The sequence below is a fragment of the Hymenobacter cellulosivorans genome (assembly GCF_022919135.1).
GTDB lineage: Bacteria > Bacteroidota > Bacteroidia > Cytophagales > Hymenobacteraceae > Hymenobacter > Hymenobacter cellulosivorans.
The window spans coordinates 3180970-3238640 of record NZ_CP095049.1 but is presented as its reverse complement, the minus strand read 5'-3'; the positions used below and the strand labels follow the sequence as shown (position 1 = coordinate 3238640).

Below are 57671 nucleotides of genomic sequence, written 5' to 3'. Positions count from 1 at the left end.
GCCGTAATGGCGCCCAGGGGCACGGCCGCTGCTTGCTCAAAACTCAGTTTTTCAGGCATAAAAGCCGCGGCCTGCCCGGGCAGCACCGCGTATTCGGCATTGGCCCCACCCACGCCGTCGGGCATGCCGTACACCCGGTCGCCGGGCTGGAAGCGGGTTACATTCTCGCCTACGGCCGCCACGGTGCCGGCCACGTCTCGCCCCGGAATCTTGGGAAAGCTTCCACCGGTAACGAGCTTGAGGCTGCCGGCGCGCACCTTCCAGTCGACGGGATTAACACTGCTGGCGTGCACGCGCACCAGAATCTGGTCGGCACCGGGCGTGGGGGTGGGCTGTTCGCCGTAGCGGAGCACCTCGGCGGGGCCGTATTGCTCGAAGTAAATGGCTTTCATGGGAGTAGAAAATCACAGAGTTGGTAAAAGCCTACGTAAGAATAGCGACGCCTACTGGGCTTCAGCTAGATTTAGCTGCGCGAGTCGGCAGCGCACCGCCCGGAACGTAGCAGCCCAATGCTCTAGCTCGACATAACCAGAACCAGGGCGAGCCGCGTACAAACCGCGCTAGTGTTCGGCTCCATGACTTCTGCTACCTCCGTACTTCCCACCCTGCTACCTGCTCCTTCGACCGGAATCCGGGCATTGGCCCGCCTGGGCTTTCTGTCTATTGGGGTGGTTTACCTGGTGCTGGGCGTGCTCACAACCATGGCCGCTATTGGCGTGCGCGGGGCCGCTCCCACCGATCAGCAGCAGGTATTCCAAACCATCCAGCACCTGCCACTGGGCCAGGTGCTGTTGTGGCTGGTGGCGCTGGGTCTGGCCGGCTACGTGGTGTGGCGCTTCACCCAGGCCCTGCTCGACACCGAACACAAAGGCACGACCACCTCGGGCCTGGCGGTACGGGGCTTTTACATTTTCAGCGGGCTGCTGTACGCCCTGCTAGCGTACTACGCCGGAAAAATGGCCTGGTACGGTCACCGCGTGCGGGAAGCTGACACGACCAAACCCATGCTGCGCGAGGCCCTGCAACACGGCTACGGGCAGTGGCTGCTGGGGCTGATTGGCCTCACGGTGCTTATTGCCGGGTTGGTACAGATCTACCGGGCGTGGTCGGGCAAGTTCGATACCGACGTGAATGGCCGGGAGCTGACCGATGCGCAATGCCGGCTCGTGTACCGCACCGGCCAGATTGGCTACAGCGCCCGGGGCGTGGTCATTGCCATCATGGGCTACTACTGCCTGATGGCCGCCCAACACGCCAACGCCAACGAAATCCGGGATACGGCCGGTACCTTTAATGCCTTACAGGCCATGGGGCCGGGCGTGCTGGGTGTAGTGGCGCTGGGGTTGCTGGCTTACGGCGCCTATATGCTGGTGCAGGCCCGCTTCCCGATTCTGCGGGGCCTGGGGAACCGGTAGGCTTCAAGTCGGGAGAAGCCGGGGCCGCACTATTTGCCGCGGTTTGGTGTCTGCCTTATGCCGGCCGGAGCAGGTTGCCCGGAGCCGGCGGCTATTTGCCAGTTCCCGTTGCCAGCCTTTGTAATGTCCGTTATCCGGCCTTCCCGTCCCTTCGTTTTCTGCTGCGCCCTGCTTTGCCTGATTGCCCTGAGCTTACTCGGCAGCGCCACTGTAGTTGCCCAAACTCAACCTGGGACCCCTACGCTACCATTGCAGGCCCCTGGCCTCGCATTGACTAGCACTGAGTACTACATTGCCCAGGTCGTGGATGAGCGTCCTGCCCGTACGGCCGTGGCGGCGCTGCTGGTTCCGGGTGCTCAGCCCAACCAGCCCGCGGTGCTGCGGCAAGTGGAACTGCAGGGCGGGACGTTGGCCGCGCTCCGGCAGTTCGTGGCCCAGAGCCTGCCCCGCAACGGCGGCCGGCGGCCCCTGACGCTGCGGGTGCAGGAGTGCCGGCTCACCGAAACCCTTACGCCCGGCCAGCCCAAGTACGCCGACGGCAACCTGACTCTACGCCTGGTGCTGGACTGGCAGCGCGAAGGCGAAACCGTAGTTCTGACCGAATACTGGGGGGCCGCCCGCTACCGCCGGGCGTTGTGGCAGACGGGAGCAGCGGAGCCCGCCCTGCGCCAGGGCCTGGCCGAGGGCCTGCGCTACCTGCACAGCTGGGTCGTGACCCAGGCCCCGACCAGCCTGAAGCTGGCTACCGGCCTGCGCCTGCGCTTCACCGACTACCGGGACCAGACCGAGCCCGACACGGTGTTCTACGACCCAGCCCGGCCCCTAACCTGGGCTGACTTCACGGCTGCACCCCGGCCCGGGCCCCACGCGGCGGCCGTGTTTCCAAGCTTTGCCTACGCAGGCCAGCCTAGAGTGGTGAACGGGATTCTGCAGCTCGATATGCGGCTAAAGGTGTTCGTGGTGCGCAGCTCATCGTGGGTGTCGGCGGCAGCGCGCGGAGCCTACGACCTCAACCACGAGCAGCGCCACTTCGATTTGGTCAAGCTGGTGGCTGAGCGGTTTAAGCGCCGCCTCACCCCCACGCGCATGACGCTGAAAGACTACGACAGTATTCTGCAGTATGAGTACCTGATGGCCTTCCAGGAAATGAACCGGGTACAGGAGCAGTACGACGGCGAAACCCAGCACGGCATCAACGAGGCGGAGCAGGAACGCTGGAATCAGCGGATTGAGGCCGAGCTCAGCCAGTATGGGGTAGCCCGCCGCACCGAGACTCTGGCCCCGCTGGCTCCCCGGTTGCCGAAATAGCGGGCCGCGCCGAAACCACCACGCAAAAAAAGGCCGCAACCAAGGGCTACGGCCTTTTCAACCACACATAGACTATATATCGGGTAGTCAGGTACCGGCTGGCATTTCACCAGCCGCGGCGCTGCTGCCCGTCGTGTTCCGGCCGTAGCCGGTTGCTTTTGTAGCGGCGCTTTACGAAACCTTGCCTTGCTGAGCTTCTTCGGCTACTTTCTCGGCGTGCTTGCTGTCTTCTGTGCCGTAAATGTGCTGGAACTCGTTAATGGCATCTGTTGGCACGTCCAGGTTGTGCAGTACCCCGTCCTGAATGTCGTACACCAGACCGTGCAGGCGCGGCGGGTTGGGGCGCTGCAGGGCGTTCTGAATGATGTTAGTCTTGGTCAGGTTGCGCACTTGCTCAATAACGTTGAGCTCTACCAGCCGCCGGAGCTGCTTTTCCTGGTCCGTAATGCTCATGAATTCTTTTTCATGCAAGCGCACCACGTCTTTGATGTTGGTCAGCCAGTTGTCAATCAGCCCGTACTGCTTGGTAGAAGCCGCTGCTGCCACGCCGCCGCAGCCGTAGTGGCCCACCACCATGATGTCTTTTACCTCCAGCACTTCTACGGCATATTGCAGCACGGCCAGCAGGTTCATATCGGTGTTTACAACCAGGTTGGCGATGTTGCGGTGCACAAACATTTCGCCGGGACCAGTGCCCGTGATGGCGCTAGCTGGCACCCGTGAGTCGGAGCAGCCGATAAACAGGTAGCGTGGCTGCTGACCTTTGGCCAGTTTGTTGAAAAAGTCGGGGTCAGTGGCTTTCTTTTCTTCGACCCACTTACGGTTGTTTTGGAGGATTTGCTCCATCGAAGAATCGGAAGCGTCAGACTGGTCTGGTTTCATGGGCAAGGGAATTTGCAGAAGATTGGAAAAAGACTGTTACGGCCAGGCCAGGCTACTAGTGGCCCAGAACCTCCACCTGGGGAATACCGCGCAACTCCAGCTTAATGTTGCGTTCGGCAGCCGACAAGCGGAAATTCTCAATGGCCTCCAACACGTCGTAGTCGATAACCTCGGAATCAGTGCCGTCGAGGATAACGTGGGAGCCGGGAGCCAGCCGCTCAAAGGTAGTCACAATGCTGGCCTTGTTCAGGAACGAGACATGCTCACTGAGCTTGAGATGCACCAAACCAGGGTCCCGGGTGGGCTCGTTGTGGTAGTAGTACGCTGATTCCAGGTTGGCCTTCAGAATGTAGAAGATGCCCACGGCCAGGCCTATACACACGCCCTTGAGCAGGTCGGTGAACAGAATGGCTACCACCGTCACGATGAAGGGCAGGAATTGCTGCCAGCCCAACCGCCACTGGGAACGATACAGAGCCGGCTTGGTAAGCTTGAAACCCACGGTGAGCAGCACGGCCGCCAGGGCCGAAAGCGGAATCAGGTTCAGCACCGAAGCCAGGAACAACAAGCTACCCAGCAGCAACAGCCCGTGGATAAAAGAAGACATTTTGCTTTGCGCTCCGGCGTTGATGTTGGCCGAGCTGCGCACGATTACGGCCGTCAGGGGCAGACCACCGATCAGGCCGCTAATCAGGTTGCCGACGCCCTGGGCCTTGAGCTCCCGGTTCTGGGACGTGTGGCGCTTGTGGGGGTCGAGCTTGTCGACGGCCTCCACGCTAAGCAGGGTCTCGAGCGAGGCAACAATGGCAATGGTAAAGGCCACCACGTAGGTCGAGCCCCGGGTCAGGGCCGTCCAGTCGGGCAGGCGCAGCTCCTTGGTCAGGTCGGCAAACGAGGAGATATTGGGCAGCTTCACCAAGTGCTCGGGGCGCACCTGCAGATCGGGGGCCACGTTGCTCAGCAGCAGATTCAGCAGGATGGACAGCACCACCACGATCAGGGCGCCGGGCACCAGCTTGAGGGCCGCAATGCTCTTGACGGGCTTACTATCCCACACCAGCAGCACGATAAGCGACACCACCCCAATCAGGGCCGAGCCCCAGCTGATGGCGTTGCTGGCGGCGGCAATAGCGCTGAACGTGTTCTGCCCGTTGAACTGCAGAAAGTCCATATCCTCGAAGTAGTCGGTATCGGCCCCGAGGAAGTGGGGAATCTGCTTCAGAATCAGAATCAAGCCAATGGCGGCCAGCATCCCGCGGATAACCGAGGAAGGAAAGTACATGCCAATGATGCCGGCTTTGAGGAAACCCAGCACCAGCTGCAGCAGGCCCGCCACAACGGTAGCGGCCAGCATGGCTTCGAACGAGCCCAGGGTGTGAATGGCCGACAGCACGATGGCCGTGAGGCCGGCGGCGGGGCCGCTTACGCTCAACGGCGAGTCGCTGAGCCAGGATACGACTACCCCACCGACGATGCCGGTAATTACGCCGGCCAGCAGCGGAGCACCGGAAGCCAGCGAAATGCCCAGGCACAGCGGCAAAGCCACCAGAAATACGACCAGGCCGGACGGAGCATCCTTGCCTAGGGTACTAAAGTAATTGCCCGACGGTGGGGGAGCAGATGAATTGACCGTAGATGACTTAGAAGCCGGAGCAGTTTGGATCATAGCGAGGGGTATACCATAGAGGAGTGACGGCCCGATCAGACAGAGCGTCGCTATGATATCCTACAATACTAGGTCCGGGTAGTTAAGACGGAGTTAAAAGAGAATTAAAAGGGCATTAAAACGCCATTTACAGTCTGTTATAAACTAGTTGTGGGCAGGCGCAGCGTAACCTGGGTCCCCGCGCCCAGCTCACTGTCGACCCGGATACTGCCGCCGTGCAGGGCCATGATTTTGGCCGTCAGCGGCAGCCCAATGCCGTGGCCCGGCACGGTACGAATGGCCTCGGCCCGGAAAAAGGGTACGAATACCTGCTGCCGGTCGGCCTCGGTCATGCCCACGCCCCGGTCGCGCACCTGCAGCTGGACCTCCCGCCCCAGGCAGGTCAGAATGGCCATGATAGGCTCCTGACTGTCTTTGGAAAACTTGCAGGCATTTTCCAGCACATTCAGCACTGCCGAGAGCAGCAGCGGCTCATTGCCCAGCACCTCAAAGCTGCCGCCCGGCAAGGTAGGCTCCCCAAACTCCAGGTCGACGCGGCAGGTGGGCTGGCGACGCAGTACTTCCTCGTGGGCCTGCAGCAGCAGCTCATCGAGCCGCACCGGGGCCATGGGCACTTGCGAGGGGTCGTCGGAGGCGCGGGCAATCTGGAGCAGGCCGTTGGTAAGAGCCGTGAGCATGCGGGCCGCATCGAGGGTGCTTTGTAGCACGCGGCGGTACTCAGCCGGGTTGCGCTCCTGCAGCAGGGCCACTTCCAGCTCCCCGGTCAGCACCGTGAGCGGGGTACGTAGCTCGTGGGAGGCATCGCGCACAAAGGTGCGCTGCCCGGCAAAGGCCGTTTCGAGCCGGTCGAGCAGACTATTGAAGCGCTGTGCCAGGTGCGACACCTCGTCCTGCCCGTCGGCCTGGGAAAGGCGGCGGTGCAAATCGAAAGCTGTAATCGTGTCGACTTCCTGCACGATGCGCTGCATGGGCCGCAGGGCCTGGCGGGCAAAAAACCAGCCGCCCACGCCCACAATGCCGAAGCTGATGAGCAGCCCGCTGGCCAGAATCGTGCGCAGGGTGCGCTGCTCCACCTGGCTGTCGGTATCGACGGACGAGGCCACGACCACGAAGTCGCCGCGGTGCGGGTCGCGGTAAAGCAGGCCCACGGTTTGGGCATTGCCGGGCCGCTGCTCTACTACACTGCCCGTTTGCCGCACGCTGGTCAGCAAGCTCTTAGGCACGGGCTGCACGGTTTGCTGCCCTTCCCGAAATACCACCCGGTTTTGCGCATCGTAGACCTGCACTTCTTCGGCGGGCAGGGTGCGGTAAAACTGGCGCAGGTAACGGCGGTAAGTAGCCCGACTGGCTTCGTCGCCGCGGTTGGCCCCGTCCAGGTACACGTGGGCCACGACCCGAGCCCGGGCAAAGAGGTTGTCAGTGAAGTAATTGCGCCGCGACTGGTAGGTAAAAAAGTAGATTACCAGGGAAAACAGCAGCAGCGTAACGGCCAAAATGGCGGCAAACTGCAAAGCTAGGCGCGTGCGGATGGTCACGGAGCGAAGGAATGAGAGTGAGACAGAAGGATGGGAAGCCGCCAAGGTTGAGCTAAGGAAAAATAGGCAATGAGAACTGCGCGGCAAAGCTACCCTAAGTCGCTTTGCCAGCAGGCAACGGCCCTCCGCCTGGCTAGACTTAAACCACGGACGCCGGAATTGTTCATCCGCACCCTACCTCTTGTATGGCTTCCGAGCTATATAGAAGCAAAAACAAGTCCCGCCGTTTACTTTTGAAGTAGCTCCGCCCCTGCCCTGCCGCTGCCATGAACGACCCGGAAATCCGCGCCCTGCTCTACCCGTTGCTCACCGAGGGCATTTACGTGGATGAACTGCCCACCGGCACTACCCGCGCCGACGTGGTGCACATCACGCCCCAGTTTATGCACGGCTACGAGGTAAAAGGCGACGGCGACACATTGCAGCGGGTCGAGAACCAGCTGCGCTGCTACGCCGAGGTCTACGACTTTGTCACGTTTGTCGTCACCGAAAAGCACGTGAGCAAGCTGCTGCCTCTGCTGCCCGAGTGGGTGGGCGTGCTGGTAGCTTCCGAGACGGCACTGCGCCTGCACCGGCCGGCCCTCTACAACGCTACCGTGGAGCCGGCCCCGCTGGCGGCCTTGCTGCTGCTGGAAGAGGTAAAGCAGTTTTTGCTGGCCCGCGGGCTGACGGGCGTCAGTCAGATGCGCAAGGCCCAGGTGCACCAGTTGCTGCGCACCACCCGGGTCGTGCCCCTCTCCCACCTGGCCCAGCACGTGCGGGAGCGGCTGATTCTGCGTATGCCCGAGCGCCTGCTCCACCGAGCCGAGCGCAAGCTCGAACGACAACGCCTGGCTCCGTTGCGCCGCAAGCTCAAGCAAAAGCGAGCCGCTACTACAACGGGCAAGCGCCGCAAGAAAAAGTCGAAGCCGCGCAGCTCCTTGTTTAAGAAATAAGCTAAAAGATAAGCGTCAGCTGCTGGCCGGCCGCGGCTTCCACCGTGTTCAGGTTCGATACGGATACGCCCAGCAGCCGCACACCCTTAGTCAGGGGCAAGAGCGGGGTGAGCAGCTCCCGGCACACCTGTTCCAGCAGCTCTTTGCTGCTCACGGGTAGCAGCGTGGTGCGGCTGCGCGTGATTTGCTGGAAGTCGTCGTACTTCACTTTCACCGTCACGGTGCGGCCCCACACGTCGGTGCGCTGGCAGTACTCCCACACCGATTCGAGCTCGGGCTGCAGACCGGCTACCAGTTCCTCGTAGGTGGTCAGGTCGCGCTCAAAGGTGTTTTCCGAGCCGATGGACTTGCGCAGCCGGTCGGCCTCCACCGGGCGGTGGTCCTGGGCCCGGGCAATGGCGTAGTAGTAGCGCCCGGCCTTGCCGAAGTGCTGCTGTAGAAAGAGCTCCGACTGCTGCCGTAAATCCAGACCGGTGAAGATGCCGAGCTGGTTCATCTTGGCGGCCGTGACGTGCCCGATGCCGTGAAACTGCCCTACCTCCAGAGTTTCGACGAAGGCCAGGCCCTGTTCGGGCTTAATCACGAACTGTCCGTTGGGCTTGCGGTAATCGGAGGCCAGCTTGGCCAGAAACTTATTGTAGGAAATGCCTGCCGAAGCCGTCAGCCCGGTTTCGGCCTGAATCCGGGCCCGGATTTCCTCGGCAATGCGGGTGGCCGAGGGCATGCTTTTCAGGTTGTGGGTCACGTCGAGGTAGGCCTCATCCAAGGATAGGGGCTCAATCAGGGGCGTGTAGTCGGCGAAAATCTCCCGAATCTGGCGCGACACGGCCTTATACACCTCAAAGCGAGGCTTAACGAAAATCAGGCTGGGGCACTTGCGCTGGGCCGTCACGGAGGCCATGGCCGAGCGCACCCCAAACTGCCGGGCTTCGTAACTGGCTGCGGCCACTACCCCGCGCTGCCGGGAGCCGCCCACGGCCACGGGCTGCCCGCGCAGCTCGGGATTGTCGCGCTGCTCCACCGAGGCATAGAAGGCATCCATGTCGAGGTGAATGATTTTCCGGGTTTCTGCCGCCTGCACGCTACTCTTGCTACTTTTCTACCCGCAAGTTACGCGCTGCCCGTCAGGAAAAGAACGCCTTGACTAGCCTGCTTCGAATAAACCATCATGTCTCCCTGCGGTCGGCATGACGTTGTTGATACGGGGTTCTGCTTCTTCTGAAGTAAGCACCCGGGTTGCTTCGGTAGCACCTCTTCAAGCAGCTATTTTTACTCCTCGCGCAGCACGTAGCCCATGCCCACCAGGGTATGAATCAGCTTGGGGGTGAAGTCCTTGTCTACTTTTTTGCGCAGGAAGTTGATGTACACGTCGATGACGTTGGAACCGGTATCGAAGCTGGTTTCCCAGACCTGCTCCAGAATGTCCACCCGCGACACGACCCGGCCCTGGTTGCGCAGCAGGTATTCGAGCAGGGCAAACTCGCGGGCGGTGAGCTGAATGGGCTGGCCGGCGCGCTGCACCAGCTTGCGCGAGGGGTCCAGGGTGAGGTCGGCTAGGCGGAGCAGGGCCTCGCTGGTAGGGCCTTCGTGGCGGCGGCGCACCAGGGCCCGGATGCGGGCCAGCAGCTCCTGAAAGGCAAAGGGCTTGACCAGATAATCATCGGCCCCGGCGTCGAGGCCCCGGATTTTGTCGTCGGTTTCGCCCAGGGCCGTCAGCATCAGGATGGGCACCGACGAATTCTGGGTGCGCACCTGGCGGCAGACTTCTAGGCCACTGAGGCCGGGCAGCAGGTTGTCCAGAATCAGCAGATCATAGGGATTGCTCAGGGCCAGGCGCAGCCCCGTGACGCCGTCGGTGGCAATATCCACGGCGTGGGTTTGCTCGGTAAGCCCTTTATGGAGGAACGAAGCCACTTTGGGCTCGTCTTCGACCAGCAGAATTTTCATGCGCGTTTGTTTCAGCTACTACAGATGAGCAAGGTAAGTTGTTCGACCCGGACCCCGGCGAGGCTAAGGTCGACAGTGAGTTATTGCATCCTAATGCAATACAATTAATTATGAGAATTATTTTAATCCTCCTTGACTTTATCAAATCTATCCAATATGTTTAAGGAAATATTCTATAAGTAGTTTCCTCGGAAATACTTGGTATGGTTTCCTTTTAGCTATTCTTTTCTCGGAACGGCTGCCCTGCGGAAACTGCTGCTTTTGCCTTCTTAGCCCTTGTTGCGTATGCGCCCTTCTACCCTGAATACCCTGGTTCGTGTCGTGTTGTGTGCTGCCGTGTGGTGGCTGAGCGGGTGCGTGGCGCAGCAGAAGCTGCCCTACCTGCAAAGCAAGGAATACTCCACCCAAAACCCGGTGAGCGCGCCCAACGAGCGACGCGCTTACCGCATTCAGCCCAGCGACGTGCTCAGCATTCGGGTGCAGAGCGTGCAGCCAGCCCTGAACGAGATTTTTAATATCACCGACAGCCGGGCCGTGTTTTCCGGCGACCCCAGCAACCTGTTTCTGGCCGGCTACTCCGTGGATGAAACCGGCAGCATCAACCTGCCCACGGTGGGCAAGCTCAAAGTCGAAGGCCTCACCATCGACGGGGCCCAGGCTCTGGTGCAAAAAGAGGTGGGCAAGTATGTGCGCGACGCCAACGTGCTGGTCAAGCTGCTCAGCTTCAAGGTGACGGTGCTGGGCGAGGTGCGCGCGCCGGGCCGCTACTTCATCTATAACACCCAGGCCACGCTGCTGGAAGGCCTGGGCCTGGCCGGCGACCTGACCGAATTTGGTAACCGTCAGAACGTGAAGCTGATCCGGCAAACCGACAACGGCTCGGAAGTAGTGCTGCTGGATCTGACCGACCCGAACTTGCTGAAGTCGAAGTACTACTACCTGCTGCCCAACGACGCGCTGTACGTGGAGCCGCTGGCGGCCCGCACTACCCGTGGCAACGCCAACAACCTGGGGCTGGTCTTTGCCGGTGTTTCTTCCCTGGTCTTGATTCTGAGCTACTTAAAGGTGTTTTAACCTACCCCACTATCCCCTTCCCGACCTTCTGACTTCTTACCCCACACACGTATGGATACACGCCCTACCACAACCGAGGAAATAGACCTCCACGCCCTGTTTTTCAAGCTGCGCAACCGGTGGCCGCTGTTTGTAGCCTCTCTGCTGCTGGCTGGCTTTATCGGTTACGTGTATCTGCAGCTGAAGGCGCCGGTGTACGATTTCCGGGCTACCATGCTGCTGGGCAACCAGAGCTCGGGCTCGAAACGGGCCCAGGAACTGCTCCAGATTCTGGAAGTACAGAACAAGGGCGTGAAGATGGAGGACGAAATCGGGCTGCTTAAGTCCGTGGATGTGGTGCAGCGCGCCGTGGCCCGCCTGCCCTACGCCGTGTCGTACTACGCCGCTCCGGACACCTGGCTCAACGGCCTGCGCGACTATCAGGTGCGGGAGCGGCCGGCCGGTTCGGTGCCGTTCCGGGTAACACCCGATTTGCAGGCGCCCCAGCTTTCCGGGGTGCGGATTTATGTGGAGCCGGCCGGGCAAGGCCGGTTTCGGGTACACGCCCGGGCCCCGAAAGGCATGCTCTACAGTTTGCCCACCAGTGAACTGGTGCGCGAGGTGCTGGACGTAAGCCTAGACCAGACCGTGGCTGCCGGCGACACGCTACGCCACCCGCTGCTCACGGTCGTCATCAGCCCCGAGCCGGGCTTTCCCGCGGGAGAAGTTCAGGAACGCTACTTCTTTACGCTCAACACCCTAGCCGGCACTACCGCCGACTATCAGGGCCGGCTTGCAGTGAAGCCCATCGACCACGAGTCGCGCATTGTGGAACTCACAACCAAGGGCTCGGTGCCGGCCAAGCAGGTGCAGTTTCTGGACACGCTGATGGCCATATTCGTGGAAGACGACCTGCGCGAAAAGAACCTGACCGGCGCCAAAACCGTGGCCTTTCTCGATGGTGAAATTGGCAAGCTTTCGGACTCGTTGCGCCGCTCGGCGGCCGCGCTCAGTTCGTTTCGCTCCTCACGGGGCGTGGTGGATGTGGGAGCCCAATCCGGGGAAGGAATCCGGCAGCTGAGCGAGCTGGAAGCCATGCAGGCCAAGGTGGCTACCAACCGGAAGTATTACGCCAACATGCTCAGCTACTTGCGCGCCAACCAGGACGCCAGCCAGATGGCCACGCCCAGCAGCGTAGGCATCGACGACCCGGTGGTCAACAACCTGATTCTGCAGCTCACCGACTTGAACAGCCAGCGGGCCGCCCTGGGCGTGAATGCCAGCACCAACAACCCGCTGGTAACGGTGCTCGACGAGCGGATTCGGACCGCCAAACAGTCTCTGATTCAGACCCTGGTGAACATGAACCGCGCCACCGACATTGCCCTGCGCGACCTGAACGACCAGTTAGGCCGGGTGCGCGGGGCCATCAGCGCCATGCCCGAAAATGAGCGGCAGCTGGCCCGCCTCAAGGGCGAGAGTGACTTCAACGACAAGAAATACAACTTTCTGGTGGAGAAACGCTCGGAGGCCGCCATTGCCCTGGCTACCAACGCCACCGACAAGAAGGTTATCGACAACACCGAGCTGGTGGGCGGCGGGCCTTCGGCGCCCAAGCCGGCCTTGGTCGGCCTGATCAGCCTGGTGGCCGGCCTGCTCATTCCCATGGGCATCGTGCTGCTGCTGGACAAGTCGAACCGCCGGATCCAGAGCAAAGAGGACTTGTCGCGCATCACCAACATTCCGCTGCTGGGCGTGGTGACCCACGGCTCCAGCACCGACAAGCAAAACATGCTGACCGAGGTGAAAGGCCCCATTGCCGAGTCGTTTCGCTCGATTCGGGTGAATCTGCAGTACCTCTCGGCCGGCCTGGATAAAAAGCTCATTGGCGTCACGTCGTCGGTGCCGGGCGAGGGCAAAACCTTCTGCACGGTCAACCTGGCGGCCGAAATGGCCCACAGTGGGCGCAAAGTGCTGCTGCTGGAGTGCGACCTGCGCCGCCCCACCGTGGCCAGCTACTTTGGCCTGGGCCCCAACCCCGAGCACGGCCTGTCGAGCTACCTGATGGGTTTGAGCACCCTCGATGACTGCCGTATGCCCACCGAAGTGCCCAACCTGGACGTGATTTGCTGCGGCCCGCTGCCGCCCAACCCCACCGAGCTGCTGGAAAGTGCCCGCATGGATCAGCTGCTATTGGAGCTGCGCAAACAATACGATTACGTGCTGCTCGATACCCCGCCGGTGGGCTACGTGGCTGAGTTCTTCGTGCTGGTGCGCCACCTCGACGCCAACATCTACGTGGTGCGCCAGAACTACACCGACCGGGGCCTGGTCAGCCAGATCAACGAGCTCTACGACGAGAAGAAAGTGAAGCAGCTGTACATGATTATCAACGACATGCACTTCACCAAGACCTACGAATACCGCTACAAGAAAAACGCCTACGCCTACAGCCAGTCGTAGCCCCGACGGCGCTTCTCCCCTTCTTTCCTGGTATCCAATGTCTACCTCGACTGTCGATCAGCCGCGTCCCAGCCTCACCATGACCACGGTGCAGGGCGTGAAATGGAGCACGGCGGCCACTATTCTCACGGCCATCATGCAGGTGGGCTACACCGCCATTATGGCCCGCCTGCTCACACCCGCCGCGTTTGGGGTGGTGGCCCTGGCCAACGTGGTGCTGCGCTTCGGCGGCTATTTTGCTCAGATGGGCATGGAGCAGGCCATTATTCAGAAGCAGGAGCTGACCCGGGAAGACGTCCGGGCGGCCTTCACGGCCTCGGTGCTGCTGGGCATAGTCTTCGGCGGCCTGCTGATCTTGCTGGCCCCGCTGTCGGTCTATATTTTCCACGAGCCCGAAGTGGTGCCCGTGGCCCAGGCCCTGGCCCTGAGCCTGCTGCTGACGGGCTTGTCGGCCACGGCCCTGAGCTTGCTGCGGCGCACGATGCAGTTTCGGACCCTGGCCTTGGTCGAAGTCAGCTCCTACATCGTGTCGTACGGCGGCGTGGGCGTGAGCATGGCCCTGAGCGGCTACGGGGTGTGGAGTCTGGTGGCGGCCAGCGTGGCCCAGGGGCTGCTGGTGGGCCTGCTGGCCTACCTCGTGACGCGCCACTCGGTGGTGCCGCTGCTGAGCTGGGCGCATTACCAGCCGCTGTGGAGCTACGGCAGCCGTATTTCCCTGATCAGCTTCCTGGAATTTATTGGCAGCTCCCTGGATACGCTCATCATCGGGCGGGTGCTGGGCACGGCCCTGCTGGGCGTCTACAACCGCGCCTGGATGCTGGTGTCCTTGCCGATGTACATGCTCACGACCAGCGTGTCGAAGGTCATTTTCCCGGCCTTCAGCCAGGTACAGGCCGATGCGGACCGTCTGCGCAAGGTGTATTTATCGAGCGTGACGCTGGTGGCCGCATTTATCCTGCCCACGGCCGCCGGCATGATGGTAGCTGCCCCCGAATTGGTATACAGCCTGCTGGGCCCAAAGTGGGGCGACTCTATTCCCCTGCTGCGGGTGATGAGCTTTACCTCAAGCCTGATGTTGCTGACCATGTTTGGCGGCATCGTGAGCGACGCCCGAGCCCGGCTGCGCGAGAAAACCATCATCATTCTGCAATACCTGCTGATTCTGCCCGGGCTGTTCTGGCTGCTCCATGGCTGGGGCCTGATGGGCTACGCCCTGGCGCTGAATCTGGGCGCTTTGCTGTATGCCGGCCTGTTTATGCGCCTGCTGCATAACGATTTAGCCATCAGATACGGGCAACTACTGAGTATCTACGTCCCGGGCCTGTTCAACGCGGCCGTCATTGCTTCTGTGCTGGCCGGCGTACAGTTGGTCCTGAATTCCTGGCAGCTGCCGCCGGTCGTGTCGCTGCTTGTTCTGATGCTGGTGGGCGGACTGGTGCTGGGCACGCTGATTCTGCTGGTGCCACTGCCCGGCCTGCGCCGCGAGCTGAGCGCCTTCCTCGACCGCCTAGAGCCCCAAAGCCATTCCGGCGTGCTGGGCCGGTTGCTGGCCCGCTACGTGCGCTTTTTGAACCCAACCCGGTACGCCCCGACAACCGCCTATTCAACTGCTAACCCGGTGCTGCCATGAAGATCCTGTTTGTGTCTTACTGGGGCGAAACCGCACCGTGCGGCGTGCGGGTGCATTATCTGAACTTGGCCACCGAGCTGCGCCGGCTGGGCCACACGGTAGACCTGATTACGCCCAATACCCTGCAGGGGTCCCGCCGACGCGTGCTCAGCGGCCTGCAGCGGCTGGTAGCCCTGGTGGCCGGCCCCGAGGTAGCCCTGGACCTGTGGTATTTTGCCATGCTCTACACCGCCATACCCCGGCAGGCCGATTACGACCTGGCCAACGCCCACGATGTAGGCAGCGGAGCCGCCGTGCGCCGGGCGCTGCACGACCGGATACCGGTGGTCGTGACTGGGCATGCCAGTGAGCATCCGGCCGAGGAAATCATTCGCCGCAACCAGCTCTCCGGGTTGTCGGCCGGATTTATCCGCCGCTTGTACGCCTGGCTTCTGCCCCAAACCCAGTACTTTATCGGCGTTTCCGATTATCTGCTGGGCTGCTTCCGCCCCTTCCTGCCCGACGATTGTGTAACCCGGCGCATTCATGGCGGCAGCCCATTGCCGGCAAGTACCGACTCTGCCGGGTCCGCGCTAGTCATTCCCGAAGTTGCGGGCCGGCCGGTTATTCTCAACGTGGGATTTCTGGATGCTAACAAAAACCAGCGCTACCTCGTGGAAATAGCCCGGGAACTGCGCCACCTCCGCTCCGATTTTGTGGTGGCACTGGTGGGTAAAGGCCCCGAGGAAGCCACCCTGCGCCAGCTCATTGCCGACTACGACCTGACCGACCACGTGCTGCTGCTGGGCTACCGAACGGATGTGGCTCCTTTGCTACGGCAGGCTACCGTGTACGTGCACACGGCCCGGCTCGAATCGTTGGGCCTGGCGCTGGTAGAAGCCGTGCTGGCCGGGGTGCCAGTGCTGGCGCCCGCTACCGGCGGCATTCCCGAAGTGCTGGGAGCCACGCCCGAAGCCCTGTTTGCTCCTACTACCGAGCCGGCCCTGCTGGCCCGGCGCCTCCACCTGCTGCTCGCCGATGAGGCGGCCCGCCTTGTGCTGCACGCTCGTCAATACGCCCACGCTACCGCCTGCTTTACCCTGCCGCACATGGCCGCGCAGACGGTCGGCTTTTACCAGGAAACCCTGGCTCATTTCCGCGCCCTCTCTCCTTCCCACCAGGCTGAGCCCGCTTCTGTCCTGTCGTCCACACACACTGCATCCTCCCTTGCATGAACATTCTCTACGACCACCAGGCCTTCACCGTGCAGAATGTCGGCGGCGTCTCGCGCTATTTCCGGGCCCTGCTCGACCACGCGGCCCCCGACATTCACTCCCACGTGCCCGTTGTGCTTTCCAACAATGTGTACCTGAAAGACCGGCAGCATTCCCGGCATTCGAGCTTTTTTCCGAACCTGAGCTTTCGGGGCCGATTCTCGCTGATGCTGAACCTGAACCGCTCCGCGTCCCGCCGGGCCCTGCGCCAGGGCAAGTTCGATGTGTTTCATCCCACGCTGACTGATGACCCTTACTTTCTGCCCGAACTGCAGGACAAGCCCCTGGTTATCACCATTCACGACATGATACCGGTGCTGTTCGGGGAGCAGTACCCGCTGACTGACTTACCCCTGATGAGCCGGATTGCGCAGCGGGCCAACCAGATTATTGCCGTTTCGGAGCACACCCGCGCCGACATTCTGCGCCTGCTGCCCGTGAGTCCTGACCGGGTAACGGTGGTGCCGCACGGCTACACGCCGGTGGTGGCCGGGCAACCTACCCTGCCCGAGGGCTACCTGCTGTACGTGGGCACCCGCCAGGGCTACAAGAACTTCGACTGTTTGCTTCAGGCCCTGGCCCAACTGGTGCGCCAGCCCGGCCAGCGCAGCCTGCGGCTGGTGTGCGCTGGTGGCGGCAAGGCCACGGAGGCCGAGCAGGACCGCCTGCAGGTGCTGGACCTGACGGCAAATGTGCAGTTTACCGGAATGGTGTCGGAAGCCGAGCTGGCCAGTCTGTACCGCGGCGCGGCGGCCTTTGTGTTTCCCTCGCGCTACGAAGGCTTCGGCTTTCCGATTTTGGAAGCCTTTGCCCAGCATTGCCCCGTGGTGCTCAGTAACGCCTCCTGCTTTCCGGAAACGGCCCAGGACGCGGCCCTCTACTTCGACCCGCAGCAGCCCGCCGACCTGGCCCAGCTGCTACTGCTCTTGCTCCACGAACCGCACCTACGGCGGCAGCTGACCCAGCTGGGCTCCCTGCGCCTGCGCGACTTTACCTGGAGACGGACCGCCGCCCTTACCCACGAGGTGTACCGCGCCGCCCGGGAAGTGCCGCAACCCGTCCTGATCTGACTTTCTGCCTTGCCGCTGCTCCCATGAAACTTAGCCTGCGCTTCCGCTACCTGCTTGTTCTGCTGGTCGTCCTGTTTACCGATGCGGCGCTTTCCAGCTTCGTGTGGGAAGCCGAGGACGACCCCATGCTCCGGGTGTACAACTACGCCCTGCTGGGACTGGCAACGTGGCTGATTGTGCGCTCCTGGCGCTGGTTTTCGACCGGCATGGGGCGTTGGCTGCTGCTGGTACTTGTGAGCCTGGCAGCCCTGGCCCTGGAGTCGTACGCGGGCTGGGGCACCTGGGTGGTGTATCCGCACGTGTTCAGCAAGCTCACCCCGTATCTGGTCTTGTTTGGCGTGTATGCCTACTACCGCCGCCACGGCATTCCGCCCCTGGGGTTTATCCTGATGACCTTGCCCGTACTGGTAGCCCTCAACATCCTGGTTTTTCACCCCGAAACCTTCACCATTGCCGGCTTTCTGAGCCACGAACGGGGCGTGAATACCACCTCCGCCTTTCTGCTGGTACTGCCGGCCGTGTACTTTCTGAACCGCTATTTGGTCGGAAAGTCGCTGTTCTTTCTGTTTTACTTCTTCGTTGACTTGGGCATCATCATTTTTTTGCAACACCGAACCGTGTGGTTGAGCACCGGCTTGGCCCTGTTTCTCAACCTGATCCTGGTGGCCCGGGCCAGCACCACCCGCCTGAGCCTGCTGCGCTTCCTGCCGGTGGTGCTCATACCGCTGTTTTTTGGCCTGCTCGGGGGCCTGACGGTGGTGCTGAACAACCCCGACGTGCTCAAGAAGCTCAACAGCAACATCGAGGATATCTCCAACAGCGACAGTCAGGGCACGGGCAGCTGGCGCCTGCAGCAGTTTCAGGCCTACGAGCCGTTCCTGTGGGAATACCCCGTGGCCGGCATGCGCCTGAAGGGCTTTGAGCTGCCCATGCAGTTTTTCCACCAGGAATCCGGGGAGCCGGTGTGGCCCGACTACACGGGCCACCACTTCCACAGCTTCTACGTCGACCGGATGTTTTACTTCGGCCTGATCGGCGTATTGCTGGCCATTATGCCGGTGCTGCTGCTGGTCGTGCGGAGTTTGTCGCCGCCCCGGCCGCTGCCCCTGGAAACCATTGCTTTGGTGGCCTACGCCGGCAGTGGCTTGCTCTACGGCGTGTCCTACGACTGGCCTCTGTACTTTTTCGGCCTGCTGGGCCTGGCCTTTGCCGCCGCCGAGCTGGCCGTTCTGGAGCCGGCTCCATCCGCTACGGTGCCTGAAACGGCACAGCTTCCCGTTCTTCTTTCCCACCCGGAGGCGGCCATTCTTCCCCAATTTTCGCCCGCCACGTTGCCAACCGCTCCCGCCCATGTCTCCCTCTGATAGTGCTTCCGGCCTGTCTACGCCGGTGCTGTTCATTATTTTCAACCGGCCCGAGTCGACCCGGCAGGTACTGCTGGCTATTCGGGCGGCGCGCCCGGCCCGGCTCTACGTGGCCGCCGATGGTCCGCGCCCCGGCCGCCCGGCGGAAGCCGCGCTGTGCGCCCAGGTGCGGGCCCTGGTTACCGACCACATCGACTGGCCCTGCGAGGTATATACCCGGTTTCGGGAAACTAACCTGGGCTGCGGCCTCAACCCGGCTGAGGCCATCGACTGGTTTTTTGAGCGCGAGCCCGAGGGTATCATTCTGGAAGATGACTGCCTGCCCAGCCCGCATTTTTTCCAATTTTGCCAGGAGCTGCTGGTCCGCTACCGCCTCGACGCCCGCGTAATGCACATTGGCGGCTGTAACTTTTCCCGCGAAGCCCTGCGCCCCCAGGATCCTGCCGCCGACTCTTACTACTTCTCGGGGCAGGTGCAAAGCTGGGGCTGGGCCTCGTGGCGCCGGGCCTGGCAGCACTTCGATTTTAAGCTGCAGCTGCTGCCCGAACTGCGCCGCCGCCGCCTGCTCGGCAGCCTCTACCCCAGCCTGCTGGAGCGCCAGTACTGGCTGCCGCGCTTTCAGGCCATTTATAAGGCCCGGCAGGCGCCCAGCATCTGGGACTACCAGTGGCATTTTGCGGTAGCCGCCAACTCGGGCCTGACTATTCTGCCGGCGGTAAACCTGGTTTGCAACATTGGCTTCGGGCAGGACGCCACCCACACCACAGCCGCCGACGAGCAGTTTGCCCGCCCCGCGGCCGAGCAGTTTGCCTTTCCGCTCCGGCACCCGCCCGCGGTGCTGCGCGACCTGCGCCGCGACCAGCAGTACTTCCGCGAATTCCTGAGCGGCCGGGTAGCAGCCAAAACCCGCCGCCTGCTGCAACGTGTGCCCCGGTGGTTTCGGGAGCAGGGCACCGTGCCCCTGGACCCGCCCTACGCTCCTGAGCCCGAAGAAGCTGCCACGCACACTGCCCCGGCGGCTCCTCTCACCTATTCCTGACCTCGCCCGGTCGCCCTTCTACTCCTTTTACTATGCTGTTCATCGTAATTCCCGTTTTCAACCGCTGGTCCTTTACCCAGGCCTGCCTGCTTTCCTTGCGCCAGCAAACCCAGTCCAGCTTCTGCGTTATTGTGGTCGATGATGGCTCGACGGACGGCACCGGGGAGCGGCTGCGCCACGAGTTTCCGGAAGTGGAAGTCGTGGACGGCACGGGCCAGCTATTCTGGACGGCAGGCGTGAATGCTGGCATCCGGCGGGCCCTGACGCAGGGTGCCGACCGAATCCTGACTCTCAACAATGACGTGGTGGCCGCCCCCGATTTTGTGGAACGCATGCTGCTCTGGTCGCGCCGGCAGCCCCGGGCGCTGCTGGGTCCGCTGGAGCTGGATGCCCACACCAAGGAGCCGGTCTACGGCGGGGAGGTCTTCAACTGGCTGACCCACTCCCGCCGCGACCTGCTACAGACCCTGCCCGCCGACCAGCGCCACGGCCTGCACCCGGTTACCTACCTGCCCGGCCGCGGCCTGCTAATACCGGTGGCCGTATTCGAAGCCATTGGCCTGTTCGACGAAAAGCGCCTGCCTCACTACCTGGCCGACTTCGACTTTACCAGTGTAGCACGCCGGCATGGCTTTCCGGTCTTCGTCAACTACGACGCTCACCTGCTGACCTACCCCGAGGAAAGCGGGCAGGAACAGACGCGCCGCCACCGCAGCCTGCAGGGCTATTACCAGCATCTGTTCGGCATCCGGGGCGGCGGCAATCTGCGCAACTTCACGCACTTCGCGCTCAAAAACTGCCCTGTGCCGCTCGTACCGCTGTTTTTGCTTAACGGCTACGCCCGCCGCCTTACCGGCTATTTCCTGCACGGCTGAGGGGCCGCCCCGCTGAATTCATCTTTCCCCTTCTTTTTCTCCGCCCCGTGGTTATTCTCGTCAAACGTACCGGACAGCTGGGCAACCGGCTGTTTCTGTTTGCCCACTTTCTGGCCAATGCGGCCGAGTACGGCTACGAGCTGGCCAACCCCAGCTTCGGCGGGTACGCCCCGTTCTTTGAAGCCACGGCCACCGGCAACTTTGGCGGCCTGCCGGTGCGCCTGCATGCCTTCCGCCAGCCCCGCCTCGACCGCTTGCTCGACCTGGTGCAGCACCCGCGGGCCTTCGAGCTGCTGCGGCAGGCCAGCCGCCTGCTGCCCCGCCGCCCCGCCCTGCTCACCGACCTGCCCGACCAGGACTACGACCTCAACCAACCCGATTATCTGGCCGCGGCCCGTGGTGGCCTGGTGCTGGCTCACGGCTGGCAGTTTCGGGATAAGCGCAACTTCTCCCGCCACGGCGCGCTATTGCGCCAGCTTTTTGCTCCCATAGAGCCCCACCGCCGGGCCGTAACTGCGCTGCTGGCCGGCCTGCGTGAGTCGGCCGACGTAGTGGTGGGCGTCCACATTCGCCGCGGCGACTATGCTACGTATAATAACGGGGCTTATTTCTACGACAATGCCACCTATGCCCGGGCCATGCGGGCTGTGCAGGAACAATTGCCGGCCGGGCAACGGGTAGCATTTCTGCTGTGCTCGAATGAAGAGCTAACCCTTGCCGACTTTGCGGGCCTGCGGGTGCATCTGGCTACCAATCATTTTGTGGAAGACCTCTACGCCCTGGCCGCCTGCAACTACGTGCTGGGCCCACCCAGCTCCTACTCCATGTGGGCTTCGTTTTACGGTCAGGTGCCGCTGCTGCACCTGGCGCGGGCCAATCAGCCCGTGCAGCTGGCCGACTTTCAGGTTTTTCTGGATCAATAATGCTTACCTCCACCATGCTGTCCTATGTATCCGTGCGCCTGGCCTGGCTGTGCAGCGGCACTTGTCTGCTAGTGCCGGGCTCCCAGCTGACGGCCCCGGCTCAGGCAGGTGCCATCATTATTCGCAAGGGCGGCGTGTATACTGGCGACTACCGCAGCACCGACTCTACTGTGCCCTGCATCCGCATTATCACCACCGAGCCCGTCACGCTGCGCGGCTGCCGGCTTAGTGGGGCCGGCAATCTGATTGAGGCCACTACCGGCGGGGCCGACCTGACGGTGGAAAACTGCACCGGCGTGGGCCTGCGTCCCAGCCGCGACCAAACGCGCCGGGGCCGGTTTCTGGAAATCAACTCGGCCCGCAACCTGCGCTTACTCAACAATGCCTTTACCCAGACCACCGGCATTGCCGTGTACCAGTGGAGCGGCGACGGCTCGGCCTCCCAGACCCTGAAAATCCTGCGCAACTCGGCTAAGAATATAGACGGGCGCTACCGCGACGGGGGTAGCACCACCGTGTCGTGCATTTCTTTAAACCAGGTGCATGGCCTGGCCAACGTGGAAATAGCCTGGAACCAGGTTATCAACGAGCCCGACCAATCTTTGGTCGAGGACAACATCAACCTGTATAACTCATCTGGCACGGCCAGCAGCCCGATTCGGGTGCATAATAACTACGTGCAGGGCGCCTATCCGTATCCAGCCACCGCGGCCAAGTTTAGCGGCACCGGCATAATTACCGACGGCGACAACGCCTCGGCCCTGACCATGACCGCCTACGTGGACGCCACGCAGAATCAGTTTGTGTCGACGTGCAACTCGGCCATGAACATCGCCGGCGGCCACCACGTGCGCTACACCCAGAACCGCATGGTCACCAGCGGGCTGCTGCCCAACGGCACCAAGCTCAACGCCACCTACTGCGGCATCGCCGTCTTCAACTTCTACCAGCAGGCCCTGTTCGGCAACCATCTGGTCGACAACAACACCATGGGCATGGTCAAGTGGGGAGCCAACAACCCCTTTCCCAACCGCAACGACAACGGCGACTACGGCTTTCCCATCCACACCAACACCCAGCACCTGCCCAACCCCATCACCCTGCAGACCGAGCAGGACGAGTGGACCCGCTGGATCAACAAACTCAAAGCCAATGGCGTGCAGGTAGGCCCCACAGCCGCCCCTTCGCTCCCGACTGCCCGCTCCGACAAACGGTAAAACCCGTAAAGCCCCCGGCGCCCCGGAGAATTTTTTATTTGTTGCTGACTAAAGCACCCATCATGGGTGCTTTTTTGGCTTTAGTAGGACCAACCCACCTTTACAGTAGACGAACATCCTATATACACAAAACGGCATACGATAAACAAAGTCTTTTATAAAATTAATACAATACATATTATTTTGTCATGCGTCTTGCATAACAAATCAATTTTATACATTTGCACTGAACCTCGATATCAGTTTTAGGACTTTAACAAGTCACCTACTGATTAACTTTTTCATAAGTGCTCTAATTAGACGTAGACACTACGATTCTAATTGCACCCAAAAAAGAGTTGTAAAGCGGGACGCCAGTTTTGTGCCGCTGGATGATGTTGGTCTTGAGTAGCTACTAAAGCACTCAACTTGGTGATTAAAGGCTTTTAATACTTTATTTTGGGAACGGCGATACGCGTGGTCAACCCCAAAAAGAACGTAGCAAAAGCAGGCACGAATTGCATAGCGACTGCCGTTGCCAAAAGAGCCGCCAGTGTAGCAGCCACAGACCAATTGTAAAAAAACAAGTACGGCAGCTGAAACGATTTGTTCATATGCCGGGTTTTTCACAACATCCCTCTATAGGGTTTACTTTTCTAAAAACACACAGAATGCAAAACACCTCTGGACTCCAGTTCCGTTCTAACCGGAACGCCTCCTCTGGTACACACTTTCTGCCCCTGTTGGCGCTCGTGCTGTTGGTCTCATCTTTTTTCCCCGTGTCACTCCGGGCTCAGGGCCAAGCGCCCAATGTGACGTACTCCGGTCCCCTCACTATCACCCAGGGTGGTACTTATACGGGCAATTTCAAGAGTACCAATTCCCGGGTACCCTGCATCCTTATCCAAACTACCCAGCCAGTAATCATTGAGAACTGCATTCTGGCGGGTGCCGGCGACCTGATTCTGGCCAATGCCGGCGGCTACAACCTGACCGTGCGCAACAACCGCGGCTATGGCTTGCAGCAAAGCCTCGACAACGAGCGCCATGGCCGCTTCCTGGAAGTAAACGGGGCCCGCTCGGTAACTATCGAGAACAATTACTTTGAACATACGACCGGTATCGCCATCTACCAGTGGAGCGGCGACGGCTCGGCCTCGCAGACGCTGAAGGTACGGCGCAACGTGGCTAAGAATATGGATGGCCGCTACCGCAACGGCGGTGGCACGTTCTGTAATTTTTTGGGTCTCAATCAGGTGAAAGCCCTCAGCAATGTAGAGGTAGCCTGGAACCAGGTTATCAATGAGCCCAACAACTCGCTGGTAGAAGACAACATCAACTTCTACAACTCGGGCGGCACAGCCAGCAGCCCCATGAGCATCCACGACAACTACGTGCAGGGTGCTTACCCCTTCCCCGCCACTGATACCAAGTTTACCGGTACGGGCATGATCGTCGACGGCGACGGCAGCTCCCAGCAGGGCTACCTCGATGCCACGCAGAATCAGTTTGTGTCGACGTGCAACTCGGCCATGAACATCGCCGGCGGCCACCACGTGCGCTACACCCAGAACCGCATGGTCACCAGCGGGCTGCTGCCCAACGGCACCAAGCTCAACGCCACCTACTGCGGCATCGCCGTCTTCAACTTCTACCAGCAGGCCCTGTTCGGCAACCACCTGGTCGACAACAACACCATGGGCATGGTCAAGTGGGGAGCCAACAACCCCTTTCCCAACCGCAACGACAACGGCGACTACGGCTTTCCCATCCACACCAACACCCAGCACCTGCCCAACCCCATCACCCTGCAGACCGAGCAGGACGAGTGGACCCGCTGGATCAACAAACTCAAAGCAAACGGCATCACCATCGGCACCGGCACCAACACCAACGGTGGAGGCAGCGGCACTCCAACCAACGCAGCACCCACGGTTAGCCTGACTTCGCCCGCTACGTCGAGCGTACCTGTAGGCACGGTGCTGAACCTTACGGCCACAGCCGCCGACGCTGATGGCTCGGTCGCCAAGGTGGAGTTCTTCAACGGCGCCACCAAGCTCGGCGAAGACACCTCGGCTCCGTACCAGCTCAGCTACACGGCCGCTACCGTTGGCACCCTGACGCTCTCGGCCCGCGCTACCGATAACGCCGGCGCTACTGCCAACTCCGGCACGGCTACGGTTACGGTTACCTCCTCGACGGTCATCATCACCCCGCCCACGGCCGGCGCCTTCTACCGGGCCATCAACATCAACGGTCCGGCCATCACGCTCGACGGCAACGCCTGGCAGGCCAGCAACGGGGCCAGCGGCGTGCAGATCATCGGTACGCCCTTCGCCAATCAGGGCGTGACGCTCAACCCGGCTACCGACGCCACCCGCGCTAGCATGATTCGCTCCTCGGTGTACGGCACCACGACCGGCGCCGCTATTACGGTGCCCAATGGAGCCTACCAAGTGTACTTCTATGTGTGGGAAGACAATAACGCCGAGACGTTCAACCTGCTGGTAGAAGGCCAGACGGTCCGCTCGGGCTACAACAGCGGCTCGACCGGTAAGTGGGAGAAAGTAGGCCCATTTACGGCTAACGTAACCGACGGTACATTGAACATGTCGACTTCGGGCGGCACGGCCAACCTCTCCGGCGTAGAAATTTGGGCAGGCTCGGCAACGGCTCCGACCAACGCAGCACCCACGGTTAGCCTGACTTCGCCCGCTACGTCGAGCGTACCTGTAGGCACGGTGCTGAACCTTACGGCCACAGCCGCCGACGCTGATGGCTCGGTCGCCAAGGTGGAGTTCTTCAACGGCGCTACCAAGCTCGGCGAAGACACCTCGGCTCCGTACCAGCTCAGCTACACGGCCGCTACCGTTGGCACCCTGACGCTCTCGGCCCGCGCTACCGATAATGCTGGCGCTGCCGCTAGCTCGGCTTCCGCAACCGTTACGGTAACCACCGCAACTACTCCGACCGCAGCCTCTTTCTACCGGGCCATCAACATCAACGGTCCGGCCATCACGCTCGACGGCAACGCCTGGCAGGCCAGCAACGGGGCCAGCGGCGTGCAGATCATCGGTACACCCTTCGCCAACCAGGGCGTGACGCTCAACCCGGCTACCGACGCCACCCGCGCTAGCATGATTCGCTCCTCGGTCTATGGCAACACGACGGGGGTTAACATCAGCAGCGTACCCAACGGCACGTACCAGGTGTACCTCTATGTGTGGGAAGACAATAACGCTGAGACCTTCAACATCCTGGTAGAAGGCCAGACAGTCCGCTCGGGCTACAACAGCGGCTCGGCCGGTAAGTGGGAGAAAGTAGGCCCGTTCACGACCAACGTGACGGACGGTACATTGAACGTATCGACCTCCGGCGGCCATGCCAACCTCTCCGGCGTGGAAGTCTGGAAGGCAGCCACCGGCACGGCCACCACGACTCAGGCCCGCACGAGCGTTGGTTCGTCCACGGCCATGGTGGGCAGCGTTTCGGCCTACCCCTCGCCTATGACCAATGAGCTGAGCATCGAGCTGAATCAGGCTCAGACCGAAACCATGCGCGTGGCCATTCTCAATCAGAGCGGCGCGGTAGTGCAGAACTCGGAGGTGGCTTTCAAGCAAGGCCTGTCGACCGATAAGCTTAACGTCAGCAACCTGCCTGCCGGTAACTACTTCCTGCGCTTCACCAGCGGCTCCCTGACTGGCAAAAGCATCCAGATCAGCAAATAGCTCGACCCTAGCTTCGTTTCATTTTTTGGCAAAAGCCTGGTCCTCGGCAGAGGGTCAGGCTTTTAGCTTTTACCCCTGTTTCATCAACCACGGCTATGGCCACCTTGCCAAGTGGAGCTGCAACCCATTATTTTTAACTTTACTTATATTTAAAATAAATATTTTTATCATCGCTCTTGCTATTCACGTTTTAAATACAATAATTTGATACAATAGTTCTATAAAGTACGCTTTGGGCGGCTGCGGGCTATTCTGCTCCTTTTGATCCACTTTGTCTTTTTCTACATCTGTATGAAGCGCGCACTGATTACCGGAATTACCGGCCAGGATGGTTCGTATCTGGCCGAGCTGCTACTGAGCAAGGGCTACGAGGTTCACGGCATCAAACGACGGTCCTCCCTGTTCAACACCGACCGGATTGACCACCTCTACCAAGACCCGCACGAAGCCAACGTCCGCTTCAAGCTGCACTACGGTGACCTAGCCGACTCCACCAACCTGATCCGCATTGTGCAGGAAGTGCAGCCCGACGAGATTTATAACTTGGGCGCCATGTCGCACGTGAAAGTGTCGTTCGACACGCCCGAGTACACGGCCGACGTCGACGGGCTGGGCACGCTGCGGCTGCTCGAAGCCGTGCGCATTCTGGGTTTGGCCCGGAAAACCCGGATTTATCAGGCTTCCACCTCCGAGCTTTACGGCCTGGTGCAGCAGGTGCCGCAGTCGGAAGCCACGCCCTTCTACCCCCGCTCGCCCTACGCCGTGGCCAAGTTGTACGGCTACTGGATTACGGTAAACTACCGGGAAGCCTACGGCATGTATGCCTGCAACGGCATTCTGTTCAACCACGAGTCGCCGCTGCGGGGTGAAACCTTTGTGACGCGCAAAATCACCCGCGGCGTGGCCCGCATTGCTATGGGGCTGCAGCAGAAAATCTTCCTGGGCAACCTGGATGCCCGCCGCGACTGGGGCCACGCCCGCGACTACGTGGAAGCCATGTGGCGCATGCTGCAGCAGGAGGAGGCCCGCGACTACGTCATTGCCACCGGCGTCACGACCACCGTGCGCGACTTTATTCTGCTGGCCTTTGCTGAACTGGGCATTGAGCTCAACTTCGTGGGTGAAGGCGTGAGCGAAGTGGGCTACGTGGTGTCCTGCTCCAATCCCGACTACCAGGTGCCCGAAGGTCAGGTGGTGGTTGCCGTCGACCCAGCCTACTTCCGCCCCACCGAAGTCGAGCTGCTGATTGGGGACCCGACGCGCGCCAAAACCGAGCTGGGTTGGGAGCCGCAGTATGATTTGCAGGCCCTGGTAGCCGACATGGTGCAGGCCGACGTGAAGCTGTTCCGCCGCGACACGGTGCTGCTCGAAGCCGGGCACCAGGTAATGTACCACGATGAATAAGGTGAGATGATGAAGTGGTGAACTGGTGAGTTGATGTACGACTTGCGCTATCTGTGCGGCCGGACTATAAAACCCACCAAATCACCAGCCTGCTGACTCACAATTTCACTATCTCACCATTTTACTTCCCTAATGGACAAACACGCGAAAATCTACGTAGCCGGGCACCGGGGTATGGTTGGGGCGGCTATTATGCGCCGCCTGCACGGCGCTGGCTACGACAACCTGGTGGTACGCACCTCGGCCGAGCTGGACCTGCGCGACCAGGCCGCCGTGGCCGACTTCTTTGCCCAGGAAAAACCCGAATATGTCTTTCTGGCCGCCGCCAAAGTGGGCGGTATTCACGCTAACAATACCTACCGCGCAGATTTTCTCTACGACAACTTGATGATACAGGCCAACGTGCTGGGCCAGAGCCACGAGCACGGCGTACGGAAGCTGCTGTTTCTGGGCTCGTCCTGCATCTATCCCAAAATGGCCCCCCAGCCCATTAAGGAGGAATACCTGCTGACTGGCGCTCTGGAGCCGACCAACGAGCCCTACGCCATTGCCAAAATTGCGGGCCTTAAGCTTTGTGAGGCCTACCGGGCGCAGTACGGTAGCAACTTCATTTCGGTGATGCCGACCAACCTCTACGGCCCCGGCGACAACTACGACCTGGCTAACTCCCACGTGCTGCCGGCCATGCTGCGCAAGTTTGGCGAAGCCGTGGAGCGCGGCCTGCCCCGCGTCACCATCTGGGGCACGGGCACGCCACGACGCGAGTTTCTGCACGTCGACGACCTGGCCGATGCCTGCCTGCACCTGATGCTGCACTATCAGGAAGCCGCGCCCGTGAACGTGGGCACCGGCCGCGACATCTCCATTCAGGAGCTTGCCGAGCTTATTGCCGAGCTGACGGGCTACGTCGGCGAAATTATCTATGACTTCTCGCGCCCCGATGGCACGCCCCGTAAGCTTCTCGATGTCAGCAGACTCCACTCCCTGGGCTGGCGGCATCAGATTGGGCTTACCGAAGGCCTGCAATCTGTAATTGCCGCGGCCGACTGGCGGCAGGCAGTTCGCTTATCTCCACTCCAGGCTTTGGCCTAACCACGCTCAAACAACCACACATTCCCCCCATGTTTTATGCACGATATGCTACTCCGAGCCCGCCGGCGTGCCGGTCGGCTGCTGCGCGAAATCGTTCCTTACAACGGGCACTTCCGCCCAACCGGTATTCATCCGACCAGTAAAGAACTAGCCCACCAGATAGGAAGTGGCGTTTTTTACCAGGAAATATATCCGGCTTATACCTCCACGCTGGACATTCCGCCGGCCCTGTACGAGGCCGGTCCCAGCTATAACAAGTTTCCGCACTGGGAGGAGGTACCGCCGGCTTTCACGCTGGAGGTGCTCAACGGCCGTCTCTACGCCGACAACTTCAACAGTGAGGCCGTGATATCGGCCGATAATAAGCTGATTGGGGATGTGTCGTTTCAGTATGCCCGCGGCAAGTGGCAGCTGACCCAGCCCGCCGACAACAACATCTTCCAGCAGCGCTTTTTTCTGCCGCCCATCCGCGTCAGGGGCACCGTGTGCAGCCTGCTCTCGGGCGGCGGGGCCGCGCTGGGCAACTACTACCATTGGCTGGTTGACTCGCTGCCGCGGCTGCACCTGATACGGGAAGCCGGCCTGCTCGACTCCATTGACTACTTTCTGGTGTACAACCGCAACCTGCGCTTTATGCTGGAAACGCTGGCGCCACTGGGTATCGGGCCTGAGCGGATTATCGACGTAACCACCCACCGCCACCTGCAGGCCGACCGGCTGCTGCTAAGCTCACCGGTGCGCGGCAAGGGCGTGCACACGCCCGACTGGGTTTTCCGGTTTCTGCGCGACACGTATCTGCCCGCCACCTGCACCCGCCAATTCAACCCCTACATCTACATCAGCCGACGCGACGCACCGGGGCGGCGAGTGCAGCCCGCAGCCGAGGTAGAGGCCATGCTGGCCCAGGAGTTTGGCTTTGCAACGTATGTGCTGTCGGAGCTTTCCTTTGCCGAGAAAGTCGCCCTGTTCAGCCAGGCCAAAGCCATTATCTCGCCCATCGGGGCCGGCCTGTGCAACATCATCTTCTCGCCCCGGGCCGCTCCCCTATTGGAGCTGCTGCCCAGCAGCTTTGCCCTGGGCGACTACTGCGAAGTGTGCGCCCGCCTGGGCAAGCATTATGACTGGCTAGTGTGCGACAGTCCGGAGGAGGCCACCAACCACAACGACGCCAGCCGAGAAGACCTGAAGGTAGATTTGGCGACGCTCCGGGAGCGGGTGAGCCTGCTGCTGAGCCACGCCAAAAGCTCCTCGCAGCAGCGCGAACTTGAACTAGAAGCCTAAGCTGACTTCTCGGTCCTGCTCCTGCTTACTCGCACAAACACCGGACACACCCGATTCCACAGCTTCACCACCAGTTGCTACTTACCCAAGGGCAGGGTGGTTCATGTTTCAGGTGTTTCTGTCCGCTTTGCAAGCGTATTCCTTTAGTCCGCTGGTAGTACGTGAGCCGCCGCGACACGAGCTTCCGCCACGTGCGCAACGTGGCGGAAGTCGAAAAGATGCTCAACACGTTTGGCTTCCGGAGCTACGAACTCAGCCCATTGAGTCTGCGGGAAAAAGTAGCCTTGTTGGCCGGCGCTTACCGGCCCCGGCCATGGTGGGGCCGGTAAGCGCCGGCCGGGCAAACATGCTGCTCTGCGCGCCGGGTACCTAGCCATCTCCCGTTTCACCTCTTTTTTCCTCCTATGCCTTCCGTTTTGCTTTCGCTCGTCACCTGGAACAGCGCCGACTCGGTGGAGGCCTGCCTGCGCTCAGCCTTGGCCCAAACTTACTCAGACTTTGAGTTCTGGGTAGTCGATAACGCCTCCGCCGACGATACCTGTGCCCGGGTTGAAGCACTGTCGGCCGCCGATAAGAGGCTGAAGCTGCATCGCCTGCCGCAAAACACCGGCTTCTGCGGCGGCCACAACTACGCCCTGGACCGCACCCAGTCGGACTACGTGCTGCTGGTAAACCCCGACGTAGAAATGCAGCCCGACTACCTGGCAAAGGCTGTGGCAGCCATGCAGCGCGACGAGCAAATCGGGACGGTGTGTGGACTGCTGGTGCAAAGTCAGGAAGCCGACCCCTACATCGACAGCGCCGGTATGACGGCCCTACCTGATGGGCGCTACAGACTACGCCTGCACCGGCAGCGCGTCAGTGAGGCCGCGCTGGAGCCCGGCTACGTGGACGGGGCCGATGGCGCGCTGCCGCTGTTCCGTCGCCGCTTTATTAATGATTTGCGGATAGAAGGTCACTTTTTCGACCCGCGCTTTTTTGCCCACAAAGAGGACTGGGATGTGGCCTGGCGCGGGCGGCTCTACGGCTGGCGGACCTGGTTTGAGCCTTCCTGCCGCGCGTTGCACCCCCGACAGTTTTTGCCCGCCAACTTACGCCTGCGCAACCGCCTGGCCAGCGCCATCAAAACCGACGCGGTGAAAAACCAGTGGCTGCTGCTCATCAAAAACACGACCCCTGCGCAGGCCCCGCGGCTGCTGCTACAGGCCATTCCGCGGCAGCTGGCCATTATGGCTTACTCGGTACTGTTTGAGCGCAGCTCCTTGCCGGCGTATCGGTATATATGGCAGCATTGGCGGGAGGCAGTGGAAAGCCGGAAGATTATCCAGGCCCGGGCGCGGCGCGGCTGGCAGCCAGCTTCCGGCCCGACCACACCTACCCAACTTTCTGCCCGGCCCGAACCTGCTGCGGTAGTCGTGTAAGGTAACACCGCTTACCAATCTTAAAAGCCCAGACTCAGCAGCAGTTTGCTGCTGAGTCTGGGCTTTTTTGGTTCGGCCCACTTCCCTTCCATCACACTCCGGCCAAGATTTTGCCCACAAAAAAGCAGCACCACCCTTCCCGGACGGCGCTGCTTTTTACCACTGAAATACCGTTGCCGGCCTTGTCTTATGCTTATTCCCCGGCCACTGCCGCGGCCTCCGTCGGAGCTGCTACTTTGGCCGGTTGGGCCTGGCCGAAATACGCGGCCTGCTCCTGGCGCAACTGGTCGATGAGGCGGCCTTCGGGCAGCAGCACGTCGTCGTAGGTCAGCACCTGGTCTTTGGGCACGTCGTGGCGCAGGATGCAGCCCTCGGCCACGCCGATGGGCAAAAGCCGCTCCTGGTCGGCTACCGAGGCGTTTTCGGCCAGGCCGTAGGTGTGGTAGTGCCCGATGCCGTCCAGGGTCTGGCCGGCAAACAACGGAATCTTGGCCGCCGTTACCACCTCGACCTGCATAACGCCAGCCGGGGCCAGGGCCGCGTCGCCAAAGAGCACGGCGCGGGCCACGGTAGTCGGCGTTTCGAAATGGCAGAGGTGATAAGGCGTGTAGAAGCAGTACAGCGGCCCGGGCCCGAGCTTATAGAGCTTCAGATAGTGCTGCTGCACCGGGTCATCGATGGTGCCCAGCACGAAGACGCCGGGGCCAGGCTCGGCGCCCACCACGTAGTCCACGATGCCGGGGCCGCCGCTGAGCAGCAGCTCCTGCGGGTACCACTCGGCGGCCTTGCTGATGGGCGTGCCGGGCGCCACAGTCGGGCCCAGCATGCCGCGCTGCGCCACCTGCATGCCCAGGGCGTTGGCAATGACAGCCTGCTCGAAGCTAATTTTGCTGCCGTCGGCGAAGCTGGTAACCATGCTCGGGTTCTGGCCCCACTGCCGGGCAAAGCCCTCCTGGGTGGTCGGGTTGCGGTACGGGTCGTGCAGGCCCTTGATGTTGCCGCACAGCACCGGCTTCACTCCAATGCCCTTTACGAAGCGGGCCAGATTGAGCGTCACGCCGGGCTGGTCGCCGTCGGCCACGGTATAGATTACCCCGGCCCGGTCGGCATACACTTTCAGAATCGGGCCCACGGTGCCGTCCAGCTCGGCGTTGAGCAGCACGATATGCTTGCCGTGCCGAATGGCCTCCAGCACCACCCGGGCGCCGTGCTCCACGGCCCCGGTCACCTCGATGATGGCGTCGATGCCCTCGGCCCGGCTCAGCAGCAGCGCGTCGTCGGTAATGGCGGGCAGGCCCTGGGCAATGCAGGCTTCGAGCTGACTCACCGAGGCTACCTCTCGCGGGGCCAGGGTGCCGGCTTCCTCGTAGCACTGCCGGGCTTTGTCGAGGGTGCGGTTGGCAATGGCCACCAGCTCCATGCCGGGCACGTAGCGGCAAATCTGCCGGGCCACGCCCTTAGCCATAAAGCCCGCGCCCACCATGCCCACGCGGATGGGCTGGCCCAGGCGCTGCCGTTCGGCCAGGGCTTTGTCTACTAGTATCATGCGTGTTCTAAAATGAGAGTGAGAAATGCAGCCCGCGTGAAAAGCACGCGCCGGGCCCAGGTTTTCCCGGGCCCGGCGCCTACCTATTCTACCAGTCGGGCTTCGGTTTGAATTTCGGGCACCAGCAGCTGGAAATCCGGGTGCCTGCTGTCCTTCTCCGACACCAGCTTGGGCTCGAAAGGCCACTGAATGTTGATGGCCGGGTCGTTCCAGCGCAGGCCCCGCTCGGCCCCTGGGGCGTACTTGGCCGACACCTGATAGCACACGTCGGTATTGTCGGTGAGCGTTAGGAAGCCATGGGCAAAGCGGCCCGGCACGAACAGCATCCGGAAGCTGGAAGCCGTCAGCTCCACGCCCAGCCACTGCCCATACGTCGGCGACTCTTCCCGTAAATCCACGATGACGTCGTAGATGGCGCCCTGGGTGCAGCGTACCAGCTTGGTTTCCTCGTGGGGCGGCAGCTGGAAGTGCATGCCGCGCAGAGTGCCTTTTCGCGGGTTCGACGACACGTTGGCCTGCAATGGGGGCATGAGAATGCCGTGGGCGGCAAACTCGTCTTCGCACCAGGAACGGGCAAAAAAGCCGCGTTCATCCGATAGCCGGTCGACGTCAATGATAAAAGCGCCAGATAGTTCGGTTTCCGTGAAAATCATAGAAAGGAGGTGTAGCGGTGGCAGAAAAGGGGAAATACTAAGCGCAGTAGAGGGTCAGGACAAAGCCAACTCGGCGGGCTCGGCAGCCTTGACAGGCGCAGGTGCTTTTTCCGCGGTCCAGCTCAGCCCTTCGTCCAGCTGCCCGGTTTCACCCAGGGCCGTGAGCACGCGCAGCCGCATCAGCTGCGACGAGCGGAATTCCGGGTCACGGAAGCCCATGCCGAGCAGGCCGTCGCGCAGCTCGGTGATGGTATCGGCCAGGGTGCGCTGGGGCTGGTGGTTGGGGGCGAGTTGGCGGAACAGGCTGAAATCCACGCGGTATGAGCGTTTGTCGGGCGGGGCAGCGGGGTTGAGCTCCACTTCAGTGCCGGGAATAATGGCGGCAATGGCCGCGGCCAAATCCCGCACCTGGTAGTTCCACTCTTCCGAACCGGCATTGATGGCCAGAAAGCTACCGCCGACGTCGGCGGGCCGGCCAATGGCCCACTCAATGGCCCGGGCCATGTCCTGCACGTGAATGAGCGGCCGCCAAGGCGAGCCGTCGCTCAGGATGCTGATGCGGCCCGTAGCCACGGCTCCCGCTACAAAGTCATTGACCACTAAGTCTAGACGCAACCGGTCACTCCAGCCGCAGGCCGTGGCAAAGCGCAGGCAGGTCACGCAGAAACTTTCATCGGCCAGCGGAGCCAGCTCCTGCTCGCTCAGCACCTTGCTGCGGGCGTAGGCTGTCAGCGGGTTCAGTGCCGAATTCTCGGTTTTGGCCCCGTCGCCGCCCGCGCCGTACATGCTACAGGAGCTGGCAAACACGAAGGACGATACGCCCGCGGCCTTGGCCCGCCGCGCCAGCCAGATGCCAGCCCGGTAGTTTATTTCCAGAGTCACATCCTCGTAGGTCTGCCCCATGGGGTCGTTGGAAATAGCGGCCAGATGCACTACCGCATCGACTTCCTGCAGCAATGAATCGGGCAGGTGGCGCACGTCGCCGAAGAGCTGCCGGTCGAGGCGGGATTCGGGCAGACGCCCGGTCCCGGTCAGGCAGTGGGCAAAGTAGCCCATGTCGTAGCCGATAAGCTCAGCCTTGGGAAATACACGCCGCAGGTGGCGCACCACGCCAGGCCCGACGTAGCCCATATTACCAGTTATTAGGATGCGTTGCATACTAGAAGAAGGAATTGAATTGTGAAATACAAGGCAAGAGGAGCCCAGCCGCGCCAGGGCGGAAAGGTGTAGGAGCCAGTCGGAAAGGATGTTAGGCGTTGGGTAGCAGCGTGGGAGCTGCGACGCGCTGCCCGGCCGGGGCAGCCACTGCCGAGGTCATAATATCGGTCAGCACGGGGTCTGGGGCGGGTACGCTGGTAGTATTGCCCCATATTTTCCACTGGGCCTTGCCAGTGCTCCACATTTCCTCCAGCATGTTCCGGTCGCGCAGCGTGTCCATGGGCTGCCAGAAACCGGTATGACGGTAGGCCGCCAGGGCGCCATTGGCCGCCAGACGCTCCAACGGGCCTTTTTCCCAGACCGTGTCGTCATCATCGATGTAGTCGAACACGGCGGGCTCCAGCACGAAGAAGCCCCCGTTAATCCAGGGCGTTTCGCCGCCTTCGGGCTTTTCCATAAAGTTGGAAATGCGGCTCGATTCCTCGCCGAGCGAGAAAACCCCAAAGCGGCCCGGCTGGCGCACAGCCGTGAGCGTGGCCAGCGCGCCCTGCTCCTGGTGGTGGCGGATAGCAGCCTGAATATCTACGTTGCCCACCCCGTCGCCGTAGGTCAGGCAGAAGGTTTCGTTGTCGAGATGCTCGCGCACCCGGCGCAAACGCCCGCCAGTCATGGTTTCCTGCCCGGTATCCACCAGCGTCACGGTCCAGGGCTCGGCGTTGCTGCGGTGAATCTGCATTTCGTTGCGGTCCATCCGAAACGTCACATCGGCATTATGCAGGAAATAATCCGAGAAGTACTGCTTTATCATGTGACCTTTGTAGCCGCAGCACACTACGAAGTCCCGGATACCGTGGTGGGAATAAATCTTCATAATGTGCCACAGAATGGGCTTGCCGCCAATTTCCACCATGGGTTTGGGCCGGACGCCGCTTTCTTCGCTGATTCGGGTGCCATAGCCGCCCGCGAGTATTACTGCTTTCATGCTGTGTGGGTACTGGTTGAAAAAGAATCGGGGAAAGAAGACAATATCAGAAGTAAGGCTTGGCTTACTGGGTGCTTCTTGGATAGTGAAATATACTATTTATTATAATAATGTCAATAAATTTTATGATTATAATTTAACAAAAATCAATTACCAATAAATTTTATCCAGTAACAGTTTGGGCCTACACGCCTCGCCTACCTGCTAGCTAGGGGCGCTGTGGGCCGCCTAACCAGGTAGGCCGCAGTCCGGCGCCCCAATAGAAGCAGGAACTTGGTATTTGTGTGCAAGTAGCGCTTCCATAGCCGTTTAGGCTCCAAGTAGAGCCGGTAGGCCCATTCGAGCCACAAGCGCCGGGCCCAGGCGGGAAGACGGGGCTCCAAACCGGCGTACACCGGAAAAGCCTGGCCTACTCCCAGCATGCAGCTGCGAATCTGGCCCTGGTGGGCCGCCATCCAGCGCTCCTGCCGCGGGCAACCCAGCGCCACAAACAGCAAATCGGGGTCGGCGGCGTTGATGGCAGCTACTTCGGCGGCGTCTTCCTCGGGCGTGAGCGGCCGAAACGGCGGCGAGTGGGTGCCGGCAATTTTCAGGTTGGGCAGTTCGCGCCGGGCCCGGGCCACCATGGCGGCCAGCACTTCGTCGGTAGTGCCGTAGAAATACACCGACTGCCCGCGCCGGGCCGCTTCCTCTAACAACATGGGCAGCAGATCCATGCCGGCAATGCGAGCTTGGGGTTGATTATGAAACCAGCCAACCGCCGCCGCTACTGGACTACCATCCGGCGTTACAATGGCAGCTTCATCCAGAATGCGGCGAAAATCGGGATACTGATGGGCTTCCACCACCATGTGCACATTGGCGCAGCACACGTAAGCCGACGACCGGGCCGCTCCCAACGCCAAGATGGCCGTCACGAAGTCAGCCGGAGAGCCGGTAGAAATCCACGAATCCAGCACTAAGCGTTTGGGCAGCATCGGCGAATGAGTGAGATGGTGAATGAGTGAAGTAGGAAGGACAAAGCCAATGAGCAGAGCAATAGGCTGATATTGAGAACTTTTAGCTTGCGCCAGCAAAGCAAAACCTCACTCATTCACCATCTCACTCATTCGCCGCTAGTAGGCATTTTTCTCGCCGCGAATCATGTTCCAGACAGTTTTGCCGATGATTTTCATATCGAGGCCGAACGTCCAGGTTTCCATATACTTAAGGTCATATTCCACCCGCTTGCGCATGGCCTGGGGGGCGCGGGTTTCGCCGCGGTAGCCGTTCACCTGGGCATAGCCGGTGATGCCGGGCGTCACGGCGTGGCGCATCTGGTAGGTGCGGATGTGCTTGGAGTATTCTTCCAGCTGCGACACCATGTTGGGCCGGGGCCCCACCACCGACATATGCCCCAGCAGCACGTTGAAAAACTGGGGCAACTCGTCCAGGTTGTATTTGCGCAGGTACTTGCCCACCCGGGTTACGCGCGGGTCGCCCAGGGTGGCTTGCAGCTCGGCCTGGCGGTGGTCGGCGCGCATGGTGCGCAGCTTGTAGCAGGGAAACAGGTGGTTGCGCTTGCCCGGCCGCATTTGCTTGAAGAATACCGGTCCCGGCGAGTCGAGCTTGATGAGCAGGGCCAGAATAGGCAGAATAAAAGGAAATACCAGCGTAATAACGCCCAGGGAAAAGCCGATATCGAACAGGCGCTTGAGTACCTGATTGGTGCGAATGCCCAGGGGCTGGTGCCGGATGGTGAGAATGGGCAAATGGTCGTAGAAGTACACATTGACTTCGCGGCGCACGGTGCCGCGGAAGTCGGGCACAATGCGGAACGAGAGGAAATGGTCGTCGGCAAACTGCGACAAGTCCTCAATGAGTTCGTGCCGGTCGAGGGGCAGGGTGAAGTAGATTTCGTCGATAGTAGTGCGCAGACAGTAGCTTTTCAGCTCGGCTAACGGGCCGCGCACGTAAGGCCGCAGGCCCTCGGCCACGGGCTCATCGGCGAAGAAACCCTGAAACTGATTACCGACCGGGTCGTGGGAGGCCAGAAAGCGGTACAGCTCCTGCCCACTCTCGCCGGCCCCAACGATGATAAAGCGGGTGTGGGGCCGGGCCACGTGCTGGTGGTAGGCCCGGTAACAGAACGTCATCAGGAACCTGGCCACTACTACCCCGGCCACCGAAAAGCTATAGACGGCAAAGATGAAGCGCAACGACAGCCAGTTAAGCTCCATGACCCACACCACGGCTAGCACAAGGCAGGCGTGCAATAGGAAGGTGCGCATCAGGTAGAGCAGCTTCTCGGGGTAGGTAATCAGCTTATCGACCCGGTAGATGTTGGCAAATTGCCCGGAAAGCAGCCACCAGAGCAGGCAGAAAATCACAAAACAGAAGGGCGAGTAGCCGGTAAATTGCCAGGTTCCCCAGACCATGCGGCCCGCCAGGCGGAAAGCCCAGAAAATCAGGAGCACATCTACCACGGGCAAAACCAGGCGCGACGCGTCGGAGTAGTGTCGATATCGTTCCATAGACTACTGTTGGTGAGGAAGCTAAAAAAGGGGGAATCTCTACAGTAGGTGGGATGTAGAAGAGTAGCATGAACAAGTAACGCATATTTTATAACTAAGTCAATAATTAATATAACTTTTGTTCTAACAAGAAACTTAGGCCTTCATTCTTTGGTATTTACACAATAAAAAATTTACTTAATAGGCGACTTCCGTACCCGCTTACAGCTAAGCTTTGCCCATAAGAAACGCGGCTCGGCGCCAGGAGACACTCCTAGTACCGAGCCGCGCTCATGCCCTGCTGCCGGGCAGGCTTGGTAGCAAACCTACACTATCCGGAGCTGGAAGTTACTGTGGCAGTTGCCGTTGCAGCAGCAGTCTGGGCGTACTGCCGGGCCTTGCCGGGCAGAGTTTTATGCTTCTCCTTATCCAGGGCTGCGGCGGGCTCCGGTACCCAGTGGTGGCGGCCCCCGGCGCGCTCATCGTTGAATTCCGTCGGGATGGTACCGGCCTCGGTGCGCTCCTTCCAGGTCAGGTGCTCGGTGCCATCGTCGCGGCGTTCCATCGTAATGCATTGCTCTACGGGGCACACCAGGGAACACAGGTTACAGCCCACGCAGTTTTCCTGGATGATTTCGGGTACGCGGGTGCCTTCCTGCAGCCGGATGGCCTGGTGGGCACCGTCTTCGCAGGCCGTATAGCAGAGCTGGCAGCCGATGCACTTGTCCTCGTTGATCTGGGCTGTGACTTTGTACTTGAGGTTGAGGTCTTCCCAGTGCTTCACGTTGGGCAGGGCCTTGCCCACCATGTCGTATATCGTGTGGAAGCCTTTTTCACTCATGTATTGCTCCAGGCCGCTGGTCATTTCCCGGATGATGCCAAAGCCGAAGTGCATGGCCGCCGTGCACACTTGCACGCTGCTGGCCCCGAGCAGGATGTGTTCCACCGCGTCGCGCCAGTTTTCGATGCCCCCGATGCCGGAAATTGGCAGCTGCACCTTGGGGTGTTGGGCGCAGTTCTTCACCATATTCAGGGCAATGGGCTTCACGGCCGGGCCGCAGTAGCCTCCGTTCGAACCTTTGCCGTCCACTATCGGGTAGGGCGCAAACAAGTCCAGATCCACCCCCACGATACTCTGAATGGTGTTGATGAGCGAAATGGCGTCGGCCCCGCCGCGACGGGCAGCCATGGCCGGCTCGGTAATGTCGCTGATGTTGGGCGTGAGCTTGACGATAACCGGAATCTTGGCCACTTCCATTACCCACTCCACAATGGTTTGGAGCACCTCCGGCTCCTGCCCTACTGCTGAGCCCATGCCCCGCTCGCACATGCCGTGGGGACAACCGAAGTTGAGCTCGATGCCGTCGGAGCCGGCGTTCTGCACGTCGCGCACGATGTCGTGCCACTCCTGCCGGCTCTGCACCATCAGGGAGGCAATGACGGCGTGGTTAGGGAAACGCTTTTTCACTTCCTCGATTTCACGCAGGTTATCCGAGAGCGGACGGTCCGAAATCAGCTCGATGTTGTTGAAGCCAACCAAGCGCTTGTCCCGGTAATTGACGCCCCCGTAGCGGCTCGACACGTTGACGACGGGCACGCCCAGGGTTTTCCACACGGCCCCACCCCAGCCCGCATCGAAGGCTTTCATGACCTGGTAGCCCGAATTGGTGGGCGGCGCCGAAGCCAGCCAGAACGGATTAGGCGACTTGATACCGGCAAAGTTTATGGACAGATCTGGCATTGGTTCGTTGTTCGTTGTTGGTTGCTAGTTGTTAGTAGTCTGAAAGTTGGCGCAGCCAACAACTAATACTTACCCGCCAAAAACTTGTGGATGCCGCGGGCCGTGGCTTTGGCTTCGGCGGCGGCATTGACTACTTCAGCCCCGCCGTTGCGGGCGTCGCCGGAGGTGAAATACTTGGGGTTAGTGGTCTGGCCGGTGCGCGCATCGGCCACGATGCGGCCTCTGTTGTCGACTTCCAACCCCGGAATCAGACTCAAGAGCTGGGTTTGCTTGGCCTGCCCGGTAGCCTTAATCACCATGTCGCAGGGCTCAACAAACTCACTGCCGGGCACCACCTGCACCTGCCCGTGGAGGGTAGCCGTGCGAATAAACTTGACGCCTTCGACCTTGCCGTTGCCTACAATCTCGACCGGAGCCACGTTAAACAAGCCTTTTACGCCCACGCCCTTAGCCAGGTCGTACTCAAACTCGTAGGCCCCCATTTCCTCCTTGCCGCGGCGGTAGGCCAGAATCACGTCCTCGGCCCCCATCCGGGCCGACTCCGAAGCTGCGTCCATGGCCGTATTGCCGCCGCCGAGCACAATCACCTTGCGGCCCACGGCCGTCTGGTGGTGGCGCATACGCAGCTGCTCGATGAATTCTACGGCGCCCACGCAGTTGTGGCGCTCCTCGCCGGGTAGCAGCAGCGGGTTGGTGGCACCCAGCCCAATGCCCAGAAAAATAGCGTCGTAAGACTCTTCCAGGGCTTCCAGTTCCCGGCGCGAGGCGATGGGCTGGTTGTACTGCACCCGGAAGCCAAACTGGTTTTCCAGGTAGGTCATTTCGGCCAGCACTTCCTCATTGGTGATTTTATAGGGTGCCACGCCGTACACCGTCAGGCCCGAGGGCTGGGACTTGGCCTCAAACACGTCGACTTCGTAGCCCAGACTGCGCAGCTCGCAGGCGGCCGAAATACCGGCCGGCCCCGCTCCTATTATGGCCACCTTACGGCCGTTGGGCGCGCCGGGTCCGAAGAGCGCTTTATTGTGCTCAATGGCCTCGCGGGTGGCGAAGCTCTGCAGCCGCCCAATTTCGATGGGCTTTACGTCCTGTAGGTTATACACGCAGGCGCCTTCGCAGAGCACTTCCGTGGGGCACACTTTGCCGCAGGCGTTGCCGAAGTAGTTGGCCTCGTAAATCGTGCGGGCCGCGCCGGTGGTATTGCCGGTATTAATCTGACGAATGAACTGGGGGATGTCGATGCCGGAGGGGCAGGCTTTGATGCAAGGGGCGTCGAAGCAGAACAGGCAGCGCGAGCTTTCGAACAGGGCCTCGGTGTTGTTCATCCGGGGCTTGATCTGGGCGAAGTTGGCGTGAAATTCCGGCTCGGAAGTAGGGGTTTTGTACTCGGCCATGGTACTGAAGGGAGAGGGTAACGGTGGGGCAATAGCAAAAGGAAAATGGGACAGGCAACACGTGGGCAGGAGGCTACCCACCAGGCACTACAAGCGCAGGCAAGGATTGGCGTTTGACCACCAACCCTTGCTATTCAAACACTTAGAAGAATGAAAGCTTACAGTTCGACGAGCTTCTCGTAGGTTTCGGGGCGCCGGTCGCGGAAGAACTGCCAGGTGGCACGCACCTCGTCAATCTCGTCGAGGTCGAACTCGGCCACTAGCAGCTCGTCGTTGTCTTCCGAGGCCTGGGCGAAAATCTGCCCGCGCGGGTCTACGAAGTAGGACGTGCCGTAGAATTTGCCCAGGTTCCAGGGCTTCTCGGTGCCGACGCGGTTGATGCAGCCCATGAAGTAGCCGTTGGCCGCCGCGTGGGCCGGCTGCTCCAGCTTCCACAGATACTGCGAAAGGCCCGCCACGGTGGCTGAGGGGTTATACACGATTTCGGCCCCGTTGAGGCCCAGCACCCGGGCCCCGTCGGGAAAGTGCCGGTCGTAGCAGATATAGACGCCCACCTTGGCGTACTTGGTCTGGAACACGGGGTAGCCCAGGTTGCCGGGCTTGAAAAAGAACTTCTCCCAGAATCCGGACGTGTGGGGAATGTGGTTCTTGCGGTACTTGCCCAGGTAGGTGCCGTCGGCGTCAATCACGGCGGCCGTGTTGTAGAGGAAGCCTGCGGCCTCCCGCTCGTAAATCGGCACAATCATTACCATGTTGTACTTCTTGGCGTACTCGGCCATGCGGTCCGTGGTGGGGCCGGGCACCGCCTCGGCCGAGGCGTACCAGGCTTTGTCCTGGCCGGGGCAGAAATAGGGCGTGTTGAAGATTTCCTGCAAGCACAGAATCTGCACGCCCTGGCGACCGGCTTCTTCGATGAGCGGAATGTGCTTCTGCACCATGGCTTCCATGATTTCGGCAATGGTGCCTTCGCCTTCACTGAGGGGCAGACTCATCTGGATCAGGCCCGATTTAACAATTCTTGGCATTGGGAAAGAGAGGAGAAAAGGGTTGGGAAGTAGGTTGATTTGCAGTGTCAACACGAAGCATCCCTTCTTCAAAGAGGGGTGGCCCGAAGGACCGGGATGGTTGCGCGTTGAACGACTTCGCAGCATTCGTTTTAGGACTCGTTCTGGTGTTTCAACCACCCTTAACCCCTCCTAATCGAAAGAGGGAACCAGCTTTCTAGCTTTAGAAAGCCGTTTTGCCGCGCTTGATAAACTGCCCGTAGCCGCGGCCGACTTTGGTTTCGCCGTTTTGCACGGCCACTTGCCCGCGCAGGATTACGGTGTCGACTTTGCCGGTCAGCTCCCAGCCTTCATAGGCTGAGTAGTCGCAGTTCATGTGGTGGGTGTCGGCCGAAATCGTGTGCTTTTTCTCGGGGTTGAAGAGCACCAGGTCGGCGTCGGCGCCAATGCTGATGGTGCCTTTGCGCGGAAACATACCGAAGATCTTGGCCGCGTTGGTGCTGGTTACTTCCACAAACTTCTGCAAGCTTATTTTGCCGGTCGTTACGCCTTCCGAAAACAGCAGCTCCATGCGGTGCTCAATGGCGGGATGGCCGTTGGGAATCTTGCTGAAGTCGTCCTTACCCAGCATCTTCTGCTCCCACATAAAGGGGCAGTGGTCGGTGCCCACCACCTGCACCAGGCCCTGGTTGATGCCGGCCCAGAGTGTGGTCTGGTCCTTTTTCTCGCGCAGTGGCGGCGACATTACCACTTTGGCCCCGTGCACCTCATCCTCGTACAGCGACGCATCGAGCACCAGGTACTGAATGCAGGTTTCCACAAACACCCGTTGGTTGCGCTCGGTGGCCCGCCGCACCTGATTCAGGGCGCCCTCGCACGTGAGGTGCACGATGTAGGAATTGACGCCGGTGTAGTTGGCAATGTCACAGAAGCGGCCCGAAGCTTCGGCTTCCGTGACTTCGGGCTGGGACAAATAATGGTAGAGCGGGGTGAGTTTGCCCGCGGCCCGGTGCTGGGCAATGAGCGTGTCAATCATGTCGCCGTTGGTGGCGTGGGCCGTCACCAGCCCGCCGTGCCGGCTCACCTCCTGCATCAGCCCCACCATCTGGGCGTCGTCTATCATGAGGGCGCCTTTGTAGGCCATGAAGGTTTTAAACGAGGTAATTCCCTCGGCTATCATGTCCTGGATTTCGGCCTTGGTATTGGGATTGAAATCCGTCACGGCCATGTGAAACGAATAGTCGCCAACGGCCGTGCCGGTAGCCCGCCCCTGCCACTCGGTCAGGGCCTCGCGCAGGCTGTGCCCCTGTTTCTGCAGCACGAAGTCAATGACGGTGGTAGTGCCCCCGTGCAGGGCGGCGCGGGTGCCGGTTTCGTGGGTATCGGAACTGAAGGTGCCCATAAATGGCATATCCAGATGCACGTGCGGATCGATGCCGCCGGGTACAATGATTTTGCCCGTGGCGTCAATGGTTTGGTCAGCTTGTACCGGCAGGTTTCGGCCGATGGCCACTATCGTCTCCCCTTCCACCAGCACGTCGCACACGGAATCGGAATCGGCCGTTACGACGCGGCCATTTTTAAGTAGCAAAGACGCCATGCAGATGGAAAAAGTGAAAGAAGTTCAGTTAGAAAAAGTAGGCTTTTTCCGGCCTAAAAGCAAGCTATAGCACCGGCTTATTTTTCAGAAAGGAAAACAGTGTCCCAAAGCTATTTAAGCCGATGGTCAAGCATCCCAGAAAGTTATTTGCGCACGGCCAATTAGCCGTTGTATTCACAGCAGCTACCGGCGCTGTTTAGTCCTGTTTTTAGACAGGTGTAAATAGGCGGGCCCGCCATTCCTTTCAAAAGGAGGAATGCTGCGAGTAGCTGGTATTGAAAACAGCTCGTCCCGTCATGTCATGTCAACCATTCTGCCCTTCAAGCAGAGAGGAGACATGACCATTTTTTCAGAAGTTTTTGTGCCGATGGCTACCCCGTCACATACTCGTCGGCAAGGCTGATGGCCTGGGAAAGGATGTCCAGTCCTTCGTCGAGTTCATCCTTGGTAATGCTCAGCGGTGGGGCCACGAAAATGTAGTTCCAGCGCACGAAGGTGTACATGCCCAGCTCTTTGATTTTAGCGGCCACCTTATTCATAATTTCCATCTGACTCGGAGCCGCATTCCAGGGAGCCATGGGCTCTTTGGTAGCACGGTTTTTCACTAGCTCAATGCAGCCGAACAAGCCCGTATTGCGCCAGTCGCCGATGCTGGGGTGCTGCTTTATCAGCTGGGCCATCCGCTCGTCGAGGTAATGGCCCAAGGCCACGGTGTTTTCAAGCAGGTTGTCTTCCTCGTAGATGTTCAGCACGGCCACGGCTGCAGCGCACGACACGGGGTGGGCCGAGTAGGTCAAACCTAGCGGCAAAGGCTTGTCGTCGAAGGATTTGGCAATAACTTCGTCGACCATCACCGCGCCCAGGGGCAGGTAGCCGGCCGTAATGCCCTTGGCCATACACATCAGGTCTACTTTCACGCCGTGGTGGTCGGAGCCAAACCACTTACCGGTCCGCCCGAAGCCGCTCATCACCTCATCGGCCACCAGCAGGATGCCGTACTTATCACAGATGGCACGCACTCGTTGCCAGTACGTGGGCGGATACTTGATGCAACCCGAGGTGCCCGACTCGCCTTCCAGGATAATGGCCGCCACGCTGCCCGGGTTTTCGTACTGAATGATGCGCTCCATGGCCGCTGCGGCGCGCTCGGCGCATTCTTCCGGCGTGGAGCTGTACCAGGGGCAACGGTAGAAGTACGGATTCTCCACGTGCACCACGCCCGGCATAGCCTGGCTGTCGACGGCAAACTTGCGTGGGTCGCCGCCGGCGCTGATGGCCCCGTAGGAAGCTCCGTGAAACGACTGGTACAGGGTCACGATTTTGTGCCGGCCGGTATAGACACGGGCCAGCTTGATGGCGTTTTCAATGGCCTCGGCCCCACCAAGCGTAAAAAAGGCCTTGGTCAGGTTGGGAGGCGTAATTTCCGCGAGCTTCTTGCCCAACTCGCCACGGGCCTTGGTAATCATGCCGGGGTACACATAGCTAAGCTCCCGCATCTGAGCGGCCACAGCTTCGGTCACGCGCTGGTCGCCGTGCCCAATGTTGACGTTCATAAGCTGGGAACTGAAGTCGATGTAGCGCTTGCCGTCCCGGTCCCAGAGGTACACGCCTTCGGCGCGTTCGGCATTGATAGGGTTCAGTCCAGCCTGCTTCGACCAGGAAAACAGCGTGTGCTCCAGGTTATCGTGAAGAATCTGGTCTTTATCGGTGTCGGTGTAGGTTTCCATTGGGAGAGTAATGGTATTGGCAAGCAAAAGAACGAGGTTTGGCGTCTTAAAAGGTAGCAAAAAGCTACCACTCCAGCGCCGACAAGCGCTGATTACCAGGTAAATGAAAAAGCATGGAGCTTTCCGCTCAGATAGCTTTAACCGGGACTAACTCATCCAGTTCACCCGCGACTCGGGGTTCCACTTGGTGGTGGTTTTCTTGAGCTGGGTCCAGAACTCGATGGAGCTTTTGCCGGTGATGTCGCAGGCCCCGAACTTCGACTCGTTCCAGCCGCCAAAGGAGAACGGCTCCCGAGGCACCGGCACGCCGATATTGACGCCAATCATGCCGGCCGAGGCGTGGTCCATGACGTAGCGGGCCGAGCTGCCGCTGCTGGTGAATACCGCCGCGGCATTGCCGTAGGGGTTGGCGTTTTCGATGGCCAGGGCCTCATCCAGCGTGTTGGTGCGCAGGATGGCTAGCACCGGTCCGAATACTTCTTCCTGGGCAATGCGCATGTCGGGCGTGACATAATCCACGACGGTGGCACCCACGTAGTAACCATCTTCGTGGCCGGGCACCACGGCACCTCGGCCGTCGAGCAGGACTTTAGCGCCGGCCGCTTCAGCTTCGGTGATGTAGGCTTCGATACGGGCCTTGGCTTCCTTGCTGATAACCGAGCCCAGATTCTGGCCGGGCACAATCTTGCGGGCTTCCTCGACGAGCTTGCTCACGATATGGTCCACGGCCCCGACGCCGACCATAGTAGAGCCGGCCATGCAGCGCTGCCCCGCACAGCCCGACATGGAGGCCGCTACGTTGGAGGCCGTCATGTCGGGGTGGGCGTCGGGCAATACCATCAGGTGGTTTTTGGCCCCGCCCAGCGCCACGCACCGCTTCAGGTTGCTAGTAGCTCGGACGTAAACGACTTTGGCAATCTTGGTGGAGCCCACGAACGACACGGCCTCGATGCCAGGATGGTCGCAGATAGCCTCCACGATTTCCCGGTCGCCGTGCACAATGTTGAGCACGCCGTCGGGCAGGCCGGCTTCCTGGAGCAGCTCGGCAATACGGCCCGCGCTCAGCGGCACCACTTCCGAGGGCTTCAGAATCATCGTATTGCCCAGCACCAGCGCGTTCGGGATGGTCCAGTGGGGCACCATATTGGGAAAGTTGAAGGGCGCAATGCTGGCCACCACACCCAGGGGCTTACGCTCTACCCGAGCTTCTACCCCCTTGCTGACTTCCAGAAACTCGCCCTGAATAAGCTGGGGCATGGAACAGGCAAACTCGGTCAGTTCAATGGCCTTTTCGACTTCGGCGCGGGCCTCGTCGTAGGTCTTGCCGTTTTCTTCGCGCACAAGGTCGGCCAGGGCCTGCATATTGCGCTCCAACAGCGTCTTATACCGGTAGAAAATCTGCACCCGCTCCTTGATGGGCGTGGCCGACCAAGCAGGAAAGGCGGCTTTGGCAGCATCCACGGCTTGGTCAAGGGCTTCCATTCCGCTCAAGGGCACTGTAGAAATGACGGCCCCGCTCAGCGGACTAAACACCTCTAAGCTACGCGGCCCGCTACTGTCCACAAACTGCCCGGCCACGTAGTTCCGTACCGCGGGATACTTCAATGTTTCCACTTCCATGTTACCGAATTGTTAAGCAGATGCAAGTAATGAGTTTACTGCACTTATGCAAATACTTAGCTTGGTTTCAAATGCGGAATTGTCCGCTAAAAAAGGCCTATTTAGCAATATTCATGCTTTCCTATTCCTGTAAATAATGCAACTGAATGGGTTTCCGCAAACGTTTGGGGTCAATTTATCTGGTAGCAGCGTCTTTTGCGGGGTCTTCTAACAGGAAAAAATAAAGCCCCGGCGGCCGGATAAACTCACCTTGTTGTGGGTGACTTCATCCGGCCGCCGGGGCCTGACAAATGAGCAAAGAAGGCGGACCTAGCTTTTCTTTTCGAGTTCCATTTCACAAACCGGGCACTTGCCGGGTTTGTCGCTCTGGCTGCCTTCGCAACCCATGGGGCACTCATAGAGAGCCGCCTTCACCGGAGTAGTGGCAGCTTCGGTGGTTGCGGCGGAGTCGGGCTGCTCGGTGGCCTTGGTATCGGCGGCTTGCTGATTGCAGCTGCTTAGCAGGGTGCTCCCCATAAGCAGGGCACCAACAAAAAACGGGGTAATCTTCATAGGAGCAAGGGAAAAGCTACGGGCTACAGAGCCGGCACCGGCACCGACGCCGTGAAATTACGAAGGAGGCCCGAACCATTCTAGTTTTCACCACCAGAGTGGCTGCTGACTGGCAACCCGCATGAATGCGGCGTTGCCGTACTTCACGCCGCATTCATGTGGGTTGGCATACTATTGAGCCTTTTCCAACCTAACCACGCTCTTATGGCAACTCTGGTTTTGGTCCGGCACGGGCAGTCGGTGGCTAATCTGGCTAACGTATTTACGGGCTGGCTCGACGTGGCCCTCACGCCCCAGGGCGAGGCCGAAGCCCGGGCCGCCGGGGCCAAGCTGCGCGACTTTCACTTCGACCAAGCTTATTGCTCCACGCTGGTCCGTTCCCGGCACACCCTGGAGCTGATTCTGGAGCAGCTGCACCAAGCTACGGTGCCGGTACATGCCGCCGATGCGCTGCGGGAACGGATGTACGGGGCGCTGCAGGGGTTGAACAAAGCTGAAACCGTCCGCAAATACGGCTTAACGCAGGTCAATACCTGGCGGCGCAGCTACGAGGACGCCCCGCCCGAGGGCGAAACCCTGCACCACACCCAGGAACGGGCCGTAGCCTACTACGAGCAGGAAATTGCGCCCCAGCTGCAACGCGGCCAGCACGTGCTGGTCGTGTCGCACGGCAACACGCTGCGGGCCCTGCGCATGCAGCTCGAAAGCCTGACCGTGGCCCAGGTGGAAGCCCTGGAAATTCCGACCGGCGGCGTACGGGTATACGAGCTGACAGCCGACCTGCACATCGGGCGTATGTGGGACTTATAAGCGCGGCTACATCAACGCGGCCGGCCATTGCTGCGTTAAGCAAACCGGCCTTTTTCTATCCAACCTCACTGTAGAGTACCGCTATGGCACCTTCTGTTTTATCCCATTTGCTCCAGCACCAGCTGGTTTCGATTATCCGCGGGGCCAACCCCGACGATTTGGTGAGCATTGTGCGGGCCCTGCACGCGGGTGGCATCCGGTCGGTGGAAATTACCATCAACTCGCCTAAAGCCTTGGAAGGCATCGAGAAAGTGGCCACGGAGCTGGGCGAGGAAATGATGGTGGGCGCGGGCACCGTGCTGGACCCCGAAACGGCCCGCCTGGCCCTCAACGCCGGGGCCCGGTTTATCATCTCGCCTACGCTGAATGTGAAGACCATCAAAATGACCAAGCGCTACGGGGCCATCAGCATTCCCGGGGCCTTCACGCCCACCGAAATCCTGACCGCCTACGAGCACGGCGCCGACATCATCAAGGTGTTTCCGGCTTCGTTGGGCGCCACGTATTTCAAGGATATCAAAGGGCCGCTGCCCTTTATTCCGCTTATGCCCACGGGCGGGGTGAAGCTGGACAACATCCGCGAGTTTAAGCAGGCCGGCGCGGCAGCCTATGGACTGGGCAGCTCCTTGGTCGATACCAGCCAGCCCGTGTCGGACGAGTACCTGCGGCAGCTTACCCATAAGGCCCAGCAATTTGTAGAGGCTATTTCGGCCCAGTAGCCTGCTCCTCATTTCTCAATTCACTACCTATGAAAATCACCGGTTTTAAGCTGTATCAGGTGCCGCCACGCTGGCTGTTTCTCAAAATCGAAACCGATGAAGGCCTCGTGGGCTGGGGCGAACCGGTGATTGAGGGCAAGGCCGCCACCGTGGCCACGGCCGTGCAGGAGCTGATGGGCAACCTGCTGGGCAAAAGTCCGCTGCCCATCGAGGACCACTGGAACGTGCTCTACCGGGGTGGCTTTTACCGGGGTGGCCCGATTCTGATGAGCGCCCTGGCCGGCATCGACCAGGCCCTGTGGGACATCAAGGGCAAGTTTTTCAACGCCCCTATCTACCAGCTGCTCGGCGGTCTGGCCCGCGACACGATGCGGGTTTACTCCTGGATTGGCGGCGACCGGCCCCACGACGTGGGTTTGGCGGCCCAGGGCATGGTCGACAAGGGCTTCACGGCCATCAAGATGAATGCCACCGACGAGATGGGCTACCTGGATAGCTACGCCAAGATTGACGCCGCCGTGGCCCGCATTGCCGCCGTACGTGCCGTGGATCCGTATTTGGGCATCGGGGTGGATTTTCACGGGCGGGTGCACAAGCCCATGGCCAAGATTCTGGCCAAGGAGCTGGAGCCGTTCCGGCCGATGTTTATTGAAGAGCCGGTGCTGGCCGAAAACAACGAGGCCCTGCGCGACATTGCCCGCCACACGTCCATTCCCATTGCCACCGGCGAAAGGATGTTTTCCCGCTGGGACTTCAAGCAGCTGCTCATCGACGGCTACGCCGACATTATTCAGCCCGACCTCTCGCACGCCGGCGGCATCACCGAGTGCAAGAAAATCATCAGCATGGCCGAGGCTTTCGACGTGGCCGCGGCCCCCCACTGCCCGCTCGGGCCCATTGCCCTGGCCGCCTGCCTGCAAGTGGATGCCACCTGCCACAACGCTTTTATTCAGGAACAGAGTCTGGGTATTCACTACAACGTGGGCAATGACCTGCTCGATTACCTCGTGGACCCGACCGTGTTTGAGTACCACAACGGCTACGCCAACATCCCGACCGGGCCGGGGCTGGGCATCGAAATCAACGAGGAATATGTGAAGCAACGCGCCCAAATCGGGCACAACTGGAAGAACCCGGTGTGGCGCAACACCGACGGCAGCGTGGCCGAATGGTAGTCAGTTTGCGTAGAGACCAGAATACGAACTGGGTTTAAACCTGCGCTATGGACGAATTAACGCACTTTCTGAGCTGTGACTGGGGCACGTCGTCGTTTCGGCTGAAGCTGGTGGAGCTGCCCGGTTTGCGGGTGGTAGCCACCTCGAAATCGGACGAGGGCAACGCGGCCACCTTTGCCAAGTGGCAGGAAACTAAGCAGCCAGATGACCGGCGCCTGGGCTTCTACCTCCAGATTCTGGCTGGGCATGCGCAGAAAATCGAGCAGGAGTTTGGCCGCCCGCTGAGCGGCGTGCCGGTCGTCATTTCGGGTATGGCCTCCTCCACGGTGGGCATGCTGGAATTGCCCTACAAAGCCCTGCCCTTCGCCGTGGACGGCTCCGACCTCGACACCAAGCTGCTGCCCGCCTCGGCTGATTTTGCCCACCCGGTGCTGCTCATTTCGGGGGTTAAGAGTGAGGACGACGTGATGCGGGGCGAGGAAGTGCAGCTCGTGGGCTGCGGCTTTGCCGCTACCGAGCAGGAGCAGTTGTTTCTGCACCCGGGCACTCACGCCAAGCACGTTACCATTCGCCAGGGCCAGGCTACGGAGCTGAAAACCTACATGACCGGGGAGTTTTTCGCCCTGCTTTCCAAGCAAAGCATTCTGGCCTCGGCCGTGGAAAAAGCCGACGACTTCCAGCGGCCCGAACACCGGCAGGCTTTCGAACAAGGCGTGCAGGCCAGCCAGGCCGAAAACCTGCTGCACAACGCCTTTCTGGTGCGTACCAACCAACTGTTTGACAAGCGCAGCAAGCCCGAGAACTTCTTTTTTCTCAGCGGCCTGCTTATTGGCTCTGAGCTAAGTACGTTTCCCCCTGGCTTCCGCGGCCCGGTGGTGCTGGCCGGCGAAGAAGCCCTGGTGCAGCACTACAAAGCGGCTCTGCAACTGCTGGGCATTACCGAGCGGCTAACTTCCCTGACCATCAAAGGTGCCGAGGAAGTTACTTTGCAAGGTCAGGCCGCGGTGCTGCAGCGCCTGCGCAAGTCGGGCCAGCTTACCAACTCAAAACCCGCTGAATGATGACGCCAGTCCCAACCTCCGCTCCGGCCGTGCGCGTGGCCGTGCCGGCCCAGGCCCAGCTGGGTGAAGGCGCGCTCTGGAACCCGCTCGACCAACGCCTGTACTGGGTTGATATCGAAGGACAGGCTCTCCACATTTTTGATCCAGTCACTGGCCACGACCGGCAGCTGCCGACTGGCTCCAAAGTGGGTACCGTGGTGCCGGCTGGCCCCGATTCTGTGCTGGTGGCCCTGCAAAGCGGTTTGCACCGGCTCCACACCGGTACCGGCGAACTGACTTGTTTGGTCAACCCGCTGGAAACTCCCAGTCTGCGCTTCAACGACGGGAAGTGCGACCCGGCCGGGCGGTTTTGGGTCGGTACGCTCGACATGGACGGCGCCGAGCACCAGGCTGCGCTGTACCGGCTCGATGCCGACGGCAGCCTGCACACCATGTTGGCCGGGGTTTCAATTTCCAATGGCTTGGTCTGGACCCAGGACCAACGCACGATGTACTACGTCGACACGCCCACCCAGTCGGTGCAGGCCTTCGACTACGACCACGCCAGCGGGGCTATTACCAACGGCCGCGTGATTATCCGGATTCCGGAAAAAGACGGCTCCCCCGACGGCATGACCATCGACGCCGACAACCACCTCTGGATTGCGCTCTGGGGTGGAGCCCAAGTGGTGTGCTACGACCCCGCCTCAGGTGAAAAGCTGGCTTCGGTGCCGGTACCCGCGCCGCATACCACTTCCTGTGCCTTTGGCGGTCCGGGCCTTACAACGCTGTTTATTACCACAGCCCGCCAGGATCTGACACCCGAGCAACTGGCCCAGTACCCGCTCAGCGGTAACGTCTTTGCCACTGAGCCCGGCGCCGTGGGCGTGCCCGCCAACGAGTACCGGGGCGCGTAAAAAGCAGAAAAAAACCTTACTCCTCCCGGCTCAGCAGCTCGATATGAGCCAGGTGGTGACGGCCGTGCCAGCTGTATTGTACCAGGGCCTGCTCCAGGGTGTAGGCGCGCTGGTAGCTGGGGTGGTAAAAGGTGCGCTGCCACTGCTCGTCGGTCAGGTGCCAGAGCAGCGTGACCCAGCGCGAGTGAACGGCCTCCAGCAGGGTCAGCGACACGGTGACGGGGGAGGCGGCCACGTCAGGCAGCTCATTCCAGGCATTCATGTCGAAGGGGCGGATGGTGGGATTCTCCTCGGTCAGCGCCAGGCGAAACCGCATGTCGAAGTTCTGGTGTACGTCGGCCACGTGGTGCAGCACCTGCCGGCCGCTCCAGCCGCCGGGGCGGTAGGAGTTTTCCAGGCGCACACCCCCAGCCTTGCGGGCCGCAGCGGTGAGCAGGGCCGGCAAGGCGGCTAGCTGGTTGATATATTCCGTCCGCTCGGTGGGCGTTAGGGGTCCGTCGGGCAGTGTGGGCTTGCCAATGGGATATTGCAGGTCGGTCAGGCTCGTTTCCATGCTGCCAAACATACGCATTAGCACCAGGCAGTTACTAGTGTTGTGCTCCACAAGCTGCTTTATATATCGAATCAGGTATAAACAGCCGGCATCGATGTTGTAGCTTTGCCCAGCTTTTGTTGGACCACGGCTATTTCTCTCCAATTTTGGCTGAAAGCCGCCTGATGCGCGGGTCCCGTTATCCTTTTATAGGTATTGGTTTGTCTTCTCTACTTCCCTCCTACCGGACTTTACTAACCTTGGTTCTTGTGTTTGGCAGCCTGCTGATGCTACCGCTGGCGGCCCGGGCCCAGGCTCCTGAGTTCGAAATGGCCGTACCCGTGGGTACTGGTCCTAATGCCTTTTCCTTCATCTACGATATGGTCGTAGACGCGGCCGGCAATAGCTATATCGTTGGCGAGTATGAAGGTACCGCCCTCTATGGCTCGGCCACGATTACATCGGCCAAAACCGACATTCTGGTCGTTAAGGTTAACCCGGCCGGCGGCGTGGTCTGGGTTGCCCAGGCCGGGGGAAATTATATTGATTCTGGTCATGCCATTGCGCGGGATGCGGCCGGCAACCTCTACATCACTGGTACGTTTCTGAGTCCAACAATTTCGTTCGGGGCCATTTCGCTCGTTAATTCCGTCGATGGCCTTGATTTCAACAGCGCCGAAGTATTTGTAGCGAAGCTGGACCCGAATGGCAACTGGCTCTGGGCAACCAAGGGCGGCGGTGTGGGCGCGGATGACAGCAGGGACATTGCGGTGGATGCCGGGGGCAACGCTTACATCACCGGTGAATATGCCTCCGCGGCGGTCTTTGGCAACGTTTTACTCCCGGCCGTAATTGCCAGCGGCAAACCAGCTTCGGATGTATTTGTAGCCAAAATCAATTCCCAGGGAGCCTGGCAGTGGGCTAAGTCAGGCGGTAGCCGGGGCGGCTACATGGGCAGCGGCATTACCCTTGATGCTGGGGGAAATCTACTGCTGGCCGGCCAGGCTTATTTCAACGCCAATACTAATGGCCCCTTCAATTTAACTACACCTGGCGGCTTTGTCGCTAAACTCACGGACCAAGGTACTTTACGCTGGGCTACTAGCATTACCGGAAGTCTTGGAGGGAGAGGCTACGGCTCCTTTGACCACCATGGAGCCCCAAAAATAGCTACTGATGCGGCGGGCAACGCGTATATTTCCGGGGGCTTTTCGGGCTCTATCACCCTGGGCTCAATCAAGTTGACTGCCTCTTCCGCCACTGATGCCTTCGTAGCGAAGCTCAACCCGGCCGGCACGTACCAATGGGGCGTACGGGCCGGAGGAGCCGGCGACGACTGTGCAAACAACCTGGCCGTGGACGCCAGCGGCAACTGCTTCGTAACGGGCTCTTTTGAACGCACGGCCCAGTTTGGCCCTCTACCCTCGCTTACTAGCCTAGGTGACCACGACGGGTTCACGGCCATGCTCACCTCCAGCGGTGTCTGGCGCTGGGCGACGCCGGCCGCGGGTCGCCGGACCGACAATGGTATCTGCGTTGCTGTAGGTCCGGGCCACACTACTTACATGAGCGGAGAAGCCTTTGAATATCCCGTCAAGCTCGGCACCAGCCCGGGCCTGAGCATCAACGGCCCCGTTTTTGGAAAACCGAGCTTCGTGGCCCGGATGGGGGCCTACAACAGCTTGACTCTCAACGGCGATTCAGTGGTATGCCGCGGCGGGCAGGTGCAGCTCACGGCCACCACTACCGGCACCGTAACGGGCTACCGCTGGAGCACTGGTGCTACTACGGCCAGCATCAGCGTCAGTCAGGCCGGCACGTATTCCGTTACGGCCACTTTTGCCGGGGGACATACCTTCACCGAAACGCACCGGGTGCAGAGCATTACGCCCACCGTCCAAATAACCGGCGGTACGGCACCGCTGTGCCCGGGCAGTTCGGCCACGCTGGCCGCCACGGCCACGGGCGCCCGCAGCCTGCGCTGGAGCACCGGGGCCACTACGCCCAGCATCAGCGTGAGCCAGCCGGGCACGTATTCGGTTACGGCCCAGTTCAGCTCCGGCTGCGCGGCTACAACTCAGGTGACCGTGGTGGGCAACGGGCTTAGCATCAGCGGGCGGCAGCAGCTGTGCCCGGGCCAAAGCACCACGCTTACCGCAACCGGCAGCGGCGCAGCCGTGGTGGGCTACCGCTGGAGAAGCGGCGAAACCACCCCGACGTTGCGCGTGGGCCAGGCAGGCACCTACGCCGTGACGGCCACTTTTGCCGATGGCTGCAGCATCACCCAAGAACACACGGTGGGCCCGCCGGTAGCGAAGGTAGCTTCCGTGAGCGGCGATACGTTGCTGTGCCCCAACACCACGCTTCGCCTCACAGCCCTAAACCCCGACGCGCTGACCTACCAGTGGAGTACCGGCGCCACCACGCCCGATATCATCGTCACGGGGCCGGGGTACTACAAAGTGCTGCTCACCTACTCGGGCGGCTGCACCAGCCGCGACTCCCTGCTGGTACAAACCGCCCCGCTGGCCCCCACTTTCACGCTCGGCCCCGATACGACGCTGTGCCTGGAAAAAACCCTGACCCTGCATGCCCCTGCCCTCAGCGGCCCCGGCGTCACGTTTCGCTGGTCGGATGGCTCTACCGGCTCCACGCTGCGGGTCACGCAGCCGGGCTTGTATTCGCTGCGCATTACCACGCCTTGTGATACGCGCACGGCCAGCCGCAACGTGGCCTACGAATCCTGCTTTTTTGCGCCCAACGTTATTACGCCCAATGGTGACAACCGTAACGACACCTTCGTTATCAACGAGTTGAGCCGCGGCCCCTGGAGCCTAGAAATCTATTCGCGCTGGGGCAAAAAGGTCTACCAGACCAACGCTTACCAGAACGACTGGGGTCGGGACGCGGCCCCGGGCGTTTATTATTACCTGCTCCGCCCGGCCGGTTCCGGCCCGGCCACCAAGGGCTGGCTGGAGGTAGTGCGGTAAGCAACCGCGCAGCCAATTGTACGCCTGCTTACGGTTGTAGCCCTCGTTTACCATAGTTAAGAGAAACGGCCTTTTGCCGATTGTTAATTTGGACTAATCCGAACTAACAATCGACAAAAGGCCGTTTCGCACAAGCTGGCTACGAAGGCTATTTGGCTATATATTCTGCCATGTCCTTCAGGAGATTCGCAATGTCCTGCTTCGAGAAATGGCCCCTCTGAATGCTCTGGTGAATCATAAGCTTGAAATCCTCCCACGGTACCTCACTTGAGCCACTTCTATTGAATTTGCCATCCTCCGTGTTGTAGCGGTTTCTAATAGAGAAGTCGTCCTCATCCCAAGTGGCTTCTCCCCACTCAATAGAATGATGAGCGGTGTTAGGGTTAGGGTACTTGTCTTGTACGTTCATGGTATGAGAAAGTAAGGTGTATAGTATGCAAAGCTGCAAGCTCCTATTGCCTGCTTAGACAAGGTAAAATATAGCACGTATTGAATCTGAGTTGCTTACTTCGTCTTACTATTTTAGCACTCAGCATCCTCTGTTTACGCTGGCAGAAAAATCCGGAACGTTGTGCCTTCGTTTACCGCACTGTCGACTTCCAGCCGGCCGTGGGCCTGCCGCACCAGCCGGTTGACTAGGTACAGGCCCACGCCCGAGCCCGGTACCTGGGTATGAAAGCGGCGGAACAGTTGGAATAACTCCTGGCCGTGGCGCTGCAAATCGATGCCCAAACCATTGTCGCGCACACTTAGCATCAGGCCCTCGGCGACCCGGCCGGAGCTGACCCACACGTGCGGGCGCCGCTCGGGATGGGCATACTTCACGGCATTGCTGAGCAAGTTGTAGAGCAGGCTGTGCAGGGCCGGGCGCGACATCTGCAGGCGCGGAGCGGCCTCGAAGTCGAGAGTAAAATCGACGGTACCGGTTTGCAGGGGCTGTAGGTTGCGCATGATTTCCTCGGTGATTTCCTGCAAATCAATGTTTTCCCGGGGCACCTGATCGAGCTGACGCTGCAGCTGCACCACTTCGGTCATGCCCTCGATGGTGCCCAGAATCTGGCGCAGGGCATCGTCGAACATGGTAAGCATGTGGGCCGCTTCGGGGTCGTGAAACGAGGCCGTGCGCTTGAGCTCATCAAACAAGCCCTGCATGTTGCTGGCCGGCTGCTTGAGGTCGTGGGAGGCGGTGTATACGAAGTTGTCGAGCTCTCCATTGATGCGGGTCAGCTGCTCGTTCTTGACCGTGAGCTGCATGCGCTGACTTTCCGCCTCGGCCCGGGCCCGCAGCAGCTCCTGCTCGTACTTGCGCCGCTCGGTGATGTCGAACAGCGTGGCCCGGATTACCAAGGGTTGCCCTTCGGTGTCGCGAAGCAGCGTGGCACTCAGCAGCACCGGTAGCAAGGAGCCATCGGCGCGGCGGAGCTGGTAGCTGATTTCCCGCACCTGCCCCTGCATGAGCAGCAGCGGCGCGCAAAACGACTCGTAGTGCAGGCGGGCTCCCACCGTGAGTAAATCCTGCAGGCAATGGCGGGCCACCAG

The 57671-nt window shown here is 60.5% G+C and carries 46 protein-coding genes (2 of these 46 only partly in view); 25 read left to right on the top strand and 21 right to left on the bottom strand.

The window, feature by feature from the left end; all coding sequences use genetic code 11:
* Window positions 1–392: the 5' end (the start) of an NAD(P)-dependent alcohol dehydrogenase gene (locus tag MUN80_RS13740; protein WP_244713742.1), read on the bottom strand. The gene continues 553 nt to the left of window position 1, outside the view; the window shows 392 of its 945 coding nt (coding positions 1–392); its start codon is at window positions 390–392; the stop codon falls past the left edge of the window.
* Window positions 393–575: 183 nt separating this feature from the next.
* On the opposite strand from MUN80_RS13740, the gene MUN80_RS13735 reads away from it, so the two are divergent.
* Window positions 576–1415 (top strand): DUF1206 domain-containing protein, encoded by an 840-nt coding sequence (locus tag MUN80_RS13735; RefSeq protein WP_244713739.1) that lies wholly within the window; start codon window positions 576–578, stop codon window positions 1413–1415.
* A 123-nt stretch (window positions 1416–1538) separates the two neighbouring features.
* The gene (locus MUN80_RS13730; protein WP_244713738.1) at window positions 1539–2723 is read left to right on the top strand and encodes a hypothetical protein; all 1185 of its coding nucleotides are present in this window, start codon (window positions 1539–1541) and stop codon (window positions 2721–2723) included.
* A 171-nt stretch (window positions 2724–2894) separates the two neighbouring features.
* On the opposite strand, the gene MUN80_RS13725 is transcribed toward MUN80_RS13730, so the two are convergent.
* The 3 genes from MUN80_RS13725 to MUN80_RS13715 all read right to left on the bottom strand — a co-directional run bounded on the left by MUN80_RS13725 (window position 2895) and on the right by MUN80_RS13715 (window position 6806).
* Complete coding sequence (locus tag MUN80_RS13725; protein ID WP_244713736.1) at window positions 2895–3605, bottom strand: carbonic anhydrase; 711 nt, start codon at window positions 3603–3605, stop codon at window positions 2895–2897.
* A 55-nt stretch (window positions 3606–3660) separates the two neighbouring features.
* Window positions 3661–5271, bottom strand: coding sequence for a SulP family inorganic anion transporter (locus MUN80_RS13720; protein ID WP_244713734.1), 1611 nt, complete (start codon window positions 5269–5271; stop codon window positions 3661–3663).
* 137 nt (window positions 5272–5408) lie between these two features.
* Window positions 5409–6806, bottom strand: coding sequence for a sensor histidine kinase (locus tag MUN80_RS13715; RefSeq protein WP_244713732.1), 1398 nt, complete (start codon window positions 6804–6806; stop codon window positions 5409–5411).
* Window positions 6807–7072: 266 nt separating this feature from the next.
* Here MUN80_RS13715 and MUN80_RS13710 point away from each other — a divergent pair, with 266 nt between their 5' ends.
* Window positions 7073–7741 carry a sce7726 family protein gene (locus MUN80_RS13710; protein ID WP_244713730.1) on the top strand — a complete coding sequence of 223 codons (669 nt, stop codon included), beginning with the start codon at window positions 7073–7075 and terminating at the stop codon, window positions 7739–7741.
* A gap of 1 nt (window position 7742) precedes the next feature.
* Here the strand turns inward: MUN80_RS13710 and dinB are convergent, their stop codons facing one another.
* Complete coding sequence (gene dinB / locus MUN80_RS13705) at window positions 7743–8822, bottom strand: DNA polymerase IV (RefSeq protein ID WP_262922002.1); 1080 nt, start codon at window positions 8820–8822, stop codon at window positions 7743–7745.
* Between the two features lie 188 nt (window positions 8823–9010).
* Window positions 9011–9688: a response regulator gene (locus MUN80_RS13700; RefSeq protein ID WP_244673465.1), complete on the bottom strand. Its 678-nt coding sequence runs from the start codon at window positions 9686–9688 to the stop codon at window positions 9011–9013.
* 285 nt (window positions 9689–9973) lie between these two features.
* Here MUN80_RS13700 and MUN80_RS13695 point away from each other — a divergent pair, with 285 nt between their 5' ends.
* The 16 genes from MUN80_RS13695 (at window position 9974) to MUN80_RS13620 (ending at window position 31480) form a co-directional block, all read left to right on the top strand.
* Window positions 9974–10762, top strand: coding sequence for a polysaccharide biosynthesis/export family protein (locus MUN80_RS13695; RefSeq protein ID WP_244713726.1), 789 nt, complete (start codon window positions 9974–9976; stop codon window positions 10760–10762).
* A 51-nt stretch (window positions 10763–10813) separates the two neighbouring features.
* The gene (locus MUN80_RS13690) at window positions 10814–13204 is read left to right on the top strand and encodes a GumC family protein (protein WP_244713724.1); all 2391 of its coding nucleotides are present in this window, start codon (window positions 10814–10816) and stop codon (window positions 13202–13204) included.
* A gap of 37 nt (window positions 13205–13241) precedes the next feature.
* Window positions 13242–14834, top strand: coding sequence for a lipopolysaccharide biosynthesis protein (locus MUN80_RS13685; protein WP_244713721.1), 1593 nt, complete (start codon window positions 13242–13244; stop codon window positions 14832–14834).
* Window positions 14831–16048, top strand: a complete 1218-nt coding sequence (locus tag MUN80_RS13680) for a glycosyltransferase family 4 protein (protein ID WP_244713718.1) — start codon at window positions 14831–14833, stop codon at window positions 16046–16048. Before MUN80_RS13685 ends, MUN80_RS13680 begins: the two co-directional genes overlap by 4 nt.
* Window positions 16045–17157, top strand: coding sequence for a glycosyltransferase family 4 protein (locus MUN80_RS13675; RefSeq protein WP_244713715.1), 1113 nt, complete (start codon window positions 16045–16047; stop codon window positions 17155–17157). The genes MUN80_RS13680 and MUN80_RS13675 overlap by 4 nt, the downstream gene beginning before the upstream one ends.
* Before the next feature lie 23 nt (window positions 17158–17180).
* On the top strand, window positions 17181–18521 hold the full coding sequence (locus MUN80_RS13670) for an O-antigen ligase family protein (RefSeq protein WP_244713712.1): 1341 nt from the start codon (window positions 17181–17183) through the stop codon (window positions 18519–18521).
* Entirely contained in the window at window positions 18508–19560 is a 1053-nt protein-coding gene (locus MUN80_RS13665) for a nucleotide-diphospho-sugar transferase (protein ID WP_244713709.1), read from the top strand. Before MUN80_RS13670 ends, MUN80_RS13665 begins: the two co-directional genes overlap by 14 nt.
* A 32-nt stretch (window positions 19561–19592) precedes the next feature.
* Window positions 19593–20435, top strand: a complete 843-nt coding sequence (locus tag MUN80_RS13660; RefSeq protein ID WP_244713707.1) for a glycosyltransferase family 2 protein — start codon at window positions 19593–19595, stop codon at window positions 20433–20435.
* Between the two features lie 47 nt (window positions 20436–20482).
* Window positions 20483–21358, top strand: a complete 876-nt coding sequence (locus MUN80_RS13655) for an O-fucosyltransferase family protein (protein ID WP_244713704.1) — start codon at window positions 20483–20485, stop codon at window positions 21356–21358.
* Window positions 21358–22575 (top strand): hypothetical protein, encoded by a 1218-nt coding sequence (locus MUN80_RS13650; protein WP_244713701.1) that lies wholly within the window; start codon window positions 21358–21360, stop codon window positions 22573–22575. Before MUN80_RS13655 ends, MUN80_RS13650 begins: the two co-directional genes overlap by 1 nt.
* Before the next feature lie 758 nt (window positions 22576–23333).
* On the top strand, window positions 23334–26282 hold the full coding sequence (locus MUN80_RS13645) for an Ig-like domain-containing protein (protein ID WP_244713698.1): 2949 nt from the start codon (window positions 23334–23336) through the stop codon (window positions 26280–26282).
* Between the two features lie 291 nt (window positions 26283–26573).
* Window positions 26574–27686: a GDP-mannose 4,6-dehydratase gene (gene gmd / locus MUN80_RS13640; RefSeq protein ID WP_244713695.1), complete on the top strand. Its 1113-nt coding sequence runs from the start codon at window positions 26574–26576 to the stop codon at window positions 27684–27686.
* Window positions 27687–27818: 132 nt separating this feature from the next.
* Window positions 27819–28778 (top strand): GDP-L-fucose synthase family protein, encoded by a 960-nt coding sequence (locus MUN80_RS13635; protein WP_244713692.1) that lies wholly within the window; start codon window positions 27819–27821, stop codon window positions 28776–28778.
* 36 nt (window positions 28779–28814) lie between these two features.
* Window positions 28815–30059 carry a glycosyltransferase family 61 protein gene (locus MUN80_RS13630; RefSeq protein ID WP_244713689.1) on the top strand — a complete coding sequence of 415 codons (1245 nt, stop codon included), beginning with the start codon at window positions 28815–28817 and terminating at the stop codon, window positions 30057–30059.
* Between the two features lie 161 nt (window positions 30060–30220).
* Window positions 30221–30388: a glycosyltransferase 61 family protein gene (locus tag MUN80_RS13625; protein WP_244713686.1), complete on the top strand. Its 168-nt coding sequence runs from the start codon at window positions 30221–30223 to the stop codon at window positions 30386–30388.
* Between the two features lie 75 nt (window positions 30389–30463).
* Complete coding sequence (locus MUN80_RS13620; protein WP_244713684.1) at window positions 30464–31480, top strand: glycosyltransferase family 2 protein; 1017 nt, start codon at window positions 30464–30466, stop codon at window positions 31478–31480.
* A gap of 193 nt (window positions 31481–31673) precedes the next feature.
* Here the strand turns inward: MUN80_RS13620 and MUN80_RS13615 are convergent, their stop codons facing one another.
* From MUN80_RS13615 to MUN80_RS13555, 13 genes are all read right to left on the bottom strand, one after another.
* Window positions 31674–33026 (bottom strand): NAD(P)H-dependent oxidoreductase, encoded by a 1353-nt coding sequence (locus MUN80_RS13615; protein WP_244713681.1) that lies wholly within the window; start codon window positions 33024–33026, stop codon window positions 31674–31676.
* A gap of 83 nt (window positions 33027–33109) precedes the next feature.
* The gene (gene rfbC / locus MUN80_RS13610) at window positions 33110–33679 is read right to left on the bottom strand and encodes a dTDP-4-dehydrorhamnose 3,5-epimerase (protein ID WP_244713678.1); all 570 of its coding nucleotides are present in this window, start codon (window positions 33677–33679) and stop codon (window positions 33110–33112) included.
* Window positions 33680–33733: 54 nt separating this feature from the next.
* The gene (locus tag MUN80_RS13605; protein WP_244713675.1) at window positions 33734–34837 is read right to left on the bottom strand and encodes an NAD-dependent epimerase/dehydratase family protein; all 1104 of its coding nucleotides are present in this window, start codon (window positions 34835–34837) and stop codon (window positions 33734–33736) included.
* Window positions 34838–34928: 91 nt separating this feature from the next.
* The gene (rfbF, locus tag MUN80_RS13600; RefSeq protein ID WP_311136239.1) at window positions 34929–35819 is read right to left on the bottom strand and encodes a glucose-1-phosphate cytidylyltransferase; all 891 of its coding nucleotides are present in this window, start codon (window positions 35817–35819) and stop codon (window positions 34929–34931) included.
* A gap of 197 nt (window positions 35820–36016) precedes the next feature.
* Entirely contained in the window at window positions 36017–36796 is a 780-nt protein-coding gene (locus tag MUN80_RS13595) for a WecB/TagA/CpsF family glycosyltransferase (protein WP_244713672.1), read from the bottom strand.
* Between the two features lie 138 nt (window positions 36797–36934).
* Entirely contained in the window at window positions 36935–38332 is a 1398-nt protein-coding gene (locus tag MUN80_RS13590; RefSeq protein WP_244713669.1) for an exopolysaccharide biosynthesis polyprenyl glycosylphosphotransferase, read from the bottom strand.
* A gap of 310 nt (window positions 38333–38642) precedes the next feature.
* Complete coding sequence (preA, locus tag MUN80_RS13585) at window positions 38643–40052, bottom strand: NAD-dependent dihydropyrimidine dehydrogenase subunit PreA (protein WP_244713666.1); 1410 nt, start codon at window positions 40050–40052, stop codon at window positions 38643–38645.
* Between the two features lie 62 nt (window positions 40053–40114).
* Window positions 40115–41446 carry an FAD-dependent oxidoreductase gene (locus tag MUN80_RS13580; RefSeq protein WP_244713663.1) on the bottom strand — a complete coding sequence of 444 codons (1332 nt, stop codon included), beginning with the start codon at window positions 41444–41446 and terminating at the stop codon, window positions 40115–40117.
* Window positions 41447–41604: 158 nt separating this feature from the next.
* Entirely contained in the window at window positions 41605–42471 is an 867-nt protein-coding gene (locus tag MUN80_RS13575; RefSeq protein ID WP_244713660.1) for a nitrilase-related carbon-nitrogen hydrolase, read from the bottom strand.
* 202 nt (window positions 42472–42673) lie between these two features.
* The gene (gene hydA, locus MUN80_RS13570) at window positions 42674–44050 is read right to left on the bottom strand and encodes a dihydropyrimidinase (RefSeq protein WP_244713657.1); all 1377 of its coding nucleotides are present in this window, start codon (window positions 44048–44050) and stop codon (window positions 42674–42676) included.
* 371 nt (window positions 44051–44421) lie between these two features.
* Window positions 44422–45804, bottom strand: coding sequence for an aminotransferase class III-fold pyridoxal phosphate-dependent enzyme (locus tag MUN80_RS13565; RefSeq protein WP_244713653.1), 1383 nt, complete (start codon window positions 45802–45804; stop codon window positions 44422–44424).
* A 120-nt stretch (window positions 45805–45924) separates the two neighbouring features.
* On the bottom strand, window positions 45925–47397 hold the full coding sequence (locus MUN80_RS13560) for a CoA-acylating methylmalonate-semialdehyde dehydrogenase (protein WP_244713648.1): 1473 nt from the start codon (window positions 47395–47397) through the stop codon (window positions 45925–45927).
* A 309-nt stretch (window positions 47398–47706) separates the two neighbouring features.
* Window positions 47707–47949, bottom strand: a complete 243-nt coding sequence (locus tag MUN80_RS13555) for a heavy metal-binding domain-containing protein (RefSeq protein ID WP_244713646.1) — start codon at window positions 47947–47949, stop codon at window positions 47707–47709.
* 204 nt (window positions 47950–48153) lie between these two features.
* Between MUN80_RS13555 and MUN80_RS13550 the strand changes: the two genes are divergently transcribed.
* The 5 genes from MUN80_RS13550 (at window position 48154) to MUN80_RS13530 (ending at window position 52610) form a co-directional block, all read left to right on the top strand.
* Window positions 48154–48759 carry a 2,3-bisphosphoglycerate-dependent phosphoglycerate mutase gene (locus tag MUN80_RS13550; protein WP_244713644.1) on the top strand — a complete coding sequence of 202 codons (606 nt, stop codon included), beginning with the start codon at window positions 48154–48156 and terminating at the stop codon, window positions 48757–48759.
* Between the two features lie 83 nt (window positions 48760–48842).
* Complete coding sequence (locus MUN80_RS13545) at window positions 48843–49478, top strand: bifunctional 4-hydroxy-2-oxoglutarate aldolase/2-dehydro-3-deoxy-phosphogluconate aldolase (RefSeq protein WP_244713642.1); 636 nt, start codon at window positions 48843–48845, stop codon at window positions 49476–49478.
* 29 nt (window positions 49479–49507) lie between these two features.
* The gene (dgoD, locus tag MUN80_RS13540) at window positions 49508–50653 is read left to right on the top strand and encodes a galactonate dehydratase (RefSeq protein ID WP_244713640.1); all 1146 of its coding nucleotides are present in this window, start codon (window positions 49508–49510) and stop codon (window positions 50651–50653) included.
* A gap of 47 nt (window positions 50654–50700) precedes the next feature.
* On the top strand, window positions 50701–51714 hold the full coding sequence (locus tag MUN80_RS13535) for a 2-dehydro-3-deoxygalactonokinase (RefSeq protein WP_244713638.1): 1014 nt from the start codon (window positions 50701–50703) through the stop codon (window positions 51712–51714).
* The gene (locus MUN80_RS13530) at window positions 51711–52610 is read left to right on the top strand and encodes an SMP-30/gluconolactonase/LRE family protein (RefSeq protein WP_244713636.1); all 900 of its coding nucleotides are present in this window, start codon (window positions 51711–51713) and stop codon (window positions 52608–52610) included. The genes MUN80_RS13535 and MUN80_RS13530 overlap by 4 nt, the downstream gene beginning before the upstream one ends.
* Window positions 52611–52626: 16 nt before the next feature.
* Here MUN80_RS13530 and MUN80_RS13525 read toward each other — a convergent pair whose 3' ends face one another.
* Window positions 52627–53163: a YfiT family bacillithiol transferase gene (locus MUN80_RS13525; RefSeq protein WP_244713634.1), complete on the bottom strand. Its 537-nt coding sequence runs from the start codon at window positions 53161–53163 to the stop codon at window positions 52627–52629.
* Between the two features lie 248 nt (window positions 53164–53411).
* Here MUN80_RS13525 and MUN80_RS13520 point away from each other — a divergent pair, with 248 nt between their 5' ends.
* Window positions 53412–56132, top strand: coding sequence for a T9SS type B sorting domain-containing protein (locus tag MUN80_RS13520; protein WP_244724893.1), 2721 nt, complete (start codon window positions 53412–53414; stop codon window positions 56130–56132).
* A 543-nt stretch (window positions 56133–56675) separates the two neighbouring features.
* Here the strand turns inward: MUN80_RS13520 and MUN80_RS13515 are convergent.
* On the bottom strand, window positions 56676–57671 hold the 3' portion of the coding sequence (locus MUN80_RS13515; RefSeq protein WP_244713631.1) for a sensor histidine kinase. 174 nt of this gene lie beyond the right edge of the window; the window shows 996 of its 1170 coding nt (coding positions 175–1170); the start codon falls outside the window, past its right edge — the gene reads right to left on this strand; the stop codon is at window positions 56676–56678.

Bases quoted from the DNA above. Each gene is read 5' to 3' on its own strand.
- MUN80_RS13735 (WP_244713739.1), top strand. From the start codon at position 576: ATGACTTCTGCTACCTCCGTACTTCCCACCCTGCTACCTGCTCCTTCG.
- MUN80_RS13730 (WP_244713738.1), top strand. From the start codon at position 1,539: ATGTCCGTTATCCGGCCTTCCCGTCCCTTCGTTTTCTGCTGCGCCCTG.
- MUN80_RS13725 (WP_244713736.1), bottom strand. From the start codon at position 3,605: ATGAAACCAGACCAGTCTGACGCTTCCGATTCTTCGATGGAGCAAATC.
- MUN80_RS13720 (WP_244713734.1), bottom strand. From the start codon at position 5,271: ATGATCCAAACTGCTCCGGCTTCTAAGTCATCTACGGTCAATTCATCT.
- MUN80_RS13710 (WP_244713730.1), top strand. From the start codon at position 7,073: ATGAACGACCCGGAAATCCGCGCCCTGCTCTACCCGTTGCTCACCGAG.
- MUN80_RS13700 (WP_244673465.1), bottom strand. From the start codon at position 9,688: ATGAAAATTCTGCTGGTCGAAGACGAGCCCAAAGTGGCTTCGTTCCTC.
- MUN80_RS13695 (WP_244713726.1), top strand. From the start codon at position 9,974: ATGCGCCCTTCTACCCTGAATACCCTGGTTCGTGTCGTGTTGTGTGCT.
- MUN80_RS13690 (WP_244713724.1), top strand. From the start codon at position 10,814: ATGGATACACGCCCTACCACAACCGAGGAAATAGACCTCCACGCCCTG.
- MUN80_RS13685 (WP_244713721.1), top strand. From the start codon at position 13,242: ATGTCTACCTCGACTGTCGATCAGCCGCGTCCCAGCCTCACCATGACC.
- MUN80_RS13680 (WP_244713718.1), top strand. From the start codon at position 14,831: ATGAAGATCCTGTTTGTGTCTTACTGGGGCGAAACCGCACCGTGCGGC.
- MUN80_RS13675 (WP_244713715.1), top strand. From the start codon at position 16,045: ATGAACATTCTCTACGACCACCAGGCCTTCACCGTGCAGAATGTCGGC.
- MUN80_RS13670 (WP_244713712.1), top strand. From the start codon at position 17,181: ATGAAACTTAGCCTGCGCTTCCGCTACCTGCTTGTTCTGCTGGTCGTC.
- MUN80_RS13665 (WP_244713709.1), top strand. From the start codon at position 18,508: ATGTCTCCCTCTGATAGTGCTTCCGGCCTGTCTACGCCGGTGCTGTTC.
- MUN80_RS13660 (WP_244713707.1), top strand. From the start codon at position 19,593: ATGCTGTTCATCGTAATTCCCGTTTTCAACCGCTGGTCCTTTACCCAG.
- MUN80_RS13650 (WP_244713701.1), top strand. From the start codon at position 21,358: ATGCTTACCTCCACCATGCTGTCCTATGTATCCGTGCGCCTGGCCTGG.
- gmd (WP_244713695.1), top strand. From the start codon at position 26,574: ATGAAGCGCGCACTGATTACCGGAATTACCGGCCAGGATGGTTCGTAT.
- MUN80_RS13635 (WP_244713692.1), top strand. From the start codon at position 27,819: ATGGACAAACACGCGAAAATCTACGTAGCCGGGCACCGGGGTATGGTT.
- MUN80_RS13630 (WP_244713689.1), top strand. From the start codon at position 28,815: ATGCACGATATGCTACTCCGAGCCCGCCGGCGTGCCGGTCGGCTGCTG.
- MUN80_RS13620 (WP_244713684.1), top strand. From the start codon at position 30,464: ATGCCTTCCGTTTTGCTTTCGCTCGTCACCTGGAACAGCGCCGACTCG.
- MUN80_RS13615 (WP_244713681.1), bottom strand. From the start codon at position 33,026: ATGATACTAGTAGACAAAGCCCTGGCCGAACGGCAGCGCCTGGGCCAG.
- rfbC (WP_244713678.1), bottom strand. From the start codon at position 33,679: ATGATTTTCACGGAAACCGAACTATCTGGCGCTTTTATCATTGACGTC.
- MUN80_RS13605 (WP_244713675.1), bottom strand. From the start codon at position 34,837: ATGCAACGCATCCTAATAACTGGTAATATGGGCTACGTCGGGCCTGGC.
- rfbF (WP_311136239.1), bottom strand. From the start codon at position 35,819: ATGAAAGCAGTAATACTCGCGGGCGGCTATGGCACCCGAATCAGCGAA.
- MUN80_RS13595 (WP_244713672.1), bottom strand. From the start codon at position 36,796: ATGCTGCCCAAACGCTTAGTGCTGGATTCGTGGATTTCTACCGGCTCT.
- MUN80_RS13590 (WP_244713669.1), bottom strand. From the start codon at position 38,332: ATGGAACGATATCGACACTACTCCGACGCGTCGCGCCTGGTTTTGCCC.
- preA (WP_244713666.1), bottom strand. From the start codon at position 40,052: ATGCCAGATCTGTCCATAAACTTTGCCGGTATCAAGTCGCCTAATCCG.
- MUN80_RS13580 (WP_244713663.1), bottom strand. From the start codon at position 41,446: ATGGCCGAGTACAAAACCCCTACTTCCGAGCCGGAATTTCACGCCAAC.
- MUN80_RS13575 (WP_244713660.1), bottom strand. From the start codon at position 42,471: ATGCCAAGAATTGTTAAATCGGGCCTGATCCAGATGAGTCTGCCCCTC.
- hydA (WP_244713657.1), bottom strand. From the start codon at position 44,050: ATGGCGTCTTTGCTACTTAAAAATGGCCGCGTCGTAACGGCCGATTCC.
- MUN80_RS13560 (WP_244713648.1), bottom strand. From the start codon at position 47,397: ATGGAAGTGGAAACATTGAAGTATCCCGCGGTACGGAACTACGTGGCC.
- MUN80_RS13555 (WP_244713646.1), bottom strand. From the start codon at position 47,949: ATGAAGATTACCCCGTTTTTTGTTGGTGCCCTGCTTATGGGGAGCACC.
- MUN80_RS13550 (WP_244713644.1), top strand. From the start codon at position 48,154: ATGGCAACTCTGGTTTTGGTCCGGCACGGGCAGTCGGTGGCTAATCTG.
- MUN80_RS13545 (WP_244713642.1), top strand. From the start codon at position 48,843: ATGGCACCTTCTGTTTTATCCCATTTGCTCCAGCACCAGCTGGTTTCG.
- dgoD (WP_244713640.1), top strand. From the start codon at position 49,508: ATGAAAATCACCGGTTTTAAGCTGTATCAGGTGCCGCCACGCTGGCTG.
- MUN80_RS13535 (WP_244713638.1), top strand. From the start codon at position 50,701: ATGGACGAATTAACGCACTTTCTGAGCTGTGACTGGGGCACGTCGTCG.
- MUN80_RS13530 (WP_244713636.1), top strand. From the start codon at position 51,711: ATGATGACGCCAGTCCCAACCTCCGCTCCGGCCGTGCGCGTGGCCGTG.
- MUN80_RS13525 (WP_244713634.1), bottom strand. From the start codon at position 53,163: ATGGAAACGAGCCTGACCGACCTGCAATATCCCATTGGCAAGCCCACA.